Source organism: Paenibacillus sp. CB74 (assembly GCF_055687625.1).
Genome location: NZ_CM146009.1, coordinates 4,151,088 through 4,208,758 on the forward strand (window position 1 = coordinate 4,151,088; position 57,671 = coordinate 4,208,758).

General features: G+C 45.5%; 52 protein-coding genes and 1 pseudogene (2 of these 53 cut by a window edge). 10 read left to right on the plus strand and 43 right to left on the minus strand.

The window, feature by feature from the left end; translation table 11 throughout:
- The 9 genes from ACX9NY_RS18455 to ACX9NY_RS18495 form a co-directional block, all read right to left on the minus strand.
- Positions 1-648, minus strand: the 5' end (the start) of a protein-coding gene (locus tag ACX9NY_RS18455; protein WP_472474257.1) for a phosphoribosyltransferase family protein. It extends 753 nt beyond the left edge of the window; only the first 648 of its 1,401 coding nucleotides appear in the window; its start codon is at positions 646-648; its stop codon lies beyond the left edge, outside the window.
- Positions 584-1,780 carry an HpcH/HpaI aldolase/citrate lyase family protein gene (locus ACX9NY_RS18460; RefSeq protein ID WP_472474258.1) on the minus strand — a complete coding sequence of 399 codons (1,197 nt, stop codon included), beginning with the start codon at positions 1,778-1,780 and terminating at the stop codon, positions 584-586. Before ACX9NY_RS18460 ends, ACX9NY_RS18455 begins: the two co-directional genes overlap by 65 nt.
- A 138-nt stretch (positions 1,781-1,918) precedes the next feature.
- The gene (locus ACX9NY_RS18465; protein WP_339259088.1) at positions 1,919-2,656 is read right to left on the minus strand and encodes a TerC family protein; all 738 of its coding nucleotides are present in this window, start codon (positions 2,654-2,656) and stop codon (positions 1,919-1,921) included.
- Positions 2,657-2,685: 29 nt separating this feature from the next.
- Positions 2,686-3,945, minus strand: a complete 1,260-nt coding sequence (locus ACX9NY_RS18470; RefSeq protein WP_339259086.1) for a TerD family protein — start codon at positions 3,943-3,945, stop codon at positions 2,686-2,688.
- Positions 3,946-3,966: 21 nt separating this feature from the next.
- Positions 3,967-4,548, minus strand: coding sequence for a TerD family protein (locus ACX9NY_RS18475; RefSeq protein WP_264934654.1), 582 nt, complete (start codon positions 4,546-4,548; stop codon positions 3,967-3,969).
- Positions 4,549-4,661: 113 nt separating this feature from the next.
- Entirely contained in the window at positions 4,662-5,237 is a 576-nt protein-coding gene (locus ACX9NY_RS18480) for a TerD family protein (RefSeq protein ID WP_090917591.1), read from the minus strand.
- Between the two features lie 61 nt (positions 5,238-5,298).
- Positions 5,299-5,892, minus strand: coding sequence for a TerD family protein (locus tag ACX9NY_RS18485; protein WP_339259079.1), 594 nt, complete (start codon positions 5,890-5,892; stop codon positions 5,299-5,301).
- A gap of 38 nt (positions 5,893-5,930) precedes the next feature.
- Entirely contained in the window at positions 5,931-6,377 is a 447-nt protein-coding gene (locus ACX9NY_RS18490; RefSeq protein ID WP_339259077.1) for a tellurite resistance TerB family protein, read from the minus strand.
- A 420-nt stretch (positions 6,378-6,797) separates the two neighbouring features.
- Positions 6,798-8,087, minus strand: coding sequence for a galactokinase (locus tag ACX9NY_RS18495; protein ID WP_472474262.1), 1,290 nt, complete (start codon positions 8,085-8,087; stop codon positions 6,798-6,800).
- 275 nt (positions 8,088-8,362) lie between these two features.
- Between ACX9NY_RS18495 and ACX9NY_RS18500 the strand changes: the two genes are divergently transcribed.
- The 5 genes from ACX9NY_RS18500 to ACX9NY_RS18520 all read left to right on the plus strand — a co-directional run bounded on the left by ACX9NY_RS18500 (position 8,363) and on the right by ACX9NY_RS18520 (position 12,888).
- Positions 8,363-9,619 (plus strand): MFS transporter, encoded by a 1,257-nt coding sequence (locus tag ACX9NY_RS18500; RefSeq protein ID WP_472474264.1) that lies wholly within the window; start codon positions 8,363-8,365, stop codon positions 9,617-9,619.
- A 58-nt stretch (positions 9,620-9,677) separates the two neighbouring features.
- Complete coding sequence (locus ACX9NY_RS18505; protein ID WP_472474266.1) at positions 9,678-10,604, plus strand: DUF2268 domain-containing putative Zn-dependent protease; 927 nt, start codon at positions 9,678-9,680, stop codon at positions 10,602-10,604.
- A complete protein-coding gene (locus tag ACX9NY_RS18510; RefSeq protein ID WP_472474268.1) occupies positions 10,579-11,349 on the plus strand; it encodes a MerR family transcriptional regulator in 771 nt (256 codons plus the stop codon). The genes ACX9NY_RS18505 and ACX9NY_RS18510 overlap by 26 nt, the downstream gene beginning before the upstream one ends.
- A 330-nt stretch (positions 11,350-11,679) precedes the next feature.
- Positions 11,680-12,405 (plus strand): hypothetical protein, encoded by a 726-nt coding sequence (locus tag ACX9NY_RS18515; RefSeq protein ID WP_124117275.1) that lies wholly within the window; start codon positions 11,680-11,682, stop codon positions 12,403-12,405.
- A gap of 39 nt (positions 12,406-12,444) precedes the next feature.
- Entirely contained in the window at positions 12,445-12,888 is a 444-nt protein-coding gene (locus tag ACX9NY_RS18520) for a hypothetical protein (protein ID WP_342571973.1), read from the plus strand.
- A 46-nt stretch (positions 12,889-12,934) separates the two neighbouring features.
- Here the strand turns inward: ACX9NY_RS18520 and ACX9NY_RS18525 are convergent, their stop codons facing one another.
- From ACX9NY_RS18525 to ACX9NY_RS18550, 6 genes are all read right to left on the minus strand, one after another.
- Positions 12,935-15,379 (minus strand): DEAD/DEAH box helicase family protein, encoded by a 2,445-nt coding sequence (locus ACX9NY_RS18525; RefSeq protein WP_472474271.1) that lies wholly within the window; start codon positions 15,377-15,379, stop codon positions 12,935-12,937.
- Entirely contained in the window at positions 15,363-15,689 is a 327-nt protein-coding gene (locus ACX9NY_RS18530) for a nucleoside triphosphate pyrophosphohydrolase (protein ID WP_472474273.1), read from the minus strand. The genes ACX9NY_RS18525 and ACX9NY_RS18530 overlap by 17 nt, the downstream gene beginning before the upstream one ends.
- A gap of 227 nt (positions 15,690-15,916) precedes the next feature.
- Positions 15,917-16,414 (minus strand): hypothetical protein, encoded by a 498-nt coding sequence (locus ACX9NY_RS18535; protein ID WP_472474275.1) that lies wholly within the window; start codon positions 16,412-16,414, stop codon positions 15,917-15,919.
- Between the two features lie 14 nt (positions 16,415-16,428).
- Positions 16,429-17,463 (minus strand): WXG100 family type VII secretion target, encoded by a 1,035-nt coding sequence (locus tag ACX9NY_RS18540; RefSeq protein ID WP_472474277.1) that lies wholly within the window; start codon positions 17,461-17,463, stop codon positions 16,429-16,431.
- A gap of 161 nt (positions 17,464-17,624) precedes the next feature.
- Positions 17,625-17,897, minus strand: a complete 273-nt coding sequence (locus tag ACX9NY_RS18545) for a hypothetical protein (protein ID WP_472474279.1) — start codon at positions 17,895-17,897, stop codon at positions 17,625-17,627.
- Between the two features lie 144 nt (positions 17,898-18,041).
- Positions 18,042-18,557, minus strand: coding sequence for a HEPN domain-containing protein (locus tag ACX9NY_RS18550; RefSeq protein WP_472474281.1), 516 nt, complete (start codon positions 18,555-18,557; stop codon positions 18,042-18,044).
- A 141-nt stretch (positions 18,558-18,698) separates the two neighbouring features.
- Between ACX9NY_RS18550 and ACX9NY_RS18555 the strand changes: the two genes are divergently transcribed.
- Entirely contained in the window at positions 18,699-19,046 is a 348-nt protein-coding gene (locus ACX9NY_RS18555; protein ID WP_472474283.1) for a helix-turn-helix domain-containing protein, read from the plus strand.
- A 217-nt stretch (positions 19,047-19,263) separates the two neighbouring features.
- Positions 19,264-20,304 (plus strand): restriction endonuclease PLD domain-containing protein, encoded by a 1,041-nt coding sequence (locus tag ACX9NY_RS18560; RefSeq protein WP_472474285.1) that lies wholly within the window; start codon positions 19,264-19,266, stop codon positions 20,302-20,304.
- A gap of 102 nt (positions 20,305-20,406) precedes the next feature.
- On the opposite strand, the gene ACX9NY_RS18565 is transcribed toward ACX9NY_RS18560, so the two are convergent.
- From ACX9NY_RS18565 to ACX9NY_RS18620, 12 genes and pseudogenes are all read right to left on the minus strand, one after another.
- Positions 20,407-21,648, minus strand: coding sequence for a DNA cytosine methyltransferase (locus tag ACX9NY_RS18565; RefSeq protein ID WP_472474287.1), 1,242 nt, complete (start codon positions 21,646-21,648; stop codon positions 20,407-20,409).
- 13 nt (positions 21,649-21,661) lie between these two features.
- A complete protein-coding gene (locus tag ACX9NY_RS18570) occupies positions 21,662-22,798 on the minus strand; it encodes a DNA cytosine methyltransferase (RefSeq protein WP_472474289.1) in 1,137 nt (378 codons plus the stop codon).
- Complete coding sequence (locus tag ACX9NY_RS18575) at positions 22,791-23,012, minus strand: helix-turn-helix domain-containing protein (protein WP_472474291.1); 222 nt, start codon at positions 23,010-23,012, stop codon at positions 22,791-22,793. The genes ACX9NY_RS18570 and ACX9NY_RS18575 overlap by 8 nt, the downstream gene beginning before the upstream one ends.
- 92 nt (positions 23,013-23,104) lie before the next feature.
- A pseudogene (locus ACX9NY_RS18580) lies at positions 23,105-24,370 on the minus strand (DEAD/DEAH box helicase family protein); the annotation flags it as partial.
- A gap of 213 nt (positions 24,371-24,583) precedes the next feature.
- Complete coding sequence (locus tag ACX9NY_RS18585; RefSeq protein WP_472474293.1) at positions 24,584-25,063, minus strand: hypothetical protein; 480 nt, start codon at positions 25,061-25,063, stop codon at positions 24,584-24,586.
- Positions 25,064-25,189: 126 nt separating this feature from the next.
- Entirely contained in the window at positions 25,190-25,678 is a 489-nt protein-coding gene (locus ACX9NY_RS18590; protein ID WP_472474295.1) for a hypothetical protein, read from the minus strand.
- Between the two features lie 110 nt (positions 25,679-25,788).
- The gene (locus ACX9NY_RS18595) at positions 25,789-26,331 is read right to left on the minus strand and encodes a hypothetical protein (protein ID WP_472474297.1); all 543 of its coding nucleotides are present in this window, start codon (positions 26,329-26,331) and stop codon (positions 25,789-25,791) included.
- Between the two features lie 169 nt (positions 26,332-26,500).
- Complete coding sequence (locus ACX9NY_RS18600) at positions 26,501-26,974, minus strand: hypothetical protein (protein ID WP_472474299.1); 474 nt, start codon at positions 26,972-26,974, stop codon at positions 26,501-26,503.
- Complete coding sequence (locus ACX9NY_RS18605; RefSeq protein WP_472474301.1) at positions 26,974-28,170, minus strand: WXG100 family type VII secretion target; 1,197 nt, start codon at positions 28,168-28,170, stop codon at positions 26,974-26,976. Before ACX9NY_RS18605 ends, ACX9NY_RS18600 begins: the two co-directional genes overlap by 1 nt.
- Before the next feature lie 254 nt (positions 28,171-28,424).
- Positions 28,425-28,709, minus strand: a complete 285-nt coding sequence (locus ACX9NY_RS18610) for a DUF4183 domain-containing protein (protein WP_339239900.1) — start codon at positions 28,707-28,709, stop codon at positions 28,425-28,427.
- An 82-nt stretch (positions 28,710-28,791) separates the two neighbouring features.
- A complete protein-coding gene (locus tag ACX9NY_RS18615) occupies positions 28,792-29,841 on the minus strand; it encodes a DUF4183 domain-containing protein (protein ID WP_472474303.1) in 1,050 nt (349 codons plus the stop codon).
- A 261-nt stretch (positions 29,842-30,102) separates the two neighbouring features.
- Positions 30,103-30,576, minus strand: coding sequence for a DUF4362 domain-containing protein (locus tag ACX9NY_RS18620; RefSeq protein ID WP_472474305.1), 474 nt, complete (start codon positions 30,574-30,576; stop codon positions 30,103-30,105).
- 169 nt (positions 30,577-30,745) lie between these two features.
- Here ACX9NY_RS18620 and ACX9NY_RS18625 point away from each other — a divergent pair, with 169 nt between their 5' ends.
- The gene (locus ACX9NY_RS18625; protein ID WP_472474307.1) at positions 30,746-31,195 is read left to right on the plus strand and encodes a hypothetical protein; all 450 of its coding nucleotides are present in this window, start codon (positions 30,746-30,748) and stop codon (positions 31,193-31,195) included.
- A 114-nt stretch (positions 31,196-31,309) separates the two neighbouring features.
- Here ACX9NY_RS18625 and ACX9NY_RS18630 read toward each other — a convergent pair whose 3' ends face one another.
- From ACX9NY_RS18630 to ACX9NY_RS18690, 13 genes are all read right to left on the minus strand, one after another.
- Complete coding sequence (locus ACX9NY_RS18630; RefSeq protein WP_472474309.1) at positions 31,310-34,798, minus strand: glycoside hydrolase family 2 TIM barrel-domain containing protein; 3,489 nt, start codon at positions 34,796-34,798, stop codon at positions 31,310-31,312.
- Positions 34,799-35,061: 263 nt separating this feature from the next.
- Positions 35,062-36,909, minus strand: a complete 1,848-nt coding sequence (locus ACX9NY_RS18635) for an IucA/IucC family protein (protein ID WP_472474311.1) — start codon at positions 36,907-36,909, stop codon at positions 35,062-35,064.
- Positions 36,869-38,224, minus strand: a complete 1,356-nt coding sequence (locus ACX9NY_RS18640; protein ID WP_472474313.1) for a type III PLP-dependent enzyme — start codon at positions 38,222-38,224, stop codon at positions 36,869-36,871. Before ACX9NY_RS18640 ends, ACX9NY_RS18635 begins: the two co-directional genes overlap by 41 nt.
- Entirely contained in the window at positions 38,221-38,997 is a 777-nt protein-coding gene (locus ACX9NY_RS18645) for an HpcH/HpaI aldolase family protein (protein WP_472474315.1), read from the minus strand. Before ACX9NY_RS18645 ends, ACX9NY_RS18640 begins: the two co-directional genes overlap by 4 nt.
- Positions 38,994-40,829 (minus strand): IucA/IucC family protein, encoded by a 1,836-nt coding sequence (locus tag ACX9NY_RS18650; RefSeq protein ID WP_472474317.1) that lies wholly within the window; start codon positions 40,827-40,829, stop codon positions 38,994-38,996. The genes ACX9NY_RS18645 and ACX9NY_RS18650 overlap by 4 nt, the downstream gene beginning before the upstream one ends.
- Entirely contained in the window at positions 40,804-42,591 is a 1,788-nt protein-coding gene (locus ACX9NY_RS18655; protein WP_472479348.1) for an IucA/IucC family protein, read from the minus strand. The genes ACX9NY_RS18650 and ACX9NY_RS18655 overlap by 26 nt, the downstream gene beginning before the upstream one ends.
- A complete protein-coding gene (locus tag ACX9NY_RS18660) occupies positions 42,569-43,984 on the minus strand; it encodes an MFS transporter (RefSeq protein WP_472474319.1) in 1,416 nt (471 codons plus the stop codon). Before ACX9NY_RS18660 ends, ACX9NY_RS18655 begins: the two co-directional genes overlap by 23 nt.
- 11 nt (positions 43,985-43,995) lie before the next feature.
- Positions 43,996-45,351, minus strand: a complete 1,356-nt coding sequence (locus tag ACX9NY_RS18665; protein WP_339239880.1) for a diaminobutyrate--2-oxoglutarate transaminase — start codon at positions 45,349-45,351, stop codon at positions 43,996-43,998.
- 167 nt (positions 45,352-45,518) lie between these two features.
- Complete coding sequence (locus ACX9NY_RS18670) at positions 45,519-46,541, minus strand: ATP-grasp domain-containing protein (protein ID WP_472474321.1); 1,023 nt, start codon at positions 46,539-46,541, stop codon at positions 45,519-45,521.
- A 489-nt stretch (positions 46,542-47,030) separates the two neighbouring features.
- Positions 47,031-47,852, minus strand: coding sequence for an ABC transporter ATP-binding protein (locus tag ACX9NY_RS18675; RefSeq protein ID WP_472474323.1), 822 nt, complete (start codon positions 47,850-47,852; stop codon positions 47,031-47,033).
- A gap of 13 nt (positions 47,853-47,865) precedes the next feature.
- Complete coding sequence (locus ACX9NY_RS18680; protein WP_472474325.1) at positions 47,866-48,909, minus strand: FecCD family ABC transporter permease; 1,044 nt, start codon at positions 48,907-48,909, stop codon at positions 47,866-47,868.
- On the minus strand, positions 48,906-49,919 hold the full coding sequence (locus ACX9NY_RS18685) for a FecCD family ABC transporter permease (protein WP_339239871.1): 1,014 nt from the start codon (positions 49,917-49,919) through the stop codon (positions 48,906-48,908). Before ACX9NY_RS18685 ends, ACX9NY_RS18680 begins: the two co-directional genes overlap by 4 nt.
- A 188-nt stretch (positions 49,920-50,107) precedes the next feature.
- Positions 50,108-51,109 carry an ABC transporter substrate-binding protein gene (locus tag ACX9NY_RS18690; RefSeq protein ID WP_472474327.1) on the minus strand — a complete coding sequence of 334 codons (1,002 nt, stop codon included), beginning with the start codon at positions 51,107-51,109 and terminating at the stop codon, positions 50,108-50,110.
- Positions 51,110-51,531: 422 nt separating this feature from the next.
- Between ACX9NY_RS18690 and ACX9NY_RS18695 the strand changes: the two genes are divergently transcribed.
- Positions 51,532-52,113 carry a hypothetical protein gene (locus tag ACX9NY_RS18695; protein ID WP_472474329.1) on the plus strand — a complete coding sequence of 194 codons (582 nt, stop codon included), beginning with the start codon at positions 51,532-51,534 and terminating at the stop codon, positions 52,111-52,113.
- A gap of 186 nt (positions 52,114-52,299) precedes the next feature.
- Positions 52,300-54,072, plus strand: coding sequence for an alpha-glycosidase (locus tag ACX9NY_RS18700; RefSeq protein WP_339239864.1), 1,773 nt, complete (start codon positions 52,300-52,302; stop codon positions 54,070-54,072).
- A 347-nt stretch (positions 54,073-54,419) separates the two neighbouring features.
- Here the strand turns inward: ACX9NY_RS18700 and ACX9NY_RS18705 are convergent, their stop codons facing one another.
- The 3 genes in view from ACX9NY_RS18705 to ACX9NY_RS18715 are tightly spaced (each overlapping or abutting the next) and all read right to left on the minus strand, a layout consistent with a single transcriptional unit that may run on beyond the window.
- Complete coding sequence (locus ACX9NY_RS18705; protein WP_472474331.1) at positions 54,420-55,799, minus strand: ANL family adenylate-forming protein; 1,380 nt, start codon at positions 55,797-55,799, stop codon at positions 54,420-54,422.
- Positions 55,793-57,211, minus strand: a complete 1,419-nt coding sequence (locus tag ACX9NY_RS18710; RefSeq protein ID WP_472474333.1) for a cysteine peptidase family C39 domain-containing protein — start codon at positions 57,209-57,211, stop codon at positions 55,793-55,795. Before ACX9NY_RS18710 ends, ACX9NY_RS18705 begins: the two co-directional genes overlap by 7 nt.
- Positions 57,208-57,671 carry the end of an alpha/beta hydrolase-fold protein gene (locus ACX9NY_RS18715; RefSeq protein ID WP_472474335.1) on the minus strand. It continues 916 nt past the right edge of the window, so the window shows 464 of its 1,380 coding nt (coding positions 917-1,380); its start codon lies off the right edge, out of view; it ends in the stop codon at positions 57,208-57,210. Before ACX9NY_RS18715 ends, ACX9NY_RS18710 begins: the two co-directional genes overlap by 4 nt.

A 57,671-nucleotide genomic window follows, 5' to 3' on the forward strand; every position in this document is an offset into this window, starting at 1 on the left:
AATGTTCAATGTGGTATTGCCCGTTGTGATCTCATCATCCACAAGAACAAGAGGTCCACCCTCTGCGAGTGATTCGGAGTCCAGAGCGTAACAGCGATGAGACATCGCATGAGAATGCTCCTCCTCGAATTGAATATCCGGCTCGATTTCAGGCAGGTACTCTCTTGTGGAATGAATATACGTTGCACGATCAGCGAACAGCTCGTACATGCTGTGTCCCAGAGCGGTAGCTGTCTCGGCAAAACCGACAAATCTCACGTCTTCAGGCAAAGTCATCTGAACTTTCATTAAAGACTCATAAGCCTCACGAGCTTGATCCGGATCAATTAATCCGCGGACCATGCATTGTTTCCACGCTGCAATTCGTTTGTCTTCTCCTTGACTTAAATCTTCATACAGCAGAACCGCCAGAGCCGCTCCGCTGAGCAGTGAAGTATACGGATTGACGGCAATATGCTTGCCAAGCAATTTACTGACAAAGAGAAATGATCGTTTTTTATTCAAACGAGCCGCCATGGAGAACAGATACTCCAATGGAATTTCCAATGGATTATGTGTGGTCTCAATCGTGACATGGAATTGATCAAGAATAGGAAACGTATGTTTGTTCATGTTTGGGCAAGAGCCCGACATAATGCTGCTGTTCATGTAACACCCCATATATTTGTGATCGGATTAAAATTCGTTTCGCCCAACTCAAGTGTGGTTTAATCTCGTTCATCTTGTTGGTATACGTGCTTTTGAAAACACCCATGCTTCCGTCATTACGGCCTACAATGCCCTGTGCGTCCATGAATTCTTCATGCGTTACGACATACATCGCCTGAACGGGCTTGATCTGTGTTGGATGAATGATCGTTTTTCCGACAATGCCATTCTCCTTATCCATCATGACCTCACGCATGAGTCCATCCATAGAGTTAGAGATGTATTTCATTCTCAGGTTCTTGCCCGGTTTACCTAGTGATTCTTCGAATGGCGTCTGTCTTAATTGGGGCTTGAATACACGCTCCCGCTGGCTAAAATACTCCCATACCGGCCCGGATATTACATAACCGTTGTCTGCGCGTCCATATAGATTGATGATATCGGATATGCAATCACGTATGGTTGCAATATCATATATCGTGAGTTCGGGACTTCGTCTCAGACCAAACAAGCTTGAGAAATCCGTTGCACCAATTCGGATGTTCAGGATATAGGGAGCATACTCGTCCACAATCTGTTTCACTTGGATCAATGTATCCCAGCGTGTTTCCCGATAGATCACACCCGCTGTCTCCAAAATAGGCATAGCGTACAGGAGTGGATGAGTACTGTCTTTCTGCTGATTATATTCGTGAACAAGCTGCAGATAAGCCCTTCCATTCGTACAGTCAAACTTGGGAAGTGCCACACCTGTTAACAAGGTCATTCGCTCACCTAACACCTCAAAAAGATGTTCCAGCTGCTCCGGGGACCTCGTCCGGACAAAAAGCAAAGGCAATTGATTGGGCGATAACTTTCCCGTCTCCAGGTGCCCTGCTAGAAATGTAAGCTGCTGCGCCAAACATTGCTCCGCAAATTCTACTTGCTCGTCACCTACTGCATCTTCCAGGTCAATGATGGTGGTCGTGAGTCCTTCATGCTTACCGTTCATAATATCGTCCGCAATATGCGGACGGGTGGCTGGCATGTACAAAGCAGCCCCAACAGCATATGCCAGTATTTCTTTGGAGGTTCGATGACTAAACGATACGGGTGAAGAAAAAAATAGCGCTTCTTCCTCCTCAGAGTTCAAAAAATTAAAATATTTCAGGTTATTCTCCTCCTTGCATCTTCTGACTTCAAGTCAGTCTGCATGATGAAATGAATGCTGTCGGGGTATAAAAACCAATCCCTCCAAGAAGCGGAGGGATTGAGGGCAGAGTTACATTTTTTAAGAGGTCTGACCTTTGTTTTCCTTTTTTCTTCTTGCCGAACCGAGGAGAATCGCTCCAGCAAATACAGCGACCAATAACGAGAAGAAGATCACGTTAGAGATATGGAAACCAAAAGCACTCAACATCATTTTCACTGAAATAATAGCAATAAGGATAAATGCCGCTTTTTCCAGTTCAGGAAACTTGTCAATAAGTTTAAGGAAGATCTGCGCAACACCACGCATCATGAGTACTCCGATGATACCTCCGAGGAAAAGTACCCAAATCTGCTCACTAATACCAAACGCCGCAATAACACTGTCAATACTGAAAGCAATATCCATCAGTTCGACCATGAGTACGGTTTTCCAGAATGAATATTGCTTGCCTTCCTGATTCTCGTCTTCCTGAGACTTGAATAGTCCTTTGTAGGCAATGTATAACAGGTATAATGCTCCAAGCACTTTGATCAAGGTGATCTTCACGAGGAATGTCCCCAGCCCAATCGCAATAAACCTGAAAATATAAGCTCCTAAGATACCATAGAATAATGCTCGCTTCTGCTGTTCCTTGGGCAGATGCTTAACCATAACAGCCAGTACCAGCGCGTTATCCGCAGACAGAAGCCCCTCCAGCAAGATCAAGCTACCAATAATCCCCCAGCTTACAGGGTCAGATAGTGTGGCTACAATCTCGGTCCAAGAGAAGAAATGGCCGTAGTTCTCACTAATGCTTTTAAAGAAATCACTAAACATGAAAAGGCAGCCTCCGCTAACTCAAATTGTTATTTACTGCCGGCAGTCCAGCGCATTCCCCACCCATGGGCTTCATCCAGGGCGCGGTGTCCATTGTAGAACTGGACAATTCTTTCAATACTGAACGTCTCATCATTCACGTTGCGGAACATGGCAATACCACACATTCCCAAGGAACTTCCATGTTCATTCATGCGGACGATAATATCAGGACCGTCTTTCTGGTTAATCGTTACGACTCCATCAGCCTGTGACCAGTTTTTGACACCTTCATAAATGTAAGTGAACACGAGGATACGCTTGATATGAGCAACACGTTCACCATTAATACGAAGATTCTCTCCAGTCCTCACTGACCCTGTCCGGTCATCCCCGTCCAGAGCTATGTACGGATATCGGTTAAGGGACCCGAATGATTCTCCAAGAGCCTGTATGACCCCTTTACTGCCATCCATCATTTCATAAAGGCAACCGAGATCCAGATCCACACTCTTGTTTCGCCCGAACAGCCCTCGGTTGGTCTGTTGATTCCAGTTGAGATTGATTAAAATCTCTCCGAGTCCTCCTGCATTTTTCTTCAGGTTAATCGTATCGCCTTTTTTCTTCAGCTCAATCTTGTTCAGATTCAGTTCAATCTTGGGTTGAGGCGGTTGAGCTGGCGGAGCCGGAGGCTTCGGCGCTGGGGGCTGAGGTACGGGCGGCTGAGGTACAGGAGGAGCAGATTGTGAAGATGAAGCATTATCCTCGACGCTCACGCCAAAATTGCCACACAATGCATTTAGTCCCCCGGCAAAACCGGAGCCAATCGCATTAAACTTCCATTCTCCGTTATGTCGATATAACTCGCCAATGACGATCGCCGTTTCCACGGTAAATCCACTAGCCAGATCATATCTCAATGCTTCCTGTCCGTTACTGGCATTCCCAAAGCGAATATAGGTATTCTGAACCTGACCAAAGCTTTGGTTTCTGGACTCACCTTCATAGATGGTCAGACTGAACGCAATTTTCTCAATACGGGCAGGAATTTTGCTCAGATCAATATCAAATTGCTTTTTGTCCGATTGCTGCGGTGTATCCTTGTACGTAATAAATGCCGTTGTCGGCTGGTTATAGAAGATAAAATCTTCATCACCGGATACTTTACCACCAGCCCCGAGAAGGAATGCAGATGTATCAAGTTCAAGCGCTGAAGGAGAATCCCAACCAATACCAATTGTAAGACGTGAAAGTCCCGGATTGGTTTTGGTCAGGTCCGTTTTTTGCCCTTTGACGACAGTTACAGCCATAACAGATTCACCTTTCTTCTCCTATTTGGCATCTAATCCGTAGTTCTCGCAGAGTGCAGCAAGTCCACCGGCGAAACCACTACCGATTGCCTGGAACTTCCAGTCCGAACCTGAGCGGTAAAATTCACAGAAAACAACAGCCGTTTCCGTCGAGAAGTCTTCTCCCAGATCATAACGCAGAACTTCACGTTCGTTGGACGCATCTACGACGCGAACAAAAGCGTTGGACACCTGTCCAAAATTTTGTGCACGTGCTTCATAATCATAGATCGTTACGGTAATACCGATCCGGGTAATATTCGCAGGAACTTTGCTGAAGTCGACGATAATCTGCTCATCATCGCCTTCTCCCTCACCTGTACGGTTATCTCCCGTGTGAGTTAGTGACCCGGCACCGCCCGTTGGATTGTTGTAAAATACAAAATCGTCCGTTCCTTTGGCTTTACCGTCTTCATGAAGCAAAAATGCTGAAGCATCCAAGTCAAAATCGACTCCGCCGCTATATTTATTGGTATCCCATCCAAGGCCCACCACAACTTTTGTCAAACCAGGGTTTGTTTTGGTCAGATCAATACGTTGTCCTTTAGCCAAACTAATTGTCATATATTCGTCCACCTTTCTTCATGAGAGATGCCTACAGTAATGAAAAGGAAAACCGTCTAATCGACGGCTTCCCTGTCTTGTATAAGGTCAAAAATGGATATATTCACTGGAGCCTATTGCAAACCATAATCCCGTGTAAGGCCAACCAGACCATCCTGATAACCGCTACCAATCGCGCTGAATTTCCACTCACCGCTATGACGGTACAACTCTCCAACCACAACACCTGTTTCAATGGAGAAATCTTCACCAAGGTCGAAACGGATCAATTCCTCCGAATTTGCTTCGTTTACGATACGTACATATGCGCGGGATACCTGTCCAAAATTCTGGCTGCGCTCCTGTGCTTCATAGATGGTAATGGTGAATGCAATTTTCTCGACATCTGCCGGAACGTTAGGCAGGTCGATTTTCACTTGCTCATCATCGCCATCCCCTTCACCCGTACGGTTGTCACCCGTATGAACAACGGAACCATTTTCATTTTGCGGATTATTAAAGAAAATAAAATTCTTTTCTCCGTTAACCTTACCGTCAGCATTCGCACAGAACACGGATACATCCAGGTCAAAATCCTTGCCGCCATCATACTTATTGGTATCCCAACCCAAACCTACAGTGATTTTGGCCAATCCCGGATTTGTTTTGGTTAAGTCGATCTTCTGACCTTTGGATAGATTGATAGCCATTCGATTCATCTCCGCTTCACGATATAATTAGATGCAAAATTGCATTATGCGTAATCATTTACTACGTATAACGACGAGCAAGCTCATCGATATGTACCGCATGAGCACCTTCACCGATTGCAGAGAATTTCCACTCTGCACCATGTCGATACATTTCGCCACAGATGAGGGCTGTCATGCCTGAATAACTATCGGATAGGTTAAACTTGACCAGCTCTTGAGAGTTTTTCCCATCCAAAATGCGGATATATGCACGCTCAATCATGCCAAAATCCTGTTTGCGATTCACACAATCATAGATGTTTACAACGATAAGAATTCTATGAACATCGGCAGGTACGGAGGAGAGGTTGATTCTGATTTGCTCATCGTCTCCTTCACCCTCGCCCGTTAGATTATCTCCTGAATGAACTACAGATCTACACAAACTTTGCTTGTTATGGAAACAGACCAGATTGGTTTCCTTCGTTAGACGACCATGCTCATCCAACAGCAATGCCGAAGCATCACAATCGATATTCGCCTGCTTCTTTCTTCCGAAGAATCCCTTGGAGGCTACTGGGTCCCAACCCAAACCGGCGATGACTTGAGTTAATCCTGCTTTGCCCTTGGTTAGATCGATTTTCTGTCCCTTGACCAAATTAATACCAGCCACTGATATTCACCTCCTTTCATCTTCAGATGCCTAGAGGGCTACAGACTAAATTCACCCGGGTTCAAACCAAGAACCGTGCAAATTTCAGCTACGACTCTGCGCTCTTGATCATCAAAATTACCATCAGCAGCACCAATCGCACTACACACACCTACAATGACACGGCCGACTTCAGGCTTCGACTTAAACTTGGCAATTGCTTTCAAAGCTTCCTGTTTCCCGATCTCGGGAGAAAACTCGAAGTTATTGACATAATGATTGAAACGTTCGATAACAACCGCCATGTCAAATACTTTCAATTCCTGACTCAGATTTATGTATCCCGCCATCTTATTCTTCTCTGAAGCATCTACGCTTCCATCCGCAAAAGCAACCAAGGCACAGCCTGCTACTACCGCATCCATAAAATCTTTATTCTTGAATCGTTTAACCTGGTCCTCAAGACCTTGCTTGGTTGAGTTAAGCCAGTTTCTGAATGAGCTCATATCCATCCCCCGTTACTAGATTCATTGCTTTTAAAACTAGCAAAATCCAATATTCATCTTTACATCCTAATTCATAGAAAAAAATAGTTAAATTATCCCTTAACTATACTCTATATTTTGTCATTTTTCTACATATAAAAACAAAAATCACTTCATTCCCCTGAAGTATGTTTTAAAGGGATATTATCTATTATTTAAATCCGGTACATTTTATTACAAATTTCGACACAAAAAAGAACACTCTCTTTACAATCCTATGTTTTGAGGGTGTTCTGGGTGTATATATGCAACATTTCTTGCATTAACCTTGTATTTTACATAACAAAAAAGCGGTAATTCACCCTGACCATATCGGGGGCAAATAACCGCTTTTTGTTACATATGAGATTTCAGTTCAGCCATTCTTCGTATCTGTTTACATTAGGCAATCAATGCATTCAGGCACACCGCACCCTGCGCACGCACATTAACAACAATAATTGGCGTGTCCAACATGTCGTGCATCCAGGTCATATACTCTTCCACTTTTTCGTTCGGAAGAATTGTAAGGATAACCCCTGCGAATCCACCACCATGAATCCGACAAGCGCCGTCGCCCAGGTTTTGCAGATAATTCTCGGTCAGTGCCAGCGCGATGCCAATCTCTTGCTCCTTCACAGCACCACTCTGATATACATTCTGCAGCCACTTCCATGACGAGTTACCGGACGCGGTAATCAGTTTCAGGAAATCAGCAAAACGTCCATCACGCAACGCCTGAACCTCACCATCGACACGATTATTTTCCTCCAGGAAATGAAGCGCACGCAGCACGGCACGATCTCCAGCCGCTTCACGAACCTTCTTGAGGTTGGCGTAGATTGCGTCTGCCGTAATTTCCCGAACATACTCACTGCCCAGCGCCTGAGCAACCGCTCTCATCTCATTGGGCACAGCCGCGTAATCTTCCGTTAGATCGGCGTGATTGCCGCCCGTATTTACAATGACCAATGAGTAACCGTTCTGTTGGAAATCCCATTGAACAGGCTCGATAACAGGCTGTGCAGGATTTTCAAAATCAATGGCAATCAGTCCGCCGTACGCACAAGCCATCTGATCCAGCAGACCGGAAGGTTTGTTCCAATAATGGTTCTCCGCATACTGACCGATTTTGGCCAAAGTGACAACATCCATTGCTCCATCATTATAGAAGTGATTCAAAATCGTACAGATCAACATCTCGAATGACGCCGAAGAACTCACTCCAGATGCCGAGAACACGTTACTGGAGAGGTATGCTTGGAATCCGCCTACCTTATATCCGAATTCTCCAAATCCCGCAGCCATACCGCGAATCAATGCTGTTGTGCCATCGTCTTCCGTATTTGGCGTGAGGTCCGTGAGATCGATTACATATTTCTTGTCATAGCCTTCTGAGTAAAAGGTAATTACCGACTCCGCAGTTGGTGCTGCCACTGCAATCGTATCCAGCGTAATGCTGCCCGCCAGCACCTTACCATGGTTATGATCGGTGTGATTGCCGCCAATCTCACTGCGTCCTGACGCGCTGAACAGCTTGCTTCCTTCTTGTGCGCCAAAGTACTCTTCGAACGTGGCGTTCAACTTCGTGTAACGTGCAGTCTGTTCCTGTACTTGTGATTGTCCATACATTTGGGCAAGCAAGGCTTGACCCTCCGTGGATTGGATCAGATTCAATGGTTGTGTCGTCATTAATAATCCTCCTATGGATGTGCAGCTTTTATTTTGCGGCTGTTGGTGAACATGGGTATTGCGTCGTTTCATGCCTTATTCCTCTCCCATTATCTCAGCTTCGCAGCGGAAAAGGTAGAGTAGAATTGAAAGTTTGTAAGCGTTTTGTGAAGTTATTTAATGTAAAAATAGGATTGAAAACCATTTTGCAATAACTTACATTGTTATTAAGTAAAAACACATTATTTCCCAATCTTCTTGTAGCTATGCTTTACATCTTATTGGTGGAGGGAACGATGAAAATCAAATCGAACTATACCAAGTTATTTGGTGCATTCTCGCTTACTTTTTTGGGTGATGGACTTACGCTTGCTGCGGTTCCTTGGCTCATATCCACACTTACAAGCGATACGCTGTATGCCTCTGTTACCATGACGGCACTTCGTCTCCCCTGGCTTCTCTTTAGTCTACCCGTAGGTGTTCTCATTGACCGATACTCACGCAAACATATGCTAATTGGGGCTGGCTTTACACGAATGATCCTTCTGCTTGCTCTGACGTTATGTATCTGGGTAGGATGGGTGAGTATTCCGATTCTGGCTCTGTTCATGTTTGGAATTGGTCTTAGCCGAGTGGTATTCGACAGTACGGTGCAGACGGTTATACCTCAACTGGTAGATGAGAGTAAGTTGGAAAAAGCCAATGGGCAGTTCACCGCCGGACAGTTAATCACAAGTGATATTCTGGGCGTTGCGCTGGGAGGGTTCATCATCACCCTGCATATTGTTTTTCCTTTTGCCATAGACGCGGTAACGGCTGTTATTGCTCTGCTCTTTTTGATCAGTATGAAGGGTAACTTTTACCCAGGGAATACGGAAACAACCAAGAAACAAGTTCGCCCGATGAAGAATTGGAAACGCGAGATGTGGTCCGGTATTCAATATGTCTATCATGATCGTTTTCTGCGTGGTCTAGCCATTCTGTCAGTAACCATTACGCTAATGTATTCCATCATCCTGGCTACTCAGATCTTCTTTGTACGAGATGTGCTTCGGTTGGATGCTTTTGCATTCGGTATGCTCATCTCCATCGCAACCATCGGCAGCATTGTAGGAAGCCAAGCTGTTGCATATATGCGCAAGAAATGGAGTACAAAACAATTAATTATCTCCTCCATTCTGTGCATGGGAATCATCTACGGTGTGGTGGGTCTTACTACTAATGCGTACTTAGTAGGCAGTCTATACTTCTGTGCTGCATTTTTCATTATTGTCTACAATGTTACCCGTTCCTCCATCCTGCAACGTTCCGTTCCTAATGAGATACTTGGCCGGGTCGGAAGTGTGTTTCGCTTTCTATCCTTTGGCATTAGTGCCATCGGTACGCTTCTCGGCGGATTATTGGTGCGGGTTAGTGAAACGGCGTTCGATCGCGTCTTCTCGCTGCAACTCCCTTATCTCCTGTTAAGCTTGATCTATATCCTGTCTGGTCTGGTATTTACCATGAAGATGAAGAATCATGCAGAGAGCCAGCAACCTAACATCAATGCTTGACTGTTACGTTAGGTCATACTTGATAATGATCTCAAGCGAATAGAAGGAGAGATCAGGAATGAAGATTACCGCGTTACGTTCAGATCTAATTTATGAGGAGATCATTCAGGCTGCACCCGATGAGAAATTGGAGTTATACCGCGAGCGTATGATGAGTCCCTTTATGAACAAATGGAACATACAACAGATCCCGCTTCAATCTCAAGAGCCTAATGGCTTCGACGTGATTATGATGAATAATTTTATGAATATCGCTCCCGCAGATATCACACCTGAGATTAACGAATCGTTAGCTGCGATCTCGTCTGAAACATTTTGGCAACAGTGTCATGAAGCTGTTCATACGAGTCTATCCACCTTTACAGAGCACGGAATTGAGCTATCGGTCTCCGAATATCTATATACCATTTTATTGGGTGATAAGAATAGCCCTTCACTGACAATGAACGAAGGTATCAGCGGAGACGGTGGAATCCCGGGTTACATTATTGCGAACCTAATCCCGAATAGATATACTCTACCTCGTATGCAATCTGTGTTATCCCATGAATGCAATCATAATGTGAGGTACCAATATATCCAGTGGAATCCACAGATTACGCTTGGCGAGATGGTTGTTAGCGAGGGGTTGGCTGAGAGCTTTGCGACATCCCTGTATGGAGAAGAGTTGCTGGGCCCCTGGGTAGCCAAAACAGATATGAAGACTTTGAACAATGTTATCAAACCGAAGATGAAAGATCAGCTGCATGTCACCGGTTTTGACCAGATTAATCCCTATCTATACGGCGATGAACTTGCCACACTGCAAAATTTCACGCCCGTAGGTATGCCCTATGCGGCTGGTTATGCTTGCGGTTATCACTTAATCCAATATTATTTGAACAAAACAGGTACACCGATCACCGAAGCAACCATCACTCCGGCAAGTGTTATCCTTGCTGAAACAAAGGACTTTTGGAATGAAGACACCCTATTTCACCGTTAAAGATATTATTCAGATCACAGGCATCACCAAACGCGCATTACACTATTACGATAAAACGGATCTCTTGAAACCGAGCAAAGTCGAAGACAATGGCTATCGGTATTACGATCAAGAGGCACTGGGGGATCTGCAAATGATCCTCTTGTTCAAAGAAATGAATTTCTCCTTGAAAGACATTGCCGCCATGATGCAACTTTCGAAAGGTGAACAAAAAGATATTCTAAAAGAGCACCGCAGTACACTCGTTCAACGCAAACAAAAACTCGAAACCATCATCGACCAGTTGGACGAGTATGTGGATGGGACAGATATCTCTCATCTTCATCTGTTTGACGACTCTTCCATTCTGTCCATTCAAGAACAATATGAATCTGAGGCAAAGTTCATCTACGGAGATACTGAGAAATATCGGGAATTCGAAGCGAATGTGAGCCAGCTGTCTGCGGAAGAGCAAGAAAAAGCCTACCAGCAGTTCTCGGTCAATATGGAGCAGGTATTTCGTGAGCTGGCGAATCATCAGGATCGGTCCCCTGCTTCTGGTGAGGTGCAAGCGTTAGTGGTTGAATGGAAGAGTTGCCTGGAGCAATTTATGAGTTGTGATGCTGAGATTCTGAGATGTATTGCGGAAGCCTATACGACGGATCGTCGCTATGGGGGTTATTTTGATCAGTTTGGAGATGAGGAATTTTTGAGGTTTTTGTATGAAGCGATTATGGTTTATGTGGAGGGTGGGAAAAACCTTTGAATCTGGTTTCCTAATATTAGGATGGTTCTAAAAGCAGACTACGGACAGTAAATGTCTCCCCTGCCGTATCGCCCAACGTCTATTCATCCTGGTTCACCTGATGTAGCGTTTGCTATAGCTTCATTATCCACTTATAAACCACAACTCTCCAAATTTCAAATTCACAGTTACGAAAGAAATTAAGAAGTCCTCCTTTTTTCCTGGTCCATTTGTATTAATGTATATAAATCCCACATAATAGGTACCATTTGGAAATTATATATGTTAGGGTTATTAATGTTGGCCAACACAAATAAACCAACTCAAGGTATATTAGGGAGAGATCATTAATTGAAGAAATTTTTAAGTTTAGTGATAACATTGACCTTAGTATTGTCGTGTACTACTATAAGTTCAGCTTCTGCTAATGCGAGTGTGGAAAGCAATGAGAACTCTGAAATCAGTAGTCTATTTACCAATTTTATAGATACTGCATTTGAGAATACCGAAGATTTTACAGTTAAGGATCTTGAAGGTTCAGTTGTTACAGATCGTTTTATTGAAGTTACTAAAGAACATCATGAAGCAGCAGATTATCGGACAATACAAAATATAATTATAGAAAACAACTGGTTTTTATCATATAGAGAACATTCTCCAATAGACAACTTAAAAGAATCAGGCTTAGAAGTTAATGCTCTAAGTAACATCAGGGGAGAGAATGTCTCGGAGAGATTCTATCACATTGCCAAAGATACAAGAGACAAATTCACAAAAGAGTGGGTCGTTACTCTTTCAGGTAATTTCTCTTATAATACAAGTACATTTAAAGTAACAGCAGTTAGTGGACCTAAAATCAGCCTTACCACAGCAAACTTCGGAGCTATGTTCTCCCCGGCGCTAGAAGACATCTATACCTATAATTCTTCTTCTGGATCTACGGCTACCTTCAATGCAAGATATAAAATGAGAGCTGTACTCGGATTATCTATAGGAGATCTTCCATTAGGAGTCAATCTCGATTTTGGAACTCATACGGATACTATGAACGCATATCCTTCCGTATTACAGCCTTAGATAGAAATGTCAGTTTATTAAGTAAAGAGGTGATCATACATGAAAACAAAAAGTGAAAAGCTACCAACTCTCTTTTTACTTATATACGCTGTCCTAATGCTTGTAATTTACAGTATCTATCTATTTTTAGAGAATACCCGATTAAGTCACTCTCAACAATGGCTATCTGAAGGTATCTTAACCCAAGATGATGTTAATTCCATAAGCCAAACCGGAAGATGGACAACCATCTCAGAATCTGCGTTCCTCATTCTATTCGTGATTGCATTCATTTTTGTAATGTATCAATTTCAGAAAAAACCTTTAAAACACTTTCTCATCTTCAATGCAGCATTATTCATTGGGATTGCACTAATTAGTTACGTGGTTTCACTTGCTAGCTCCATGCCGATAGGTAATTCAGTTCAACCCGTTATTATCCCTGCGTTTTTACTTGTTGCCCTGTGTATCTATACGTTATGGAAAACAAGAAATGGAAAATAGAAACCAGACTACATACCATAAAACGGTGTGTAGTCTGGTTTTTCGTTTAACTAGGGTTCCCCCGCTCAAAATAAGTATGCAGCCGATACAGACAAATCTCCTTCGTCCAGCGATACAGCAACGCCCGTTCCTCCGCATCCTGCACCTGCACATTCAGCGAGAACAGTCCATCTTCGAATCGTGTCATGCTGCCCTTTGCCCCGCTCCACATAGACATTGGCATATCAATAATCAGTTTCTCAATCCGTGTTGCCGTCCTCTCGTTCCATTCCCACAGCGCAAGCTTGTCCTTGTCTGAAAAGTCTTTACGTTTCCGGTATTCCTTCTCCGTCAGGTACATATGGAAAAAGCTTGCCATCTCCTCCGGCGTGATCGGGTCCATCCAGTGGGCTTCGCCTCGCTCCAGCATATACAGCAGCACAATCATTTTGTAGCTTTTGTTCATGACTGTCTTCTCTACTTCGCGCAGCCACGCCTCATACCGGACGTACATCTCTCCCTCGGTCGGGGAAAGCAACTCCGCCCAATACAGAAATCCAACATAGGAACCGAATTCGCTCCGATACCCGATACTCTTCGAACGCCCCATCAGGTGCAGCTCCAGATATGTCGGAATACGTCCCAGTTCTCGCTTCACACTCAGAAAATCCTGATGCAGCTTCTCGCGACGCGGTAACCGTTTGCGGCTCAGCTCCTGAAGCAGGTTCACCACCCGGGTCTCCAGATGAATCCCACAGTTAGCCGGAACCTCAGGTACAGCCGAATCCATCGTTTTTCCGCTTCGTTCCTCATCTCCGCGCACATCCAGAAGGCTCAGCTTCACATCCGCATTCCGGTAGTTTCCGATCAGGTCGATAATGACACAATGCGATTTGCCCTCCGCCAGTCGAAAACCACGACCCACCTGCTGGGTGAACACCGTGAGCGACTCGGTTGGACGCACGAACAATAGCGTATCCACACGTGGAATATCCGTACCTTCGTTGAACGGATCCACCGTCAGCACAACCTCCAGCTCACCCGCATCAAGCTGCCGAATGGCTTCCTCCCGCGACATCTCCGATGTACGCGAATGCAGACTAAGTACCTTCACGCCCTGACTTCGGAAATACGCAGCTACAAAGTCTGCCTGCCGAATCGAAGAGCAAAAGCCAATCGTTCTCGTCTGTTTGTGTCGGGCCCAGGCTGCATAGATCGTCTCTACATGCTCCTCTTGCAATTGAACGGCCATGAGCTGTTCCTCATCATACTTTGTCCCGATCCAGCGAATCTGCGAATAGTCCGTATCGTCGAATACCCCGTAATATTGAAATGGCGCCAGCCAACCTCGCCGGATCGCTTCAATAAAATGCATCTGGTACGCCACATTCCCATCACAGAGTGCATATACATCCTTGCCATCCAGTCGATCCGGGGTCGCCGTAATGCCCAGTAGGAACTTAGGCTGAAAATGCTCAATCACCGACATATACGTCTTCGCCGCCGCATGATGGAATTCGTCCACCACGATCAGATCAAATGCATCCATCGCAAAACCATCCCGGTGCTTCTGCATACTCAGCGTAAAGATCGAAGCATACACACAATCCGCCGCCCCATCCTTATACTGACCGTTATAGATCCCATGACTGCGCTCCGGCATGATCCGTTGAAAAGACCTCTTCGCTTGGAACAGAATCTCTTCCCGGTGCGCTACAAACAACACCCGCTGGAACCGCTGGGCGAAGAAACCCGCCAGATACGTTTTGCCAAGCCCGGTCGCCATAACGACCATCGCCTTATCATACTGCTCCTCCATCGTGCCATGAAGTGCTTCGAGGGCATCCAACTGAGCATAGCGCGGTTGAATCGGCACCAGTGACAGCTCGGCAAACTCTTCCTCTTTGTCCTCTGGCAGACCTGTGCCAAATTCCGCTTCTTCCATCTCCGTGATGCGCTGGATCATCTCCGGGTTCTTCTGGTGATATTTGCGGTACTCTTCCTCATACAGCTCAATCGAATCCGGGTTCACCGGCAGGGTTGTCTCGTGGTAGAAGCTCTGCATGAACTTATCCAAAGCGGATTGAAACGTATATGGCTCCGCCTCCGCATTCATTGCGAGATTCCATTCATACCCCGTCTTCAGCGCCGTGAACGAAAAGTTGGACGAGCCGACGATCAGTAGTCCTTCGCCGTTGTCATGATCAAACAAATACGCTTTCGGGTGAAAAGAAGTCCCCATACTTCGCCACAGTCGAGCTTCAATTCGTGGATCGACCTCACAGAGCGCCCGTAAGCCCTCCGGCTGCGTGATATACAAATAGTCTCCCGCGAGCATCCTTACTTCTGCCCCATGTTCAGCTGCCCGTTTCAAATGCGGAGCAAGCAGCTTCACACCAGACTGCATGATAAAGGACGTCATAATATAAATCCCGGACGCATGCTGCATCCGGGAAATGAGTTCGTCTGCCAAGTTATCTGTAATGAGTTTAACGTTAAGCTTCGTCGACATCGATCAGATACACTCTCTCCTGGAATCCACCGCGTGCCTCAGCCTTGTCCGCACGTAGCTTATCCAATTGCGCCGCATTCGCTCCATGCACCTCAGCCAGCGCCCGAATCACCTCTAACATGTCGGCCAGTTCTTCCAGCGCTTCCTCATCGCTTCCTGCACTCATGTATTCTTCCGATTCTTCTTGCAGCTTTGTTCTTAGTTCTTGCTTATACTCCTCCGGGTCCAGAATGCTTGTGCGACATTCCTTACCGCTGGATGTGATAATATGCGGAATCTTGTCCCGCACCAATTTGTTGTATGTAGGCATGTGGTATAACATCCTTTCTGCTGTGAGAGCCTTCAAGCCTCGCGCCAGAATCTCCCTTTTTGTCATTATACCATTTGCTATGGGGAGGGATGGGTGGATTTTGTAAAGTAGTGGGTTGGAATGAGGGGATAAAAATAGCCCAAGACTACTCGTATTCGAGTTGAAATGGGCGTTCGATAAATCGTAATGTCTAATTGTTCTGCATCAAACTCTGGTTCAGAGGAAATCTAAGCCAACAGTTTTGAGACAATAACATTTGTATCCATCATTTCTTTATCAACCTCGACCAAGCAAGTGTCATCATCCATAGCTGGTTCATAACCGATTCTAACTTTCTCAATTGCATACTTCTTCTTAATATCAAGAATATACTCTAACAACTTCTGAGCTTTTAACGTTGTCTCTGAATTTTCTCCGCTGAACAATTCCTCTTCAGGAAAATTAATTACAATATCTCCAGATTCCTCATCGAATGAAAATACAATCATCACGTCTTTAAAGGTATGACCCAAGTTAAGCTGAGACAATAATATATTCCCCGTCCCCTTAGGAGAAAGAATCTCTTCAATGCTCTCTATTTGCTGAAATTCAATATCGTTTTCACTGCGGCTATCATAAAAGTGAGAACTTTTGATCTGATCCACCTGAATGTTCAAATCATTTTTAATGAATTGATCCAGATTATTTTTGTTAAAATTAATTAAAATGATTTCTAAACTTTCCAAATTCAAAACCTCCATCATTGATCGATAAATCCTTTGAATGAACCATCTTGGTTAAGCCTTGCTCCGCGACCATCAGGTAAATTCTTTTCGAGGAAAGTAATACCTCTATTATTTGTAATTTTCTTAAATTCACCTGGAGCATCAAGTATATCCTGTAAATGCTTTTGAGCTACTTGATTAATTTGTTCAGGCCCCCCTCTAACTCTTCCCCATATATCTGGGTTTCGCCCTGCATGTTTCTGCAAAGCATGTCCTACAACGGTTTCTCCACCTTTTTTGGGAGCAGTAGCAGAACTAATAACGATATCTCTGTTAAATATCACAGGGTTTACACCATTCAAGTTATCTAGCTTAGACTTTGGAAACTTCAATCCTCCAGTCGGAACCTTATACCCCTTATTATACATTCCAGTAAAAGCCAGTACGAGCTTAGCAGTCTGTAAACCTCCAATAGAAACTGCTGCTTGCCATGCAGGTATGGATTCTCCAGTTACGGGATGATGACCTTCCTTAAATGCGCTGATCTGTTCATCATATATATCCCCACCACTAGACACCGGTTGCTTCGGCCCAGCTCTCATTTCCTCATAGGTGCCACCATTTTCCCAATACTTAACAAACTCTTTTTGCCCTGGCATTCCATCCTCTGCTTCACTGGCAGGCATGTTAACTCCAAACAAAGGATTATATACCATTCGTCTTTGTTCTTCCGTGCTACCTATATTATGGTTCATCAACGTATGGGCAGCAATCTGTCCAGCAACGGCTCCCAAGCTCACCTGATCCTGATCTGCTTGATCGAATCTCTCGGCAATCGCGAACAGATCTTCGGATGACTTAACCATACTTTTCAGTGCTCGATCAAGTACAGAACGTGACTGCTGAAAATCATAGAAGAATCGTTCTTGCGTTGCTCCCGCCCACTGAGACTGGATGAATCCGATCCGTGCGGTCAGGTCATTACGTATACCCTCCAACTGATGCCTACCCTGCTCGATCTGTCTGGATACATGCAGCAGCTGCTCTGGTGTTACTTTAATTGTACTCATATCATTCTCCACCGTTAGAATTAGGATTTTACCATGTTAGCAGAAGCTTGGTGCATATACATCCTTCTAACATCCTGATTTTACCTTTCTCACCCTAACAATATCTCCAACAACGTACTTCATAGGTCCTAATTCAAAGGAAATCTTCTTAATCTCTTGATTTAATAGAAAACAATCCATAAACACACCAACGGGCACGCCGTCAACAATGCCGCTGTAAAACTGATCTGTGCCGCGACTCGTCCTCCGGTAAACTCTTGCCGTGAAAAGAACATCCAGATCGAGAGGTACGTAGCGCCTAGTGGGAATGAAATTATCCCGCTAAACGTACTCGGTTCCATATACCCAGTCATCATGCTTTTACCAATTAGGATTAGAGTAACCAATTCCAATATAGATAATATGAATAACACGATAGCAATTACTCTTTTCAAAATGTACACCTACTTTCCCGATGCAAAGCAAAGAAAATCCTTTGTAATCTCTGCATCATATATCCTTTATTTGGATGATGTCATCTTGTAAGCGTAACATAGATAAATCAAACATTTAACCCAAATGATCAATTAAAAAACATCTTACTCTGATGAATCATCCTCCAATCGAGTGGCTAACTCGTCCAATATCTCTTCTGTTCGTTGAAGAAGCTTTTCGATGTTGTTCAGTTCTAGTGGCTGGTCATGTGGGTAATCTGCTAGGGATGACATATGTTGCATCGTACCGATGAACAAGGCGATATCCAATCCGGGTTCAATGTCCATATGCACTAAAGGCAAGATTACGTTCATGGTGAGTTCCTTGGGTGGATGAACTAAATGATACTTATGGATATAAAGCGCCTTAATCATGGAGGCTAGAGCCCAATCGCAGAGAATGAGGCAGGCTCTGAACTGATTGTGATTACGCATGATTGCTGCAAGTTTGAGGTGATATATAGCATGTTGGTGATAGTCCAATATTGTAGTATGTAGCATGTGGTAAGCAGGAGTTTGTTTGGATCTATGTTGTGTGGAGATATCATGGTCTTGCGAATGTGGAGTAAAATCTACTTGGTGATTACAATGTGCTTCGGTTATGGACCAATTTCTTGCCATTGTCATCCCTCCAAAGAGTTAATACCAGTATTATACAATAAAATGATACTTATAGTAATCAAATAAATTATTTGTATTCTTCGTTTGGTGTTTACCTTGAGGAAACTTGTCTACACTTTTGAACATAGAGAGGTGAATACCATGAACGAGGACAGAGAAGTTTTGAAGCTGGTCGGAGCCAGAATTCGCGCACTACGCAAAGAAAGAGGGTATTCACAGGAATCCCTCGGAGAAAAAGGTGGATTTCATTTTTCATACATAGGACAGATCGAACGTGGAGAAAAGAACGTTTCTTTGGTAAACTTGGCGAAGATCGCTGAGTCACTTGAAGTAAATCTAATGCAGCTCTTCGCTTATGTTGATGAAGAAATTCACTTCACAGAGTCAGAATTACAAATTAAGGAACTTTTAGCCATGTTGAGAGATGCTTCTCCAGAGAGTATTCACCTCTCCAAGAATGTGATACGTGAGATATTAAAGGGGTCTTGAAAATATAATAAAAGTTAAGGCCACTCGTTAACTTGGTGGTTACTAAGTTATCTTGATTTTTTTTTTGGGGGGGGAACGAGGTGTAATATGAAGATCGTCAATCTACTCTCAATTTTAAATTTTTAGTTTCTGATTTCGATTCATATTATTTATTGTTTTTGACCACCTAAAATTATGTTATTCTTATATCTAATATTCTATTGGAGGTTGAGTTGAATTGCTATATTACATAGGACTCGAAGAAGTTATTTTTTCAAAACATGAGATTTGCGCAGAAGAGCCTGATGAATTAATTATTATCAGTGGCTATCTAGGTCCAGCTCCTATAGAACGACTTAAAGAATTACCCATGAAAGTCACTGTAATTGGTGGTATGTATCCTAATGGCATAGATGCGCGTCTATGGGGTTCATTAGATAAAATCAAGAAGGAAAATTCTAAACTTACTGTTCAATATACAAGGCAAGAGATACACTCTAAAATTTACATATGGAAAAAGGAAAATAAAGTTTTAGCAGCATTAATTGGCTCAGCAAATTTCTCATCAAATGGCCTACGTACAGACTACAGGGAGTCACTTGCTGATGCAACCAGAGATACATTCGGTCCGTTGGATACCTATTATAGATTTATACTGAATAATTCATACGAAGAACCTGTTATAAATAAAAAACAGACAGTAGTAGAATTCTCCAATTCGGTGCGAACAAAAGATCCATATTTATTAGAAAGAAAATATTCCTTTTCCATTCCATTATATAAAATTTCGCCAAGAACCGGTAAAAAGAAAGTCCCTACATCTAGTGGATTAAACTGGGGCAATAGTAATGGTCATGTAGCAGAGGGGGATGCCTACATTCGTCTTCCAAAAGAAATACTCAGAGAAAATCAAGGGTTGATAAAACCTTATGATAAAGAATACTCCACACCAGATGGAAAACGGAAAAGAAACTCTGACCCAATTGAACTTATTTGGGATGATGGGACAATTATGGAGGCCTCATTAGAAGGAGTTCAGGAATTTGAAGGACTCACATATCCCAAACAGTTGGCTTCTTATAGTCGAAAAAGACCTTTTCTAGACGGTGAGAAAATTTCCAAAAAGAGTATTTTAGGTCGTTATCTGAGAAAAAGATTAGGTGTATCCGTTAAAGAGGAAATTACAATAGATACCTTAAAAAGATACGGACGAGACACCATAACTTTATCACTTATAGAAGATGGAGTATATTACGCAGACTTTTCAATAAATAATTAACACTTTTAATTCTTAATTTGTATATACTCTATTCTATTACTAGCAACTCATTACCAGTAGAGTTGATTAACGCACTTACTCTTTTATCAATAAAAAGAGGAGCTAGTAAACTAGCTCCTCTTTTTCTATTATTAATACTTTCTCAAACAATTCATTTACTAAATAACCCAATTTACTTGCAAATAAAGGAGGAACTGCATTACCAATCATTTCATAATTTGCAACCATTGATTCATTAAACTCAAAATCATCATCAAAAGTTTGTAATCTAGCTGCTTCACGAACAGTGATGGATCGTTTTTGCTTTGAATCTGGATGAATATGGCGTAAACCATCTTTCTTCAAATGAGCAGGAATAGTATTACTAGGTTCATTCCATCGTAACACATAGTACTTATGAACATTCGTACGTTTTCCAGTTTTCTCATAATATAAGTTAATTAAAGCTTCTGCACTATTATAATAAAAGGTGCCATTGTTAACATCTTCCGCAAGTTCATAGAAAATTTCTTGGTCGCGTCTACTATGAAATCTTGCATGATGGCCGTTTATTTCAGAATTATTGTTATAAGCTTGGCGTTTTGATAGCTCTGGTAATGGATATATTGGTGGTAAATCACCAATTGCATCACGAACAGTACGCTTACGTTTCGTTTTTTCTTTTTTTAACATTGTAGTATAAAAATCTTGCAAAATTCCTTGATAATTAAAATTTTCAATGTCTCGACGAACCCCAACAATGATTACTCGCTTTCTTTTTTGAGGAACACCAAACTCTGTCAAATCCAATAAAGCGTATTTTCGTAAGTCATTTACAATTTCATATCCAACATTATTAAAACTTTCACGAATTAAATCAGTAATTTTTTCTCCGGTAGGTATAGCTGATAAGATTCCTTCGACATTCTCAAAAACAATTATTTTAGGACGGTAATGTTCCACAACTTTGATATAAGCCTCAAATAAGAAGTTTCGGTAATCTTCCTTCATACCATTACCATCACGGATTCGCCCAGCTAAGGAATATGCCTGACACGGTGGGCCTCCTGAAATTACATCTACCCTTTGATTCGCAACTAGCGAATCTAAACCAGCCGAAAATCCAAAATTTTCATCGTTCCAACCCTGTAGTAATTCTTGTGTACGTTGTATATCGAAATTCAAAACCTTTTCCTTAGCTTTACTATCCCCATATTTCGTTTCTAAACGATTGATGAGTGTTCTAACTTGTGGTTTCATCCATTCAACTGCTCCAAGAAGATTATACTTATCTGTTTTTTCAAAACCATCAAGCAGCCCACCTGCACCAGCAAATAATTCTATATTATTTAATTTCTCCGTCATAGACTACTCCAATCTAAACATTTAATACAATTTGTTCGATATATTCCGAATTCATTTCCCCATCACAATAACCATTCTTAAGATGAGAAAGCATTGCCTCTCCTATAGCCTGTGATAACAATGGTGGTACAGCATTCCCAACTTGTCGGTTCTGTTGGGTCTTAGTTCCTAGAAACTCAAAATCATCAGGAAAAGACTGTAACCGGGCATTTTCACGAACAGTAGGTACACGATTCCATTTATAATGGAAATGATTTCTGTGACCAGTATCAATAGTTCTAGATGGTTTTTTACTATGGTAACGCGTCCAAGCTTCATTAAACTTTCGTGAAGCTCCTACACCTTCTGGAAGATCTTTGTAATTCCCTCCTTCAGGTACTTGACTTATTACCCACTTAACTTCATCAGTATGTTTTGTTGCTACATGATTATATATCTTTGTTGCTTTTTTTCGCATTAATCTTTGATATTCAGTTTTAGCTTCGCAATTGTATTCCATTACTTCTTCTCCCAATTCATTCTCCAATGAAGGTAAATCTGAGATAGCTTCCTTGGTTGATATATAATTCTCCTTATTTAAATATTCTTTAGGAAATTTGAAATAATCGTAATTCAATTCTTTCTTAAACCCTACAAAAAACATTCTTTTACGCATTTGCGGAACACCATAATCTGCAGCCAATAAAGGTTTATCAGTAACAGTAACTGCATACCCCATATCTTCAAAGGTGTTGACAATTTGCTGCTTAACTGCTCCTTTATATAGTGTAGCCATGCCAGGAACATTTTCAATTAAGAATGCTTTGGGTTGAAAGTACTCTACTGCATGAACAACTGCCACATACAATTTATTACGTGAATCATTAATATCTCGAGAGCCAGTCATTGAGAATCCTTGACAAGGTGGCCCTGCAATAATCACATCAACTTTTTCTCCTGATAGTTCTTTTTCTATATGTGAAATTGCTTCTTTTTCATTAAACAAATCTTCTTTCAAGGCTTTTGCTCCATGAATGTTATGAGCATAAGTTCTAAGTGCAGATTCATCAAAATCAATACCTGCTAATACCTTATAACCTGCTTGAACAAAACCCTGACTTAGTCCGCCTGCTCCTGAGAACAGATCAATTACATTATATCTTTCACTCATGAACAGCCACCTCTTCCTCTACATATTCAACAATATCACTAATATCACACTCTAAAGTATGACAAATGCGATTCAACACATCCATGCTTACATTTTGGTTTTTACTTAATCTTGATAAAGACGAATTTGTAATACCAGTTTTATCACGTAACTGAGTCTTATTTAAATCCTTATCAATTGCAAGCTTCCAAAGCTTATTATAAGAGAATGCCATAGAGCTATGTCCTTTCACTCAAGCGAAATATAATTCTACTTATATAGAATATCATTAGAACGTACGTTTGTAAATCAAGATTAATCTTGCCTGATGCTGTTAATACTAACAAACAAGTGGTCCAGTGCCTCCGCTCGATGATTCCCCACGTGCAGCTCACCAAAGTTCATATCCTTCAGGATATACCGGAACGTGTCCCGGCTTTGCTTCAAGATTTCTTCCCGATGGGCGACAAAAAGAAGCTTGGCTCCCGCATGGCTCGCACGGAATCTCTTATAGTCGAAGGCAGAGATGACCGTTTTGCCGACGCCTGTGGCGGCGACGATCAGATTGCGGTTTCGTCCGTACAGCGTACGCTCGGCGTGAAGCTGTTCCAACACTTCTTTTTGATAATCGTATGGCTGGATGTCGAGTTGAAAGTGGTTGGATTGATCTTTATTACGATTCAGAGCCGCCTTCAACTGTGCCTCATGTCCTTCATCTTCAGCTACATATCTCGTGAATTCGCGGTCATTCCAGTAGCTCTCGAAGGTCGCTTCAATCTTGCGCAACACGTCGAGTGAATCCTTCTCCGTCACCTTGAGGTTCCACTCCATACCACTGGTTAGCGCCGGGTTGGACAGGTTGGAAGAGCCGACATAGGCGGTGGTGAATCCAGTATCACGGTGGAAAATGTACGTTTTGGCGTGCAACCGTGTCGCTTTGGTATCATACGAAATCTGGATTTCCGTGTTAGGCAGTTTGCTAAGTTCAGTAATGGCCTTGAGGTCGGTTGCTTCCATATAAGTGGTCGTGATAATCCGCAGTTTCCCACCGCCCGCTGTGAATTGTTGAAGCTGTTCCAGTAGCAGGCGAAGCCCACTGAATTTGATAAATGACACCAGCCAATCGATCCGATCGGCGGTCATGATCTCCTTTTGCAACTCCAATAACATACTCGGTTCGGACTTTGCACCTGTGAATAAAGAGCTTTGGGAGATCGGCGTATCTGGACGAACGATTTGGGTATCCCGGACCGCACGAATGCTGTTCAGCTTGGAATACACATGGGTCAACACTTCCCCCTGCTCATCGAGTTGCAATTCGTTGTACTCTTCTTCCCCCAGTGTGCCTTTGAGCGTAGCAATAATCTCATTACACGTTCGGATCTGCGCCAACACTGCCGTCTTATCTTCCGTCTGTTCCCGTACAATCTTAAGCGCTCGCCGCGTCACCGCCGCCAAATACGTGGACAGCAGCTTACGCGCTTCCTCTGCATCCAGCTTCTCGGTCCCAATGTGATACACATCCGGGTCCAACGCCGAGATCTCCTGCCTGGTGATGGTGTTGATAAGCTGTTCATATATGCCTTGTTTCATGAATGTACCTCGTGTGGGTGTAGGATAGTTGTGGATCGTTCTCTATGTATATGGTGAGCTTATAGTTGTTTCTTCTATATTATCGACCAATCTGTGGAAGATTTCATTAATTGTTTGATTTCATGTGAAAAAGCACCTCTACTTTTGGTTTGGTAGAAGTGCTTTTCTATGAATACGATTTTGCGAAATATTAACCTAATGATCTACAGATTATTAAATATCAATCGGATCTTTCTCAACAAATTTTTCATACCAATTGTTTAATGGTAAATGTGCGACTTGTGTAATTTCTAGAGAGAGTGGTTTGATGGTAAAAGAGCCCCCCCGTTCAAAAAGTATAATTAAAGGTTCATATATGTCTAGATACTGGCTGATGCTCGGAGTATTTTCTGCGTACTTCGCCAACTGTAGGTAATATTCAAATATTCTTTTCACATATGAGTTTTGATTCAAATATTCAACAGCTTCCGAAATACAATAAGCTGAAATATCTAATTCATCTTCTTGATCTCCTAGCAGTTTCGCCACATTTGTAAATGCAGGTGGCATAGGCTTCAGCTGCTCCGTTTTATAAAATTGAGCAATTCTTCTGAGAAATTCATATCCGAGTTTAGTATCCTCATCAGAGATAATAGTACCTACTAAGGCCCAATTTATATTATTTAGTTTGGATACTGCATTTTCCAATAACATTCTGTTTCACCTCAACATTTAGTATTCAATCTTATTATCGTAGTACTTGCTAGTATCCTTTTTCCATAAAAATGCACCTCTACTTTTGGTTTGGTAGAAGTGCATTTAACATTATTTATCTGTAATTCAGTTGTGAGTTTTCGTAAAAACCGAATACTCGATATTCTCAAGGAGTTCTCCATAATGCGTCTGAAGCAATTCAAGATATGTTCCGTTGAACGTATACTTTCTGTTTTTGAAGAGAAATATCTCTTCTCCAGAAGTGTGATAGAATACGCCCTCTACTCTATGTGATTCTAATATAACGAATGAAATTTCATACATTGTTTTATAACATAATTCATATAGCTCGTTATTCTCCAATTCATAAGAAATCGTTTGTTGATAAATAAAATTCTCTTCTTGAAAGATCGTTTCATAAGATGCTGCTGGATGATCAAGCGGAAAGTTATTATCATAAGCAGTTACTTTCAATCCACCTCTTAGATCAAACTCATCAATGGACATTGAATTGTGTTTTCGGTTCATATAATTCACTTCAAATTTCTTACTTTCAATTAATTTTTTCAACCATAAAGGATCTTGTTTTCCATTCAACTTCAGTGAATATTCCATTATCTTTTCGCCTTTACTTTAATATAAAAAAGATGACATTCCCATTATTTCAATACTCCTCGACTATGTCTAATCCCTAGTAAAACCTCGTTATTTTCAAATGTATAAAACTAGACAATCTTTTCACTGCACCAATTCGGATCATATGGCATCTGACTTAATTTTAAAATATCATCAGCTGTGTAATACCACTCGGCATCATCAAACCATAAATAATCCTCGCCATTATCTTTAAAATACTCTACAACAAATCTAAAAATAAACTTGTACTCATGATTTATATTTTCAATATCTAAAGCCCAGAAGTAATTTTCGTCATGAGTAAGCCAAGTGAAACTATCGACTGAGTCTTCTTCTACTTGATTAACATTAAATGTGAAGTACTTTAAGTTGTCCTTTTTATCCATGTTTTTAAAAGTAAATTCATCAACTTCTGATAGTGTTCCCTCAGCTGATATGAAGAGATTCCCACGGTATTTATCTTTTATCAAAATACAAAATATATTCGCTTTTTGCGCTGCTTTCTTAAAATCTTCAATGGCTTTTTCAGGAGAATAGTTTTCAATCTTTTTCAAAAAAATCAAAGAACTCATCTCAAACAGCCCTCTTTCAACTTGTCGATTAGCTTTCCCTCTTTTTATCCCTTTGCTCATCTTTTAAATTCTTGACAGCTCAATCCTTCACCAGAAGTAGTTCCTCAATAATCATCGGTACATCTTCCTCTTCTACATCAACACCAATCGAGAAGATATTTATCCTTTTTTTCCAACATAGTATGGTAGAAGTGCTATATGCTTTATTTATAAGTTGTATATTTTTATTTCAAAGGCTTTTAGGATCCATGTAACACCAATTGTCATTGTAGGATACTTTTATCTTTTTCATATCATCCAAGCTATAAAACCAATCTTCCTCAATCCATGCTTTTGCATCGGGAAATTCATTCAAAAATAAAAAAAGAAATTTAAATAACAAATCTTCATTATCTTCAAAATCACCAGATACTACTGTTTTAAAGTAATCTATTTCTGGAGAATCCCATTCAAAATTAACAAGTTTATGAGGGTATGGTTCATCTGCTAGTCCAAACATCAGTTGTCTGTCAAAGCTATCTTTTAATGGAATATCACTAATGCAAAACTCACAATATTTTAATTTTGAGGCTTCATCAATCTTTTTCAAGTCATGACTATAAAATAATCCCTCCTTATTACATAACTCTTCTAAACGGAGTAATAATTTATTTATTTCGATACTTTCCCCACTTCTAAATACAACAGCTGCTGACGTTCCCATTATTTCAATACTCCTCCTAATTCATCTAGTGAATTTACAACAATAACACCTGAATTTTTAAGAGAATCCATATTCTCTTTTACGTATTTATTCGTCAAATCAATTGGCTTGTCAATATAGACAATAACTTCTTTCATTTCATGATTGAAAAACTTAGCATTGTCTGAATTAATATATTTATCTATCTGTTCCATGTCTAAGGCCGCTGTAGACTTTTTAACTTCAATAATTTGTTTACTAGTAACAACATCTAGATCTCCTGCAACCTCATTATTCGTAAGATTATTTGCTTTTAATGCAAATCCAAGTACTTCAATTCTTTGCTGAACATACTCCGCCACCCTTCCCTCTAGAGCTCTACCTGAGTTAGGACTCTTTAACGAACTTTCGATTGCGTTTGGTATATTTTTAGGATTCTGTTCAATCCAGCTAATCTTATTTCCTGATGGATTCGTGAACTCAACTTCTATCCCTTTATTTGTTCTAATCTTTACAGGTTCATTGAGAGTATACGGTCCCTCTCTTTTAACACCAGATCCACCCAGATCGGTATGCTTGTCATCCATCGAACGAAAGGCTTTCCCAAACAATACATACGCCAGAGCCTGCCCTGTCATCGCTCCACCGTAATATCCTGCCCCACTCTCATCAATCTGCTTCTTCTGGTCTTCTACAAATTGCTCTATATCAGACCTCGCCGTTCCCGTGCCCCAGGCGGTATCCCATGCAAATTGAATACCCCGCCCAACGTCTATAACTTTGCCTACGGTCATGGCATATGCCATACTGCCTAATGTACTGAACGGGTTATCGAAGAACGCTTCTGCTGTCTGCCCCATTCCCGTTATTGTTTCTCCTATGGATTTATCAAGCAGCCCTACAGCGAAATTGCGCTTCAGCTCTTCTGGAATGTACAACGCCACCTCGCCTGAGCCGTCCGTTGTTCTAAAGTTCTTTGCGATAAACGTAAACTCATTCTGGATCTTGTCCAACAGACCGAGTGTAGTCGGGAACACTTCTTTTGCCTGCATAAAATCCCAGAAGAAACGCTCTCCGGTCACACCCGACCAATCGGATTGCAACATATAGATCGATTTCTCCAGTTCCCAGACCATTCGCTCCAGTTCCTGTTTCTTCTGCTGGACCAATCGAGCTTTCTCGTCCAACACATCGGGATGTACCTGAATACGTTGCATCCTATCTTCACCGCCAACCTGACCATAGTTTATGTACCTAAATTTTAACAAGTGAGAGTGAGGATTGGAATCAAACGGAAGGATCATTTCCTCAGAGGTTATCCGGTAGTTGGGCAACATCCTTGGGTAACCATTTTTGCACATTAATGCATGAATGAATACTGTTATGTCGACAAGAGTCTTGTACAAAAAGAACGACTTCTATCTCAGATAGAAGTCGCACAAGTTAACGATACAGCATGATTACATCTTCATTAAGACACTACAAATTGTACAACAATTGGAGTCCCTGCATTTAATGCATCTCCACCAGGGATTGTAAGTGTAGTTGTCGTAGCCGAGGAAGTATCTGCTGTTTGCATAAGGCCATTAATATAAAGATTGTAATAGTTGAACGTACCGGGGAATGCCGTTGCAGCTACACCCGCATCATTTGTAAAAGCGGTCGCAGCAATCGCAAACGTTGCTCCAGTCCCGGTTCCGTCACCAATGGTTGCAGCAAATCTCAAACTGTTCTGAAATGGGGTCACGAGTGGCATGTTTCTCACCTCCTACCTGACATAGTATATGTGGTAGATTCGAACGCAGTGAGGGCAAAGGAACCGGTGAATAAAACCAATTTTAACCATTTATGATATTGGTTGTTATTATAATCATCTCGATAATAATAGGTGTCCCTGCAAAGATCACACCGTTTTGTGACGAAAAAAACAACCTATCCGCACTTACACTATATGAGTTTCCTGGTTGGACGACCCCGTTGATATAAAGATTGTTAAAGCTGTTAAGTCCAATCCCTGCAAATTGGGTTATGCTGTCGCCATCGTCATTAGTGAATGCTGTGGCAGGAATTATAACTGAGACCGACAAATCCAGATCGGTATCTGGAAAATAGAAGTAACGGTTTACCGTAGGAATGATTTCAATTCCGGGTATGGTGCCCGGCGGACCTTGCTCACCTGGGGGACCCGTTGGCCCTTGCGCTCCGGGAGTTCCCGGTTGACCCGGTTCACCCTGAGGGCCTACGGGGCCTTGCGCTCCGGGGAGCCCCGGTTGGCCCGGCTCGCCTTGAGGGCCTGCTGGACCCTGCACTCCGGGAACTCCTGGTTGACCTGGCTCACCTTGAGGACCTGCGGGACCCTGCGCTCCGGGAACTCCCGGTTGACCCGGCTCACCTTGAGGGCCTGCTGGACCCTGTACTCCGGGAACCCCCGGTTGACCCGGCTCACCTTGAGGACCTGCCGGGCCTTGCGCTCCGGGAACTCCCGGTTGACCCAGCCCACCTTGAGGGCCTGCGAGACCCTGCGCTCCGGGAATACCCGGTTGACCCGGCTCGCCGTGAGATCCCGCGGGACCTTGGGCGCCTGCAACCCCTTGCGTCCCGGGGAGACTAACCATCTTCAATTCATGTTGTCTTAACGGAGCGAGCAGTGGGGAAGGCTCACAACATACAGGATTGCTGCCTCCCCCTCTCGGTAATGCAATGACTTTTTTGTCACAGACCATTTTCTGTGATTTTACTGGACGCTTCAGGGAGCGGTACTTTCTTCGGCACACTTTACGAATCATCTTATATTTCCGTTTTCGTCGAATTTTGTTTTTGTATTTCAATCTAGCACGTCTGGGCCTTAATTTGTTGAGGGTAGCTGTCCTCTTGTTCAGATTCTTCAAAATAGTCACTCTCCTTAGGCCGATGCACACAGTGTGTATGCCCTATGTATATGTCAGTGGCACATTCGGAGAGTGTGCGAATAACTATGATGGAAGCCCATTAGCTCATAAGACCACAGTCCCTGCCATTAATTCTTTGCCTTGCCCATATGCTCCACGAACCTGGAACCGGTAATTCCGGTAGCACCTTTGGAGTATGCATCAGAACAGTGAGCTGCACCGAGTTTGCCAATCGTATATTCCATGGCCTCAAAGGTTCATTTACAACTTAGGCATCATAAAAGGGTTCTCTTCCTTCTCGCAACCAGTTAACACGTAAAACACATTCCCTTCCTCACTCTTCATCGTCCCGATCCCTGTGCAGGTGTCGGTCTTCACTCCGTGTTTGGAGCCATAAGCATCCCTTGAGTTATCGTAAGTCGATTGAATAGCTGAGCCATCGTATATCAATTCCTGGATAATAGCCCCACCTTCAATGGTATACATCGTTACACGAACCTGATCCTGCTGTTTTTTCTTCACATTTTTCATAAAAGTATTCCATGTATCCTTGTTCCGCATGCCTCCATGAAGCACAACCACATCCCCGCTTAGTTCCGCTTGCTCAGGGTTATGAGGCTCAATAATTTCTGGAAAAGGTTGCGTAATTCCGGAAGCATCCGTTGTTGGATCATTTGCTTCACAAGCAGTTAACAGCATTAAAGCTATCGATAGGATAAGCATACTTTTTCTCATTCCATCACCTCATGTATGAAACGGTTCAATCTTATCCTTTGTTGATCATTATTCTTATTTTTCCATTTCCCCGTAACCCTACTGCTGTTCAAAACGTTTAGAATCATAGAAATATAGATAACAGGAACGAAAATTTTAGTATTTTATCATTCAGTAGGAGGTGTATTTAATGACCTTAAAAACAATGCTTGGTGTAGCACTGGTTCTATCTGTACTCATATCCACCCATTCAGCCAATACAGCGGCTCTAGCTTCAACGAACGAACCGCAGTCAAACGGATTAGCCCATGAAATGGAGCGCTCCTCCCTAACATCTACATCTGTTCTGCTCATTGCCCCAACTCAACATGAAGGTCGTTCCGCATACAACGGCAGTTTCACAATGGTTGCTTCGAACGGGACACATGCCAACATATCAATTGAAAACAACAGCAACCACACGGTATATGTGAAGATGTATGTCAATGAAGTAAGTGAACCTATGGAGACATCTATCAGCAGAAGTAGTGATAAAACGATCAATCTGCTTGCATTACAAGACACGGATATTAAGTTGTACATTTATAGCCGAATAGGTCATCGCTTAGATCTCTCAGTTGAAGCAGAGCAGGTTCATTGATGTTTTCTTTTACACCTACATGTAAGAAAAACCCCTTCACGCAAGCGATTCATATCCACGTTTCCATGAACCGATGCCTGCTTGAAGGGGTTTTAAATTTAATTTACATCTTACTTACTTCTCGAAACGGAACCAGTCGAAGTCAAACTGACTTCCCGGCAAGAAGATGAAGATTACCTTTTGCACACCTGTCACGCGTTCAAGCTCAAACACCCGCTCCTCATATCCTTCGGATTGTGTGAACTCAACCAATTGGTTACTCTGTCCGTCCGCACCTGCGAAGCGGATATGAATCGTATTCTTATCTATTGGTGAATGGCCATGAATGACCAGCTTCGACGTGCCTTCTGCCGTAAAGTCCATGTTTTCGAACTCCAACGACACGTTGTTCCCGATACCTTCAACACGGTCTCCCTCAATGTTGAACGTATCTCCATAGAGATGGTCACAGGATACAGCTGCATTCCGTTCAAAAGCACGACTCTGGCGCTCAAACGAGAACCCTTTAATATGAATCTTCTGCTTCAACACAAAACAGATCGACGTAATCCCACTCAGGCGTTTGGACAGCTGATACGTCTCTTCCTGGTACACATTCCATTTGGATTCCTTGTCATACACGACATCTGCAATCATCGTACTGCCTTCTTCATCCGGCATGCCTTCCCAGATCTGAATGAAGTACTCTTCACTCGACAAGGCAAAGATCGGAATGGTGATCGTATCGGAACCATACGGACCAAAGTCGATATTGCGGAAGCCCACATGGGTCTCCCCGTCCCGACTTGTTGCTACACCGCGTTCATTCCCGTTACCAACCTCACCTTTGGTGTAATCATACAATCCGCCTGTGATGAAGCCGTATGGATCTTTGTAAGCTGTTCCGAGACCCTCCGCCTTGAATTCCAGCTGGGAGATGAGTTTTGTTTTGTCCGTACCATTCGTACTGGTAGCGCGAAGTCGGAACGCCCCGTCACCAATCGCAGATACTTTCACCGTATGTTGATTCTCTCCATTGCCATCCGTTCCCGCAGGAAGGACTTCCACCTTGGCTATGTTGGATTCAATGCCGCCATCATTGACAGCAGCCCACTCGATATCCCGATAGGACGTGTTCTCCGGATACAGCTTGACGGTTACGACCAACTCCGGGTTGGACGGATCGAGCAACTGTCCTGATTCGCTGATGATCTCGATTTTCCGCAAAGGAATCTCCTGAGCGTTACCCGTCAACACCGGACGTTCTTCATTAACCATGAAGACGGAATGCACTTCTTTTATATCACCATCGACATCCGTCGCACCCACAACCTGCACTTCATACTCAGCTGCGGCACCTTCCAATCCTTCCGAAGATACTTCAATACGTACCGTTCCAGCCTCATCCGTTGCCCCGATAATGGCCATCAGTTTACCGCTAAACAACCTTCTGCTGAGTCCTTTGTATGGATCATAGTCCGTGCTGTCCCCGTTATCCAGACCCAGTAATCGCCCGGCACCAGACACCTGAACCTGGACGCGGTTGTTGGCATTGTGCACCGGATTACCCGCTTCGTCTTCCACCGTAATTTCCACGAAAATCAGATCTGTGCTGCTCGCCTGTAACTGCTCCCGATCCGCCTGCAGACGAATCTTCTTCGCATCCGTAAAGGAGCGTTGTACATCGGTTGCAATCACAACACCGTTCTCATCATAAGCGATCGCCTTCAGCTCGCCCTCTTCATAAGGGACTTTCCACCAGCCAGATAGCTGTGTTCCATGCGCATGGTCAATATCGTAGGTGCCAATCGTCTTACCGTTAAGTTGCAGCTCAATCTTCGGCGCGTTGCTGCACACACGTACATCGATGATCTGACCCGGGTTGAAATCCCAATAAGGGAATAGGTGAACCATCGGATTTTTCTTATAATCTGTCCATGCCGCCTGGTAGATATAATAAGCGTCTTTCGGGAACGTTGCCGTGTCCAGCTGTCCAAAATACGAATTCTTCGTATGATACGGAGTCGGTTCACCAATATAGTCGAATCCGGTCCACAGGAATTGCCCCAGTGAGTACGGACGATCCCGCTCAGCCAAAATGCAATATTCTGCCGACTTCGCGCCCCAGCTTGTCGTGCTGTTCCCGAGTGCCGAGCACTGCTCGTCATCATCAGCCAGGATCGGCTGTTCGAACGGGAAGTGATAGATGCCACGACTTTGCACCACTGATGAGGTCTCACTGCCATAGATGATCCAGTCCGGATGTTCTGCATGATGCTGATCATAGTATTTTTCCGCGTAGTTGTAGCCTGCCAGCTTTACGATATCCGCACATTTCTGTGCATTTTCCCAAGGCATGTAGTTGGAGCCAATCGTCACGCCCGCATTGCCTTTTGGATCAAATTCCAGCACATAATCCATCAGCATCCGAGTCACTTCCTGGCCGCGCTCATCCGCATGGGTGTCATAGATTTCGTTCCCGATACTCCACATGATCAGACTGACGTGATTACGATCGCGTTTCACCCAGCTCTTCACGTCCGTATGCGCCCACTCCGGGAAAAACCTCGCATAGTCATATGGCGTTTTGGCCCGTTCCCACATATCGAAGGCTTCAGATACCACGAGCATACCCATCTCGTCCGCAAGTTCCATGTACTCTTTGGCTGGCATATTATGCGCAGTTCGGATGGCGTTAACGCCCATTTCTTTGAGCAAAACGAATCTTCTACGCAATGCCGTCAGGTTAAATGCCGCTCCCAATGCCCCGAGATCATGGTGTTCACACACACCGTTCATCTTCGTATGGACCCCATTCAGATAGAAACCTTCACTCGAATCCAGCTTAACGTCCTTGAATCCAATACGTTGGGATACCGACTCAATGATCTTCTCACTCTGATCTTCCGAGATCAGTTTCAGTTCCGTGACCAGCTCATACAGATGTGGTGCATCCGGGCTCCACAGGTTTGGATTCTTCACAATGATCTGTTGGCTATCTGCCGATACCACCGCATTCTCACCCACCGAAGCCGTAACATTCGCTTGGCTGGATGCCACCACTTGACCTTCATACCGGATCGTATGCACCAGCTCTGCCTGCTGATTCTGCTCCAGGTTCAGTTCCGTATCCACTTCCACCTGCCAGCCATCCGGCTGCTGCTTGATAGATACATACGTTCCATCCGTCACAATATGGTTGCGGTCCCTTGTCTTTAGCCACACGTTGCGATAGATTCCAGCCCCGGAATACCATCTGCTGTTCGGGCTCTGATGCACCACTTTGACCACAATCTCATTGTCGCCTTCCACCAGTGCATTCGTGATCTCATGTTCAAAAGCAGAATATCCATACTTCCACTCCCCAACCAACTGCCCGTTCACATACACGGACGAATCCATGTATACGCCATCAAAACAGAGCAATAGCTGCTGCTCATCCTTCGAGTAATGAAACGTTTTGCGATACCATCCAATGCTATCCTCGTACAGTTCGAGCGTATTATATATCAGCCAATCATGGGGAAGCTCCACAGGTTCATACACCAGACCCGCAGGTTCCGTAACATCCAGTTTGCTTTTCGCAAATTGCCATCCATCATTAAAAAGCCTCTTCTGATTCATCGTAGATTCTCACTTTCTTGAAGTAAATTATGATTGCGGTTACAACAGTTGATATCGATTTTTACGAAAACCTTTTCGGTAATGCTAATTATGACTATAACACATAACCCGATTATACCATCAGTCTCTTTCCTGTAACTCCATTCCATAAGATTTTTTAGCCAGATTGTTGAACGTTTTAATCCCCTCCAAGCATTTCAACTCCCAATAACAACAAGCCAAAAAGGCAACCCGTCAAACGGGTCACCTTCTCTGTTCCATATCTATCCCTTATAAAAAGGGTTCCACCCTATGCCTTTGCCCGATGGCATCGCGCCAGGCACCCCATCCGCTTCAAGCAGCGGACGGACAACCAACTTCACGGGCCACGCCTCGCTCTCAAATATCGCATGAGCAAGGGCGACCCGGTCACCCTCTGGAAGCTGCACATGAGTCAGCGCTTCCTTCCAGGCCTGCTCCGTGATCTCCCATAACTTCGTTTCCGGGATGTGATACACCTCGCTTAGTGCCTCCATGATCGCAGCCAGATTCACCTGCGTCCCCAAAGACTGCACATAGAAGATCAACTTCTGGATCGTCTCGTTATACAGGCTGTTCGAGTATCCTGGGCGAATATGATAGGCAGGGTCTGCAATACCATGCTTGTCCAGATAAGGCTGATGCAGACGTACGGAATCATGGTCGCGGAACAAGAGCCCCTTTACCTGATTATCCCGTAACACCAGAATGCAGTTCTGACCATGAATCTCAGGTACAACGCCCACCTTGAATAGACGCATTACGATGTCATAGAAAGTCGTAGCTATACTCGTATAGAATTCCACCACGTCCGCGCTGCTCAGGTCATCTCCCAGAATCTCCGTTAATAGATGATGTCCATCCAGATTTACACCCAGTGCTGCCATGGGGATGACTTTGTAGGATTCACCCAACAATTTAGCGGGATACACACGAATCTGTGCAGCCAGATGGCGGGGATGATCGTCGAACAGTCCCATGGATTCCGGCATGAAGCCCCACCAGTTCTGCTCTTCGCACATATATACCTTGTCCTTCAACGTCTCGTCACAAGCAACGGCCTGTCTTAACATCTGTTCTCCAGCAAGACCATTTAACAGCTTGACCACTGGCAGATAACGAGCAGCTCCCAGCGACAGAACACTAACGGGCAGCTTGAGCATCAGATTAGATTCGGTTAACGGAGCCATCGAGCGCAGAGAGGATGTGGCCTGTACGTCGCCCGCTTCTATATCCAGTACAACAATGCTGCCCTCTTCAATCTCTCCAGTGAAGCGAGGCAGAATCACATGCTGCAATTGCCACGGATGAACAGGCATGGGCAGATATTCGTAGAGCGTGATCCCTTTACGAGCAAACTCGGCTTCCACCACTTCACGCTGAACATCGTCTAAGAGGTCCAAAATGGACAACCCATCTTCGCAACCTTGCTGCACGGCATCCAGCCGTATAGCCACCCAGCGCAGCGGAATCGCCTTCCCGAATTCCGCTGCATACTGTGTTACATCTTCTGCGTTGAATCCCACCTTGGCTTTGGACGATGGGTGGAATGGACGATCCCGCAATGCAGCAACACGCTCACCTTTGATAAACCACTCATAAGCAGTCGCCGGAACGTTGGCGGACAGATACTGGACTTGTTCCCAGCCCAGAGCATACTGCTCTACAGCAATATCCAGACTAGTCAGGAATTCCGCCACTCCGGGTTGCCTATATTCTTCATCTGACACAGCCCTCTGTAACACCGCACGTCCAACCTCTGCCGGAGAATCAAGCAGAACCCAGCTTCCATCTGTTTTCTCTTCGTAGATCGGTGAACCCTGAACCCATTGAATCGCCTGTCTTACTCCTGTTTCGATCAGACACAATACACCATGCGTATGCAATCTAATGTAAGAATCACTATTCTGTCTCTGCACCTCGCCGTCATATTCCTTATACAATCTTCTGAACGGTGCAGGTGCTGCGGCAAAATCAATGAATGAGTGATCCTCCAGTGGGAGTAATTGCTCGGCCAAAAATGAATTCATCAGATCCGCCATAATCCGGCGTTCAGCGGCTTGCAGACTGGAACGCTTCATCAGTGTTGACATGATTATTGTCCTCCGTTAGATAATGGAATGCCGGGTGCGGATGCCCCAGAAAATCATGATGCGAAATGGTCCAGCAATAAGCTCCAGACTTTTCAAACAAAACAATATCTCCCACCCGCAGCAGTGCTACCTCCGCATCGGAATGCATGCGATCCTTGGGTGTACACAGCTCACCTACGATATGGACTCGAGCATCCCTTACCTCTGGCCGGGCAAATGAATGCTTCCAACGCTCCGTCGCCATAATCTGAAACGGGTGGTTATGTCCCCATGAAGCAGGCAGACGATGATGATGCGTACCTCCCCTTAACACAGCAAAATGCTGATCATGAGAAGTTTTGATATCCGTAACTTCTGCTGCGTAATACCCGTGGTCTGCCACCAAAAGTCGGCCCGATTCAAAATACAACTCGCCTCCACGTGAAGCAAGGCGTTGTCTAGCTTCACTTTGCTCCAGCAGGGAAGTGAATAAGGGCCAGTCAAATCCCGGACTTCCATCATACGTCACACCGAATCCTCCTCCTGCATTCACCACTTCCACAGGAAGACCATACTGGTGCTGCCATTGCTCTACCTTTTGCAAATACAGCTCAATCATCTCAGCATGCAGCCTGGCGTCCATATTGTTGGACAAAGAGTGAAAATGGAACCCGCTCAACCGAACAATACCCGCGCCTTCCACACGAATGAGCTCGATCGCTTCTTCCACCGACTCTTCATCGATGCCAAAAGGACTTGGCCCACCGCCCATGACAATCTTCGTCCGGGGTAACGTACTACTTCGCAGATTAATTCGGAGCAGAATGCGAACCTTCTGAGCTTGACCGCGGTAATGCTCACGGTGGTGTTCATGCGTGTCCTCCTGTACCTGCTCCTGCCCTCGCATGTGCTTGCCTTCGTACGCCTGTGCCTGATTCATTACTCGCTCTTTCGTGATCGCAATGATGCGCCGCAGCTCCAGCAGACTCTCCACATGGATGTAGCTCACGCCATGCTCAATGGCCAACCGCAGCTCGCTCTCCTTTTTACCCGGACCTCCAAACAGAATCGGAACCTCTCGACTTACGGCTCTAACTTTGAGCAACTCTCCAATGGAAGCCACTTCAAAGCCCTTTACCAATGGAAGCAACGCCTCAATGATACGTTGATCTGGATTCGCCTTGATAGCGTAAAACAACTGTGTATTTCCAGGCATGCTGCTCAGCATCTGACGTACCTGTTCCTGCATGCCAGCCAGATCATAGATATACGCACATACCGGGTCTTCCATCCCTCGTTGAAGTTCATCGATCGCCTGCCATACACTTGGTTTCATATCTGCCCACCCGCATTCCTGTAGTCATTCCGTTTTTGGATATACGCCCGAAATGCCGTATTCCGATCATCACCCAGCACGTATATATGTACTCCCCGCTCAGCCCAGAGCGCCATGTCGTCCACGCCTCTCGTGACCGTAGCATAAGGTACTTCGCACTGCTGCGCAGTAGCATGCAATTCATCCAGCGCACGTCTCACATCCGGGTGCTCGGTCTGCCATGGCACGCCGAGGGATTGCGACAGATCCGCCGCACCTTCCAATACAAAACTCACCTGGGGATGAGACAGAATCCGTGCACTTTGCCGAACGCCCTCTGCACTTTCAATCATGGGGACAATCATCACTTGTTCGTTCGCTTCCCCAATGTATCCCGTGAGCGGATATTTCCCGAATACCCCAGGACGACCACTGTTCAGACTCCGCATGCCAAACGGATGATAGTAGGCGTATCGAACCGCTTCTTCCACCTGCTCCAGCTGCTCAACATGCGGAATAACGATGCCCTGTGCGCCACAGTCCAGCACTTTAAGAATCTCCGCTCGCTCCACCTTCGAGATACGCACCAACGGAGTTAGGCCAACCAGTTCCGCCGCCCGAATTAACTCTTCTACCGATTCCATCGATGTTGTGGCATGTTCCAGATCAATGATGACAAAGTCATATTCCGCATGTCCAATCATCTCAATGATAATTGGATGTGGTATGGATACAAAAAGGCCATACACCGGCTGTTTCCGTGCAATCTTTTCCTTCAGCGTGTTAATTCTCATTCGACGATTCCCTTTAATTCGGGCATTCCCTGTGATTCCAGTGCATCCTTCGATACCTTGAGCGGATTGCTCGCCTTACGGAAGTACAACTCCCCATCCCCATACAGACGGCGCTTGGTCATCTCTTCGATCAGTGCATCTTCGGCAAAAAGGTCAAAGGCAACGAACCGCTCTGCGTATTCCGGGTGCTGCTTCTGATAATCCACAATTACACCTGCGCACAGCTGCCAGAATGACTGCTCTGACAATCCAAACTTCTCAAAGGCCAACGCAATATCCGTCATGCAGATAAAGAAGAATGCGTCATACGTATAGTCACGGACTTCCGACACATCTCCCGCATAGATGAAAGAGTACCGATTGAACTTGCGATGCGTTTCCGGCTCGGGGTTCAGCTTCGGTGCCTTTTCCGGGTGTAACAGTTGATCCGGTACGTAGCGAACACCATCATGCAGATCCTTGATTATAATTCGTTTCGGCAGATCGTCTTCCAGTACCAAAATGATATTCTGAGCATGAGATTCCAGCGCAATCCCGTGCGCATAGAGCAGATGGATGATTGGCAGTGTAACCGTGCGAACAAGAGCCTCGCTCCACTTCTCCACGCCATGTCGTTCTACAGCATCCTGGATAAATGGAACACCATCCGGTTGCACCAACATTAGCGCATTCAGCGGCCACGCCGTCTCACCCTGCTTCAGGTGAACCGATACATTCTCCCGCCAGATGGCTCCGAGTGTCCCGTAGGCACGTCCATATTGCGTTGCAGGCAACTGCTCATAACGGAACGACAGTCCCATGATTTCTTTTAAAATACCAAACTGCGCCCGCTGCAACAGCTCATCTTCACGAACGAGATTATCCAGCCAATCGCTGATTAGCGGTGCGTTCTGGGTCGTATGCTGTGCCAGTATACGTGTGCTTGACGTATTGGTAATGCTGAGGGCCAGCTTGATGTAGGGTGCTTCCGAATTCACCCGGTTTGACAGTGAACGGATCGACTGCTGCGCACGATAGGGCGAAGACGATGGACCAAGATATACCATGTCTCCATCCATCAATTGACGGGCATATACCGATTCCAACTGATGCTCCCACTGCCATGGATGAACCGGAATGAACACATATCGATCACTCGCGTCAGAACCCGTCTTCCCGTCACCCTCCAGAACCTCTTGAAATTGCTTCATATCCTCCACAGTCAGATGCTGCCTTACCAATTCTTCAGAGCTATACCCTGCGGATACAGCGGTCTGAGCAAATTCTTTTTTTACAGCAACCCAGACTAATGAAACCTCCGAGTTAAATTCAGGGCCATAGGCCTTATTGTCTTTCAAAGAAAATCCCAACCGCGACTTATAACTAGGGTGATACAGATGACCGTCGGTCATGTGACTTTCGAGCGCATCATAATGCCGATCTTCTAGCGGAATGTTCAAAGGCAATATCGCCCGGCACTGGCTGTCTTTTGCCATCGTTTCGAGCAGTTCCTGGATAAAAGCCGTCACATTCGCACCCTTCAATGAATTCAGCACGATTTCCTCCAAAAACAGATCCAGATCGGTGCAGGCTACGCCTTCCCTTTGAATCGAACCCTTCTTCACCTTCACCCGGCCAAATGAAAACTTCCGCTCCGCTTCACACGTGTACGCTACAGATTCGCCAGAAGATGTGAGGCCGCTGGTTCGCCACTCGCTCCCACTGACTTGGCTGTCCAAAATGCCCTCGAACCACATCGCCTCCAATGTCTGTCGCATGATCCGTTCCTGTACACTCACGTAGACTGCTTCTGTCCTGCCGCTTGTTTCAGCCCTGTATCCCACGACTCCCACGCACTTCACTCCCTATTCTTTTCATTGGATTGTTCACCGGCACATAAACCGGAGTCTGGCTGATCCCTCTTAGACAACTCACCAAGTTTTGTTTGGCCAGAAATGCATCCGTCGTCAGCAGATGTTGCACATATGCATTGCCTGTTCGTTCCAGTTCACCCTCAAGCACCTCACGTACCTGCTTCCAGAAATGCTCCTCCGGGACGTTCACATCTCGCGCCAGGGCATGAATCAGAGACCCCAGATGATTGACGATAAAGTAGTACGATGTCCGCGCCCAGGCGTTCTCTCGCGAATAAAATAATAAATCGGACGCACCGCGATCCTGCTCACGGATAAGTTCCTCATCCACACTGACCCCTTCCAGATCGCGGACGATAAAGTCCACAGGCATGCCATCCTTTAATGTCACAAGTGTATTCTGCAGATGCGCTTCAAAATGAATGCCTTTCTCTCCCGCCGCCCGTACAATCGGCAGCAGAGAATATGCCAGATAACGATCCAGCCAACGCTCAGCATTGATACGCCCACCACCCAGCATCGTCATCAGCCTGGAACGCATCCCCGGAAGTGGTGCCTCAACCAGACTGGACAAAACATACGTATTGGCAGGGTCAAACTCAATGGGTCGATAAGCTATCGTAAACAGACTCGTTAACTCTTCATCATCAAAAGCACAAGTCGCCACACCTGTCTCATACGCGATATGGGTATTCGGCTCAGCACCGAAACAGTCATGCTGCCTGACGTATCTGGAAGCATCCAGTGTTCTGCGCATCTGCTCAGCACTATTGGTGCGAATCATGTTGGTAATCTGCATGTTCAGTGACAGCTTGATATTGCAGTTCCATTCGGGAACATAGACCGTACGTACCGAAGAGGTTGGATAGACGGTAGGACCCGCAGTGCCAAGCAGAATTAATTTTTCATCTCGAAAATAGGGCTGTATCTCGGTCAACCGTGATAGGTATGCGTATTGCCATGGATGGACGGGCAGCAGCCCATACATTTCACTCTTTTCTTTTAAAATCAGCTGCACATGGCTCCGCAGGAGTTCTTGCAAATCCATTGCCGCCCTGTCATCCACCCATTCCTGCACGTAGACATCCTGTCTCACGGCGATATAATAGAGTTGAAACGATGTGCGCAGCTCCGGACTGTACTTCTGAACATCCTGTTCGCTGAAACCTTTGGAGTTCTTCGGAAAAGGGTGAAACGGATGACCATATAACAGTGATTGTTCCGATGTCCGATAATCGTGGATGTCGAGACTGGCCGCTTGTTCGATATACAACGTAAGGTTACCTACGCTGTTATCTACCTTTTGTGCAAAATCTCTGGCATACGCCACCTCGACACGATTCGTATTCTCACTCAATGGATGTACATTCTCCAGCTCAAGTGAGCTCTTCATTTGCACCGTACTCTTCAACATTCCATGTTGGTCCGAACTCGCTCCCTGTTCCCCATCTCCAATTAGCTCAGATGTGATCCAGCGAACCAGGTCGCGATCATGCACCGCTTCTCCGCCAGATTCCATGCTGAGATATTCATGCTCTCCCATCGCAGAGTAATAGGATAGTTCTCCTGTCACCGTCACCCCACTGGCTGGAAAAGCAACCGCGTACGTCAGCGTATTCGGATTGATTCGAATATCATTTTCCTTCTCTAACGCAAGCTCACGGATGTAACAGTTCAGCAGAAGCTTGCACGAATGTTCACGGGCCTGCTGCTCTGCCTCAGACCGGAGCTTGTTTTCCATCTCGAACAATGATGCCAACCTTCTTTCGGGTTATAAATAGTACCAGGGGAAGGGTAAACAGTATGGCGCAGCCAAGGCCGATACAGATCTCTTTGAGCGCTCCCCATTTTGCCATCTCCATAGACGTTCCTGCCCCTGCTAGCCATTGCCAGCGCATATCGTAGTACAGGGTCATACCCATCACTGCAAACGAAGAAGCCAGCCGCTCAATCGTGGTCGATAACACCGACCCTTCGTGCATGTCTTCGTCTGGTAATGCTTGCAGACCAATCGCAGAGATACTCATGCCTGACAGGCCAACGCCAATTCCACGGCACGCCATGAGCATACCGATAATCCAGATCGATGCTCCCATGGGTAGAACGGCAAACGACAAGATCGATATCGACACCAGCAACGTGCCCCATGCGATAAAATGCATGGATCGACCACGATCCAGCAGACTGCCTCCGATCCACATGAAAAGACTTGTGCAGATCGACAAGGGTATGAACAGCGCACCGGACAAGGCCGGCGACAGGTGGAAGACATCCTGGAACAATAATGGCAATGCAAAGATCACGCCAAACATGACACAATCCTGAATGGTCGAGATCAGCACGGTCAGTGGAAAGACGGCATTACGCCGCAGCAACTGGTAACGTATCAGTGGTTCCTTGCGACCGTTCTCGGTCTGGACAAAACGAATAAGTAACACCACACCGAGCGCAATCAGCAGCCAAGGTACCCATACCGCTGCGACAGGACTCGCATACAACTGTACGCCCAGACTAAGGGCACCTACCGAACAGATCAGCAGCATGATACTGGTTGGATGCCATCGTTTCCTACGGGCAGGAATATAAGTCTGAATGACTCGACCGCACCCGATAAACGAGAACACAGCCAGCGGCACATTAAGCCAGAACAGCATTTCAAGCCGTCCATACTGAATGATGAAGCCGCCCAGCGTTGGCCCAGCCGCAGGAGCAAGCATAAGCAGCAAACCCCACGCTCCTGTAATTCGTCCCCTTACCTCTGGTCCATATACATCAAACAACAACACAAGCGATAACGGAATCATCAGCCCGGCGGCAACCCCATGCATGAAACGCACAAGCAACAGTACCTCAATCGAGTGATAAAATAGTGCACCTGCCACCGAGAACACACCATAGATGGTGATGCCCAACATATACGTCTGCTTCCGGCCCAGTCGGTCTACGATCAGGGAAGCCAGCGGCATCGTTAACGTCATGGCCAGCATGTAGAGGGCGATGATCCATCCGCCTGCTGTCGTAGAGATCTGATAATATTGCACAAAATAAGGCAGCAGCAGATTAAATGCACTGTTGGTCAGTACCAGCGAAAAAGCACCGAGCAGAATCGCGAGTAATACGGCATGCCTCTTCATCAGGGACAGCTTCAGCATGCAGCCGTTGCTAAGGCAATTGCTTCAGCTACCGATTTCTCAAAGATCGCCAGGATCGCGCCCGATTCTTGCTCCGTAATATTCAGCGGCGGCAGAAAACGAACAACCGCTGAATGACGCCCACCCAGTTCCACAATTAATCCATTCTTGAAACATTCACGTTGAATAGACTCAGCAAGTGCACCATTAGGCAGATAATGTCCCAGACGATCCTTGCGGCCTGCCGGATTAACCACCTCAACGCCGATCATCAGTCCTCTGCCTCGGACGTCACCAATCTCGGCATAGCGCTCTTTCAATGCATTCAGTTGCTTCATGAACTGCTCACTGCGCAGATGTACATTGTGTAGAACATCCTGTTCCCGGATATAACGAAGTGTGGCCAGTCCCGCAGCCATGGCCAGCTGATTGCCACGGAACGTTCCTGTGTGTGCACCAGGCTGCCATTGGTCCAGCTCTTCCTTATAGATGACGACAGACATGGGCAGACTTCCGCCAACCGCTTTGGAGCAGATAATTACATCGGGTACAATTCCGGCATGTTCAAATGAAAACATACGGCCTGTGCGTCCGATGCCTGTCTGCACTTCGTCGATAATGAGTGGAATGCTTCGCTCTGCTGTGATTCGGCGCAGCTCCTTCAGCCATTCAATGTCTGCTGGAATCGCCCCGCCTTCGCCCTGCACCGTCTCCACAATGACTCCGCACGGTGCAGCAATACCACTCTCGCAATCATCGAGCAAGTTCTCGATATACTGTGCACTTAACCGGGCCGTCATGCCCTCACCAACACCAAAAGGGCAGCGGTATTCATAAGGAAACGGCAGGAAATGTACATCTGGCAGCAGGCTTTGCAGATGCTGTTTCTTGCTCAGGTTGCCACTCATCGACATGGTTGCTTGGGTCGAACCGTGATAACCTCCCTGAAAGGCAAGAATGGATTTGCCACCTGTTGCATGTTTGACCAGCTTAATAGCTGCTTCTACAGCATCCGCTCCAGTTGGACCACAGAACTGGATTTTGGACTTATTTTGCATCGCTGCTGGAAGAATGGAGAACAATTCTTGCATATATGAAAGCTTCAGCGGCGTTGCCAAATCCAGAGTATGTAGCGGAATCTGCTGATCCAGGACATCGCGGATAGCATTGATTACCGTGTCATGGTTATGCCCCAGCGCCAATGTTCCTGCACCAGCCAGGCAATCGTAGAATACGCGGCCATCCGTATCGGTAACCTTCACCCCATGGGCCTTGCTAATAACAAGCGGGAAATGTCTGGGGTACGATCTTGCATTGGATTCCTTCTCATTTTGCATCTTCAGATATTCCGTCTGCACTTCTACTGACATAGCCCTTTAACGCTCCTTATCATCGATTCAGGCTTAACTGCTGCCTGTAATTTCTTGTTCTGCATTTTGCATATGGCATGGTATGGATTCAAAATCAGGCAAGGTCCGAATTATAAATAAGGGTATCCGTCATCTGATATCCGTTATATATTGTCGTCTATCCGTTGTTATAAGTTATATGACTTAGATTCAAGTTGTTCCTGACACAAGTATTCCAGGTATAACCGCACCACGTCACGAGTTGTCCCCCCATGGGGAAAGACGTGGTGTGTGAGATCTGGCAAGGCGTTCACTTCCAGAATGCCCCCTTCTTCTCTGGAGATCGGCGTGCGGATATCACGACAACGAACATCGACCCCTGCTACATCAATCTGAAGAGTTTGGGCCGCCTGAACGATCATTCGCGCATTCTCGGGATGAATGATCTCGGTACAATCCTTGTAGAATTCACTGATTTTTCCGGCGGCTGAGTTACGGAGATCATATAGCTCAATTTCTTCACCAGCGGCAGGAACTTCATCCAGGCTTGTGCCTTGTGCATGTAATACCTCCAGCAGTCGTTCCGTTTCTGCATGCACCTGGGGAAAGGCTTCATACTCGCCAATGGACGTAATCTTCATTCGTTCCTGATTCAACTGTTCGATTAATGTGCGAACGGTTGAAGTTCCATCCCCCTCGACATAGACAGGTCGATACTCATTCACAGCCGCCACTTCACCGTTAATGATCAGCACTCTGTAATCGATTCCGGTCACATATTGCTGCAACATAATGCTGCTGCCGTGCACACTCGCAAGATGAATGGCTGCCTCCAGTTCATCTTCAGTACGCACATCCAGCGTCACGCCCATGCTGCTGCTCGCATCCAGTGGTTTCACCACAATGGAGCGGTATCTATTCAGAAAAGCTACTGCTTCACTCCCCATCTCCGGGATCACGATATAGGAAGGTACAGGCATGCCCTGTTCATGCAGCAGCATATTACATGCCTGCTTGTTCTTCGCAAGCAATCCGGCGATTAACGGCAGACGATGAGATCTGGTTTTGTTAATGATGATCTGCTTGTCCCCTACTGCCAGCTTCAGAAAGTCCTCGCATCCCTCAAGAAGGGGCTCACAGGTGATCCCCATTTCCCTCGCCTTGCTTATAATGAGTCGGTTTTGCAGATTATGAATCCCTTTCGGAAACACTGAAAATCCTCCTCGATCGAATGAAGGTACTCGCTCCTATATAAGTTGAATTAAAGATTATTTACACCAACACTACAATGACAGGACAACCTTCCAATCGTTGTTATCCCCAGGTTTTTTCTGTCCTCTCCGTTGCATGTAAATGATTAATTCAACTTATAATGCTCCTACGTTCATCAATATTTATTGTAGTATGATATTGATAATGATTATCAATATCATATAAAATCTATTTTATGGCAATTCGATCTTTGTTGTCAATAATAAACTTTTAAGGAAAAATAAGATTGATTTCGGGCTAGATTTATGCAGGGGTGGTTTTGTTACATCGAAGAACAGGTACAACAAGCGGCAAGCTCTGGATTGTATGAAACCAAGAGCTTGCCTGTTCCTGTTATCTTCATTAAACGCAGAAGTGTTGACGAGGTGGGTTGAAAAAAATAGCGATATCGCTTGAATCATCATTCGTCGAATCATTAATTGAAGTAATCAAGCCAACTGAGTGTAACGCTGCTCCCCATTCAGTTTCCTTCCCCTTCCATGCGGGATGCAGGTTGGTGTACCGAAGAGTGGATCAACCGCAATCTCACACTCCATCTGGAAGACCTTACGGACCATCTCCTGCGTAATGATGTCTTCCGGTTTACCTTCCGCGTAGATGGACTTGTTGTGAACAGCCACAATGTGATGCGCATACCGACATGCCAGATTCAGATCATGAAGTACCATGACAATCGTGCGTCCTTCCCGTTCATTCAACTCAAACAATAGATCCAGGATATCAATCTGATGAGTCATATCCAGATAGGTTGTAGGTTCATCCAGCAGCAGCGTTTCCGTACCCTGTGCGAGGGTCATTGCAATCCAGGCACGCTGACGTTGTCCACCGGACAGGGCATCTACAGGCCGATCCGCAAGTTCAGTCAGATGCGTGGACTCCAGTGCCAGCTTGACCATGCGCTCATCCTCTCGTGACCACTGCTTCAACCATGTCTGATGCGGATAACGTCCTTGCTTCACCAGTTGGTTCACCGTCAGGCCTTCCGGGGCAGTCGGACCCTGTGGCAGGATGGACATGCGTCTTGAAATCTCCTTGGTCGGCAGCTTCGCAATCTCTTCACCATCCAGCAGCACGGAACCTGAACTGGATTTCAGCAACCGGGCCATCGTACGCAGCAGCGTAGATTTACCACAACCGTTGCTGCCAATCAGGACGGTGATCTGTCCCTTGGGAATGGTCAGGTTCAAATTTTCAATAATGGGATCTGCTCCATAGGAGATCGTAAGCTCCTTGGCTTCCAGAATACTCACAGCCCTCTCCTCCTCAAAACTGATTTCGATTCTTGAACAACAAATACAGGAAAAATGGTGCGCCTACGCCTGCGGTGAATACCCCTGCGGGAACGTCAAGCGGTAGAAAGGCCGTACGAGCTATGAGATCTGCTGCAAATACGAGCAGAGCACCAACCAGTCCGGACACGATCAGCATACTGCCAAACATCCGACCGACCAGCTTCCGGGCAATATGTGGAGCAATCAGGCCAACAAAACCAATGGTTCCGGCCACAGCCACGGCGATTCCCGCAAGCAGTACACTACATAACAGCAATGCAGAACGATGCCACTGTACCGTTACTCCCAGCCCTGTGGCCAAGTCATCCCCGAACTCCTGTGCATTCAGGCTGCGGGCGAACCAGATCGCCAGCGGTACAACAATCACGATAACCGGCAGTATGGTTCGGACATCGGTCCACGATGCTCCGTACACACTTCCTGTCAGCCAGATATAGGCTTGACCTGCCGTGTAGAACGGACTCAGGATCAGCATAAAGGTCGTCCCGGCACCGGTAATGGCTGACACTCCAATCCCGATTAACACCAAGCGGATCGGACTGACTCCCTTTTTCCAGGCAAGCATGTAGATGATCAATGCCGTCAGAAGTGCACCGACAATGGCAAACAGCGGCAATAACTTGATGCTCACCACTCCGCCCAGCAACGTGACAAACCCCACAGCCGCAACAGCCGCACCGCCAGTGATACCGATAACATCCGGTGAGGCCAATGGATTACGGATAATACCTTGCAGGAGCGCACCTGACATACCGAGCGCTGCACCCACAAGCAGGGACAATAACACTCGTGGCAATCTCAGGGTCAGCACGACGAAGTCATGTTCCCCTTCGTTCAGACCAAATATCGTTCGAAGTACATCCAGCGGAGAAATAAAGTCACTGCCCACACTGGTACCGACTACTCCTGCAACTACAAACAAGAGCATACACACACTGATGACAACCAGTGATTTTCGTTCCATTTGCATCGATAAGGTGTCTTTTTTATTGCGGAAAGTCAACATCTTCCTCATATCTTCGTCACCCCCTTGCGGGCAATGTATACGAAGAAAGGTCCGCCAATCAATGCAGTCATGACACCGAGTGGAACTTCCTGCGGCATGATTACCAGTCTGGCAACCACATCTGCGGACAGCAGCAGAATGGCTCCCCCTACAATAGAGTAAGGAACGAGCCAGCGGTAATCATTGCCCACCAGTGCACGCATGATATGCGGAACAACCAGACCGACCAGACCGATCGAACCGGCTACGGCAACCGAACCACCCGCTAGCAATACGGTAACAACGCCCATGAGTACCTTGACCAGAAGTACATTCTGTCCCATGCCTTTGGCGATATCGTCACCCGTCAATAGCAGATTGATCGCTCTGCCCATGAACAGAGAGACAATGGCTGCGGCTGTCATGTACGGCAGAACGGGATATAACATATCCAATGTCCGCCCACTAACTGAACCGGCAAGCCAGAAGAGTACATCCTGCAATCCGGTTCCATCCAACACGAGAATCGCCTGTGTGAACGAGGCAAACAATGCCGAGATTGCCGTCCCCGCCAGTACAATTTTGATCGGTGTCAGGCCATCCCGACCAAGGGAACCCAAGGCATACACAATCGCCGCGGCAACCGCAGCTCCGGCAAAACCAAACCACATCATGGTGGTCAGCGAGGATACGGACAATACTACGATGGCAATGACAATAAAAAAGATTGCACCTGCATTGATCCCGAACACACTTGGTGATGCAAGCGGATTACGTGTCAATGCCTGCATCAGTGCACCTGCCACAGCCAAACTTGCACCAACGACAGCAGCAATAATGGTACGTGGCAAGCGCTCCGTCAGCAGAACCACATGTTCCACAGAACTCTCGTCGTAGAATTGCAGTGCATCCCATGCCATCTGAAATGTGATATGCGTGCGTCCCAGAATCATACTGGCAAGGCAGGCAAACAGAAGTAATATGAATAAACCAGCCAGCCCATAGATCTTGGCGCTTGCCTTTGTAAAAAGGGGAAACATATTCTCACTCTTTCATCTGTAAAATGAAAAGGACCTGCCTGCCCATACACTTCGTTAACGAATGTCCTGGTGCACGGCAGGTCCTGCTCCTGTTAGTTAGTTAGTTAGTTAGTTAGTTAGTTAGTTAGTTAGTTAGTTAGTTAGTTAGTTAGTTAGTTAGTTAGTTAGTTAGTTAGTTAGTTAGTTAGTTAGTTCAGGTTGAACTGCTTATATAGATCGTCCAGCATCATGTTCGCCGATGTGTATCCACCTGCCATGTTCCAGGCCACTTCATCAACCTGAACCAGTTGGTTGTTCTTGACTGCATCAAGATTCTTCCACAGCGGACTGCTGGTCCAATCATCATAATTTTTCTGAATCGCATCGGTTTCGGTACCTGAATTGAAGTTAAAGATCATGTCCGCATTCATGTCCGGAATATTCTCTTTGGAAGTCAATTCAACTCCCCATGTGTCTGCATCATGTCCTTCGGGTCTGGTGAATCCAAGCTCTTTCAGAATTTTACCTGCATAACCCATGTAGAAAATACGAACCTGATCGGCTCTAAAGTTCGTGATGGTTGCTTCAATTGGCAGACGATCACCCATTTTCTCTTTGAAATCTGCTACACGGGCATCCCAATCTGACAACAGTTTATCCGATTGCTCAACCATATTCATCGCTTCCCCAGCCATCTTCACGGTTTCTTTCCAATCAAACAGGGTCTCCGTTACTACCGTTGGTGCGATCTGGGACAATTGATCATAGATCTCTTCATGTCTGATCTTCGTAGCAATAATCAAGTCAGGTTTCAATTTGTTGATCTCCTCCAAATTGGGCTGGGATTCCTGTCCTACTTGTGGAACTCCATCCAGATCGGCTTTCAGATATTCATAGACGGGCTGCTGAACCCATGATTCAACCACGCCTGTCGGTTTCACGCCCAGTGCAACGACTACATCATTAGCACCTTGGAACAGCGTCACGATCTTTTGCGGTGTTCCCTTTATTGTCGTTTCACCCATGGCATGCTTGATCACTCGGGTCTGGTCTTCAGACCCACTGGCAGTTGTATCACTTTCATTATTACTTGCAGCTTGACTGGACGTATTCGTCGTCTCGGCACTTCCACCCGAAGCACAACCAGCAAGCAGTGAAATCATCAGAATAACTGCTGCATAAATGTATAGCTTTTTCTTTACTTTATACATGTAACCCGTCTCCCCTTTTTATCTAAATGATATTGAATCTCATTATCAATTGTATTGTAATGGAGATGAAATCATTATACAAGCATTTTATTTGGGAAAACTTTTCACTCGCTCGTAGCTCCTATTAATTCTGAAAACAACTATAAATAGATACATATTAATTGAAACCATATAATATATATCGATACAATACGCATCCCTACTCACCATATATGTAATCTTTACCCTTATGCGAATTAGCCCCATTTCTCATCGTAATTCTTCTTCATCTAATACAATGTAATTTTGCTAGTAAATTAATTATTCATTTTTATGCATTTGAAAAGGATTTTACTGTAAAACTCTTCCTGTAATTTCTTGTCGCACTATGTTAGATTATCCATTGAAATAAAATCACATCTATAGATAGGGGATATTGGCACGTGAAGAAATCATGGTTACTATCAATCATTATGAGTTTTGTTTTGCTCGGCGGGGTGTTCGCACCTGCAGGGTCTTATGCCGCTGCTGCGGATGACTCAACCACCACATATTCGGAAGACGAATACTATGAAGAAGTTGACACGTCCGAACAAGAACCGATTCCTACGGTTGAAGAAGAAGATTTCCTGGACTACCTGGATCAGTTGGATCTCGCAGCAGTATATGAGGAGAGAGCTTTCAATGCACTGGGAGGCGGATTTTACATTACATCTTCCAATCGCAAGTCCGTGTTCCTGAAACTGACCAACACTGCAATTCCTAACTACACCAAATATGTATCCAAGCTGAAACTGATTAAACCGCAAACTGCAGAGTTGCAAAAAATCCATGCCAGCCTGATCAAAGGGAGCTATACGCAACTGGAAGGATTCCAACTCGCCAAAAAAGCGGTCTCCAAAACTACGGTAAACAGCGCTGTCCTGAAACAAGCCAATGCCAAAATTGCTGCCGGCAAGAAAAATATCGAGAAATATCAAAAAGAACTGTCTGCCTACGCCAATAGTCTTGGATATGATTTCTAAAAAACAATTTTGAAATTTAAGGAAAAAAAGTGTTTTCTTTTGCTGAGTTAGTTCGTATAATAGCACTATAATCAAAAGGCTATGCTGCCGAAAGGTACAACCTCGTGAACAATAGAGGTTGTGCCTTTTTTGCGTTTTATGGCCGCATTGATCTGAAATCTCATCATCTAACGAGGAGTGATTCACATGATTCTTGAAGCCATTTATCATCGTCCCAAACTCAATTGGTCCTATGCTTATGATCGCTCGACCATGCATTTGCGTCTTCGTTCCAAACGCGGTGATCTGGATGCGGTGATTGCCATTACCGGGGACAAATATGCCTGGGATCGAACAATCACACACATCCCCATGCGCATCTTTGCCCGGGATGAGATGTTCGACTATTGGGAAGCCGAGACCTCACCTCCCTATCGCAGATTACGGTATGGCTTCCAATTGATTCAGGGAGAGGAATCGGTCTGGATGACGGAGCGCGGATTCGAGCAGGCGCTGCCTGACCATCCACTGGAGTTTTTTGATTTTCCATTTATGAATCCGGTCGACATTTTTGAACCGCCTGCGTGGGTGAAGGACGCCGTGTTTTATCAGATTTTCCCCGAACGTTATGCCAATGGCGATCCATCTATCAGTCCCAACAATGCTGAACCCTGGGGAGGGGAACCCACACCTGTGAACTTCTTCGGCGGGGACCTGCAAGGTGTGCTTGATCATCTGGATCACATCAGCCAGTTGGGCATCAATGCCATCTATTTCTGTCCGCTGTTCGAGGCCACCACGAATCATAAATATAATACAGGCGATTATATGAAGGTCGATCCTCATTTTGGAACCAATGAACAGTTCAAGACCTTTGTGGATGCATGTCATCAGCGCGGCATACGTGTCGTTCTGGATGCGGTGTTCAATCATTCCGGCAGAGAGTTCCCTCCTTTTGTCGATGTCATGAAGAATGGAGCCGATTCCCCCTACGCAGACTGGTTCTATATCAAAGACTGGCCGCCACGTGTGGAGGATGGCATACCCACATATGATACCTTTGCCTTTGAACCGCTTATGCCAAAGCTGAACACGGAACACCCTGACGTGAAGGCATACCTGCTGGAGGTCGGACGGTTCTGGATCGAGGAGATGGACATTGACGGATGGAGGCTCGATGTGGCCAACGAGGTGGATCACCAGTTCTGGCGCGAATTCCGTCAGACGGTAAAAGCCATCAAACCTGATGCATATCTGCTCGGTGAGATCTGGCATGATTCGCTCATGTGGCTTCAGGGGGACCAATTCGATGCCGTGATGAATTATCCGTTTACCAATTCGGTATTGGACTACACCGTGAACGGAAAGCTCGATGGACTCGGATTTGCCAATGAGATCGGCAAACTGCTTGCAGCCTATTCACAAACGGTTACTGAAGCTGCCTTCAATCTGCTCGGAAGTCATGATACACCCAGACTGCTGACCTTGTGTGATGGAGACGAGCGCAAGATGAAACTTGCCGTTACATTGCTTCTTACGTATCCAGGTGTGCCATGTATTTATTATGGAGACGAAGTGGGGCTTGACGGGGGATATGATCCGGGTTGCCGCAAGTGTATGGAATGGGATGAGACCAAGCAGAACCGTGAACTTCTGGAATTCTTCACCCATACGATCGCCCTTCGCAAACAGCACCCTGCACTGCGCAGCACGGAACTAAAGATTGTATATGCAAAAGCCGGAGACCCTTGTCTGGCCATCGAACGATCGGATTCGCATACGGGTGAGCGCATGCTTCTTGTGCTGAATGCAGGAGATGAGCCATGTACTCTTGAACTGCCTTTGGCAGATCGTAACGTTTGGCGAAATCTGTACACATCAAACGAAGTGGAATCCCGGCAAAATAAACTGACCCTCGATCTGGAAGCTTACGGCTTCTCGCTACTGCAAATGGAGGTCAAACAACCTGCGGAAGCTTGATATAAATACAGCTAACAAGGCGATATAACTCCAAAAGAGGCTGTCCTCAAGGTCATATTGACGACCAGGGACAGCCTCTCCTGCATCTTATGCGTTTTATATGTCATATTCAACGAACCAAGCACACGTTATTTGCTTCATTATATCCGGGCTAAATGTCTAACGAATCAGAGAAATGTTATTTTGTTTAATTAGTCGATTTTCGCAAGCAGAAGCGGTGTTTTCGACGGAATAACGTTGCTGAGATTCGTTAAGTTTTACTTTTCTTGATCATCCCCTTAATACGACGTTTGAGATTCGTTAGCGGTAGCGATTCAATTGAGATAAATCTTATTGATGGCAGCGACCTATTTCCCAGCCGAGGCGACTGGCACCAAAGGAGCCGGTTTACGAATTTTCTTCATTCTCGAACTTACGAGTTCTCCCTGTGTAATTACGATTTTCTGCGGAATCTTATAAGAAGGCAGCTTGTCCCGGCAATATTCCCAGATGGACCGCCGCAGATCGGTTAGAGTACATTCTGTAGCCAGCCGGATAGTCACCTTCACTCTCTGACCCGTGATACCACTCGGTTCTCCCGAAACTACCGCCGCTTCAATACATTCCATCTCTTCCAGCACACCCTCAACCTCGGCAGGATATACCTTCCGTCCCCCTATGTTAATAATCTCCGAACGGCGACCCAAAATGCGAATGTACCCCTGCTCCAATACGGCTTCATCTCCGGTACGCAGCCATCCATCCTCCGTAAAAGGTGATGGTGCATTCAGATATCCGATCATCGCTGTTGCTGTACGAATCTGTAATTCTCCTTCCACCACCCGGTACTTGACCTCTTCATCTTGAATGCAGAACAGTAGAGAACCTGGTTCTTTGGAACGGGTTGGCAGAATACCAAGTTCAGACATACCATAGGCCTGTATCGTCCTGATCTGTGGAAATCTCCGATTCCAGGCTGCCAGTACGGACTCAGGCATCACTTCCGATCCGTATGATACAACCTCGAGACTGGACAGGTCATACCCTTCATCGTTTCTGCCCAACAGCAACAGATTCATGAATGTTGGGGAGACGGGCAGCGCCTGCACACGAAACTTCTCAATCGTCCGGCACACTTCTTCGGGAGATCGATCCGCAATGATACACAGACATCCCCCACTGGACAGGGACTGCAGCATGGTATTCACACCGCCGATATGATCAAACATCATGAATGGAATCGTTCGCAAGGGCCGAACCCGCCGGCGAAAACGATATAACAGCCGATCTGCACGATGCACAGTCGCTTTACTCACTCCGGTCGATCCGGATGAAAAGAGTACCAGGCCTCCTACACCCTCCTGTGCCAGCGTAGATAACAACACAGGTATCTCTCCAGAAGTTTCACACGTTTGCCGAATGCACAGCTTGCCATCTTCAACGCCCAATCGCCATTTCACCTGTGCCAGTTCAATATATTCCTGTCGTTTGGCTTCAACCAGGTACCGATCCATGGGGAGCAGGATACAACCTTGCCCGAGCAAAGCAACCAATGCTGCCGCTGCATATGGGGAATAGTCTTCCTCCAGCGTTACAAGTTGCCCCGTTAGCCCTTCTGCTATAATCCACTCACTCATGACGCCAACCTGTTCCAGCAGCCACTGATAGCTGTACTCCTGATCCTTCCAGATCAGTGCAGGATGCTGTCCCTGTTCCTCGAATCGTTCAAGCAAGAATTGGTTTAACATTTTGCTTCCTCCTCACCGGCAGGCGAATATTGTTGTGCGAGATAATCAACAAGTGAGCCTACCGTCTGATAGGGACTTTCCGGCATGGAAGCAGCAGCTATCTCCGCCAGAGCAGCTCCCATTCCCGTACCCCAACGATCTTCGATTCCCTGCTCCACCACAGCAAGCAATGACACGAGTTCCAGCGAATCCAGTTGTCCATTTCGTCCGTATAGCGGAGCGTTACCGCCCTCACCAAGCGGAATCGATGTATTATGGTATGCATTTAACTCCCGGCAACTATCCAGCACGATACGAAGCAAAGCCTCCCTGTGTTCTTGTTCAATCATTGGCAGGGTCTGACGTTGAAAGCAATCTGCCTGAGGCATGGACTGTCGAAGCGACTCATACCAGTGCCACTCATCCGTGATCAACATTTTAATAACACCTGTAAGCTGTACTTTCCAGTGCTCGCGGTTCTTCATCCGGCTGACCTGCAGCATATTGTATGCCTTCTCCCACCGTACAATGATGTCGCTGAATTTTCTTGCATATTGATCAAGTGGTGAACCTAGCCATAAGGCAGACTCCTGAAGAAGATCTCGAAGAAAATACCGGCTCCATCGCATATCGAACAGCAGACCCGAAATTAACATTTCATTGGCTTGATCTCCTTCTTTCGTCCCATGTAACGTATCCATGAGCTGCAGAGACACCGCATGTCCAAAATAATAATTCCTCTCTCCTTGTGTAATCGTCCGGCCTGTCAGAAATTCTTCAATCTGCGTTGTTATCGCTTGGTTCAACATGTCTCGGTACCCGGCAGAGTCAAGCTGCACAGTTGCCCGAATGTCCATGGTGCCAAACGTTCGGAGTTTCTCTTTGCGCTTCGCCTGAGCAAGCTCGGGTATGCATTGGTTCCCTTTCCAGAAATTATGAAAGGCTCTTTGAGCAACCTTCCCCTTGTACTTGGAGGGCACTGGATCATAGACGTGAACATGCTCATCTTCCAGACCATACACGGCAATCCAATGGTCTACCAGATGCAGTCGGGAGCCTTGCTTCACGTGTTTGCGAATGTATTCCGGATTCTGATAATCCTCACAATAAGGCAGATGATAACTGGTTCCTGTAGCCAAAAAAAGCCCACCATCGTTGATATGCTGCCTGATCTGCGCCTTGCCTTCCTCGAAGCTGTCCAGCTCCCGCTGACCATACATCTCCCAGATCGGCTCAACATAATCCAGTTTGTGAAAATAAGGCTTCACCAGTCCGTTATCCCCGCACGATGGAAGGCTGTACAACCGGCTTGCCGCCAGCAGTGCAAGACTTGTAATGGATCCTTGCTGATGGAGCACTTCATGAATCAGAGGGAAATTGCAGGGATAATAATAGGGAATGTCCAGCACTGGAGCGAATGAAGGAATGATCATTTTGGGCCTCCTGTTCCCGTTTTGGCTGAAGTACTGCCCCAGGATTGGATTAAATAATGTACAGACATATCATCTGTCGCTCGAAATACACGATTGACAACAGGTTTGCCATCCACATAGGTCTCGAAGCAGCGGAAACCCCGAGTAAACCGGAAGGAGAATCCACTATCACGCGGAACTCGGTAACAACCTTCATATCGACCTATACCGGAACGGACAAGCTTCATGCCCATCCCACCATAGATCGTTTCCTGCGTCCCTTCCTCTGAGGCTACCTCTGCATGAATGCAGACCTCCACATGAGTGGACAATTCAGGAACCACAGTATAGATGCGTGTAGCAGACAGTCCCCCCATAGTCAGCGTGATGGATGCACTTCCAATACCGACAGGCACCAGTTCTCCATTCGAACGAACCTGGATTACATCCGGGTCACTTGAAGTATAATTTCCATGCAGCA

Bases quoted from the DNA above. Each gene is read 5' to 3' on its own strand.
- ACX9NY_RS18635 (WP_472474311.1), bottom strand. From the start codon at position 36,909: ATGTCAACACTGATGAAGCGTTCCAGTCTGCAAGCCGCTGAACGCCGG.
- ACX9NY_RS18470 (WP_339259086.1), bottom strand. From the start codon at position 3,945: ATGGCTGTAACTGTCGTCAAAGGGCAAAAAACGGACCTGACCAAAACC.
- ACX9NY_RS18540 (WP_472474277.1), bottom strand. From the start codon at position 17,463: ATGAGTACAATTAAAGTAACACCAGAGCAGCTGCTGCATGTATCCAGA.
- ACX9NY_RS18465 (WP_339259088.1), bottom strand. From the start codon at position 2,656: ATGTTTAGTGATTTCTTTAAAAGCATTAGTGAGAACTACGGCCATTTC.
- ACX9NY_RS18655 (WP_472479348.1), bottom strand. From the start codon at position 42,591: ATGGAAAACAAGCTCCGGTCTGAGGCAGAGCAGCAGGCCCGTGAACAT.
- ACX9NY_RS18510 (WP_472474268.1), top strand. From the start codon at position 10,579: ATGAAGACACCCTATTTCACCGTTAAAGATATTATTCAGATCACAGGC.
- ACX9NY_RS18480 (WP_090917591.1), bottom strand. From the start codon at position 5,237: ATGGCTATCAATCTATCCAAAGGTCAGAAGATCGACTTAACCAAAACA.
- ACX9NY_RS18630 (WP_472474309.1), bottom strand. From the start codon at position 34,798: ATGAATCAGAAGAGGCTTTTTAATGATGGATGGCAATTTGCGAAAAGC.
- ACX9NY_RS18645 (WP_472474315.1), bottom strand. From the start codon at position 38,997: ATGAGAATTAACACGCTGAAGGAAAAGATTGCACGGAAACAGCCGGTG.
- ACX9NY_RS18700 (WP_339239864.1), top strand. From the start codon at position 52,300: ATGATTCTTGAAGCCATTTATCATCGTCCCAAACTCAATTGGTCCTAT.
- ACX9NY_RS18600 (WP_472474299.1), bottom strand. From the start codon at position 26,974: ATGGGAACGTCAGCAGCTGTTGTATTTAGAAGTGGGGAAAGTATCGAA.
- ACX9NY_RS18620 (WP_472474305.1), bottom strand. From the start codon at position 30,576: ATGAGAAAAAGTATGCTTATCCTATCGATAGCTTTAATGCTGTTAACT.
- ACX9NY_RS18585 (WP_472474293.1), bottom strand. From the start codon at position 25,063: ATGTTATTGGAAAATGCAGTATCCAAACTAAATAATATAAATTGGGCC.
- ACX9NY_RS18640 (WP_472474313.1), bottom strand. From the start codon at position 38,224: ATGAAACCAAGTGTATGGCAGGCGATCGATGAACTTCAACGAGGGATG.
- ACX9NY_RS18575 (WP_472474291.1), bottom strand. From the start codon at position 23,012: ATGGCATTCTCTTATAATAAGCTTTGGAAGCTTGCAATTGATAAGGAT.
- ACX9NY_RS18625 (WP_472474307.1), top strand. From the start codon at position 30,746: ATGACCTTAAAAACAATGCTTGGTGTAGCACTGGTTCTATCTGTACTC.
- ACX9NY_RS18525 (WP_472474271.1), bottom strand. From the start codon at position 15,379: ATGTCGACGAAGCTTAACGTTAAACTCATTACAGATAACTTGGCAGAC.
- ACX9NY_RS18550 (WP_472474281.1), bottom strand. From the start codon at position 18,557: ATGGCAAGAAATTGGTCCATAACCGAAGCACATTGTAATCACCAAGTA.
- ACX9NY_RS18610 (WP_339239900.1), bottom strand. From the start codon at position 28,709: ATGCCACTCGTGACCCCATTTCAGAACAGTTTGAGATTTGCTGCAACC.
- ACX9NY_RS18555 (WP_472474283.1), top strand. From the start codon at position 18,699: ATGAACGAGGACAGAGAAGTTTTGAAGCTGGTCGGAGCCAGAATTCGC.
- ACX9NY_RS18530 (WP_472474273.1), bottom strand. From the start codon at position 15,689: ATGCCTACATACAACAAATTGGTGCGGGACAAGATTCCGCATATTATC.
- ACX9NY_RS18660 (WP_472474319.1), bottom strand. From the start codon at position 43,984: ATGAAGAGGCATGCCGTATTACTCGCGATTCTGCTCGGTGCTTTTTCG.
- ACX9NY_RS18665 (WP_339239880.1), bottom strand. From the start codon at position 45,351: ATGTCAGTAGAAGTGCAGACGGAATATCTGAAGATGCAAAATGAGAAG.
- ACX9NY_RS18565 (WP_472474287.1), bottom strand. From the start codon at position 21,648: ATGACGGAGAAATTAAATAATATAGAATTATTTGCTGGTGCAGGTGGG.
- ACX9NY_RS18595 (WP_472474297.1), bottom strand. From the start codon at position 26,331: ATGAGCAAAGGGATAAAAAGAGGGAAAGCTAATCGACAAGTTGAAAGA.
- ACX9NY_RS18520 (WP_342571973.1), top strand. From the start codon at position 12,445: ATGAAAACAAAAAGTGAAAAGCTACCAACTCTCTTTTTACTTATATAC.
- ACX9NY_RS18685 (WP_339239871.1), bottom strand. From the start codon at position 49,919: ATGTTTCCCCTTTTTACAAAGGCAAGCGCCAAGATCTATGGGCTGGCT.
- ACX9NY_RS18490 (WP_339259077.1), bottom strand. From the start codon at position 6,377: ATGAGCTCATTCAGAAACTGGCTTAACTCAACCAAGCAAGGTCTTGAG.
- ACX9NY_RS18495 (WP_472474262.1), bottom strand. From the start codon at position 8,087: ATGACGACACAACCATTGAATCTGATCCAATCCACGGAGGGTCAAGCC.
- ACX9NY_RS18505 (WP_472474266.1), top strand. From the start codon at position 9,678: ATGAAGATTACCGCGTTACGTTCAGATCTAATTTATGAGGAGATCATT.
- ACX9NY_RS18680 (WP_472474325.1), bottom strand. From the start codon at position 48,909: ATGAGGAAGATGTTGACTTTCCGCAATAAAAAAGACACCTTATCGATG.
- ACX9NY_RS18590 (WP_472474295.1), bottom strand. From the start codon at position 25,678: ATGGAATATTCACTGAAGTTGAATGGAAAACAAGATCCTTTATGGTTG.
- ACX9NY_RS18705 (WP_472474331.1), bottom strand. From the start codon at position 55,799: ATGTTAAACCAATTCTTGCTTGAACGATTCGAGGAACAGGGACAGCAT.
- ACX9NY_RS18570 (WP_472474289.1), bottom strand. From the start codon at position 22,798: ATGAGTGAAAGATATAATGTAATTGATCTGTTCTCAGGAGCAGGCGGA.
- ACX9NY_RS18605 (WP_472474301.1), bottom strand. From the start codon at position 28,170: ATGCAACGTATTCAGGTACATCCCGATGTGTTGGACGAGAAAGCTCGA.
- ACX9NY_RS18710 (WP_472474333.1), bottom strand. From the start codon at position 57,211: ATGATCATTCCTTCATTCGCTCCAGTGCTGGACATTCCCTATTATTAT.
- ACX9NY_RS18500 (WP_472474264.1), top strand. From the start codon at position 8,363: ATGAAAATCAAATCGAACTATACCAAGTTATTTGGTGCATTCTCGCTT.
- ACX9NY_RS18690 (WP_472474327.1), bottom strand. From the start codon at position 51,109: ATGTATAAAGTAAAGAAAAAGCTATACATTTATGCAGCAGTTATTCTG.
- ACX9NY_RS18475 (WP_264934654.1), bottom strand. From the start codon at position 4,548: ATGACAATTAGTTTGGCTAAAGGACAACGTATTGATCTGACCAAAACA.